At 51.6% G+C, this 54,362-nt stretch carries 64 protein-coding genes and 8 pseudogenes (1 of these 72 running past the window's edge); 50 read left to right on the forward strand and 22 right to left on the reverse strand.

Annotation, left to right across the window (positions count from 1 at the left end; genetic code table 11):
• The 14 genes from traO to dqlB all read left to right on the forward strand — a co-directional run.
• The coding region (gene traO, locus ACSVHP_RS20440) for a conjugal transfer protein TraO (RefSeq protein WP_004206932.1) at positions 1 to 1,350 on the forward strand (1,350 nt) is incomplete at its 5' end.
• A gap of 11 nt (positions 1,351 to 1,361) precedes the next feature.
• Positions 1,362 to 2,066, forward strand: coding sequence for a conjugal transfer protein TraP (traP, locus tag ACSVHP_RS20445; RefSeq protein WP_045342064.1), 705 nt, complete (start codon positions 1,362 to 1,364; stop codon positions 2,064 to 2,066).
• 23 nt (positions 2,067 to 2,089) lie between these two features.
• Positions 2,090 to 2,620: a conjugal transfer protein TraQ gene (gene traQ / locus ACSVHP_RS20450; RefSeq protein WP_004187478.1), complete on the forward strand. Its 531-nt coding sequence runs from the start codon at positions 2,090 to 2,092 to the stop codon at positions 2,618 to 2,620.
• Positions 2,621 to 2,636: 16 nt separating this feature from the next.
• Positions 2,637 to 3,026 carry a DUF6750 family protein gene (locus ACSVHP_RS20455; protein WP_011154472.1) on the forward strand — a complete coding sequence of 130 codons (390 nt, stop codon included), beginning with the start codon at positions 2,637 to 2,639 and terminating at the stop codon, positions 3,024 to 3,026.
• Positions 3,027 to 3,071: 45 nt separating this feature from the next.
• Entirely contained in the window at positions 3,072 to 3,566 is a 495-nt protein-coding gene (locus ACSVHP_RS20460) for a hypothetical protein (RefSeq protein ID WP_085327669.1), read from the forward strand.
• Positions 3,563 to 6,613, forward strand: coding sequence for a conjugative transfer protein (locus ACSVHP_RS20465; RefSeq protein WP_011154474.1), 3,051 nt, complete (start codon positions 3,563 to 3,565; stop codon positions 6,611 to 6,613). Before ACSVHP_RS20460 ends, ACSVHP_RS20465 begins: the two co-directional genes overlap by 4 nt.
• Positions 6,610 to 7,818, forward strand: a complete 1,209-nt coding sequence (gene traW / locus ACSVHP_RS20470) for a conjugal transfer protein TraW (RefSeq protein WP_004187486.1) — start codon at positions 6,610 to 6,612, stop codon at positions 7,816 to 7,818. The genes ACSVHP_RS20465 and traW overlap by 4 nt, the downstream gene beginning before the upstream one ends.
• Positions 7,815 to 8,465, forward strand: a complete 651-nt coding sequence (locus ACSVHP_RS20475) for a hypothetical protein (protein ID WP_004187488.1) — start codon at positions 7,815 to 7,817, stop codon at positions 8,463 to 8,465. The genes traW and ACSVHP_RS20475 overlap by 4 nt, the downstream gene beginning before the upstream one ends.
• Entirely contained in the window at positions 8,458 to 10,638 is a 2,181-nt protein-coding gene (locus ACSVHP_RS20480) for a DotA/TraY family protein (protein WP_004187492.1), read from the forward strand. Before ACSVHP_RS20475 ends, ACSVHP_RS20480 begins: the two co-directional genes overlap by 8 nt.
• 2 nt (positions 10,639 to 10,640) lie before the next feature.
• Entirely contained in the window at positions 10,641 to 11,294 is a 654-nt protein-coding gene (locus ACSVHP_RS20485) for a hypothetical protein (RefSeq protein ID WP_004206935.1), read from the forward strand.
• A 73-nt stretch (positions 11,295 to 11,367) separates the two neighbouring features.
• Complete coding sequence (repC, locus tag ACSVHP_RS20490; protein ID WP_004187496.1) at positions 11,368 to 11,598, forward strand: IncL/M type plasmid replication protein RepC; 231 nt, start codon at positions 11,368 to 11,370, stop codon at positions 11,596 to 11,598.
• A 249-nt stretch (positions 11,599 to 11,847) separates the two neighbouring features.
• On the forward strand, positions 11,848 to 11,898 hold the full coding sequence (repB, locus tag ACSVHP_RS20495) for an IncL/M-type plasmid replication leader peptide RepB (RefSeq protein ID WP_031942489.1): 51 nt from the start codon (positions 11,848 to 11,850) through the stop codon (positions 11,896 to 11,898).
• Positions 11,895 to 12,950, forward strand: coding sequence for a plasmid replication initiator RepA (repA, locus tag ACSVHP_RS20500; protein ID WP_021526650.1), 1,056 nt, complete (start codon positions 11,895 to 11,897; stop codon positions 12,948 to 12,950). Before repB ends, repA begins: the two co-directional genes overlap by 4 nt.
• 1,226 nt (positions 12,951 to 14,176) lie before the next feature.
• Complete coding sequence (gene dqlB, locus ACSVHP_RS20505; protein WP_004206884.1) at positions 14,177 to 14,272, forward strand: DinQ-like type I toxin DqlB; 96 nt, start codon at positions 14,177 to 14,179, stop codon at positions 14,270 to 14,272.
• 50 nt (positions 14,273 to 14,322) lie between these two features.
• Here dqlB and ACSVHP_RS20510 read toward each other — a convergent pair whose 3' ends face one another.
• The 5 genes from ACSVHP_RS20510 to ACSVHP_RS20530 all read right to left on the reverse strand — a co-directional run bounded on the left by ACSVHP_RS20510 (position 14,323) and on the right by ACSVHP_RS20530 (position 19,574).
• On the reverse strand, positions 14,323 to 16,410 hold the full coding sequence (locus tag ACSVHP_RS20510) for a conjugal transfer protein TrbC (protein WP_004206885.1): 2,088 nt from the start codon (positions 16,408 to 16,410) through the stop codon (positions 14,323 to 14,325).
• A gap of 12 nt (positions 16,411 to 16,422) precedes the next feature.
• Complete coding sequence (locus ACSVHP_RS20515; protein WP_004206886.1) at positions 16,423 to 17,373, reverse strand: DsbC family protein; 951 nt, start codon at positions 17,371 to 17,373, stop codon at positions 16,423 to 16,425.
• A 10-nt stretch (positions 17,374 to 17,383) separates the two neighbouring features.
• Positions 17,384 to 18,691, reverse strand: a complete 1,308-nt coding sequence (locus tag ACSVHP_RS20520; protein WP_015059988.1) for a secretion/conjugation apparatus DotM-related subunit — start codon at positions 18,689 to 18,691, stop codon at positions 17,384 to 17,386.
• Positions 18,691 to 19,086 carry a lytic transglycosylase domain-containing protein gene (locus ACSVHP_RS20525; protein ID WP_004187436.1) on the reverse strand — a complete coding sequence of 132 codons (396 nt, stop codon included), beginning with the start codon at positions 19,084 to 19,086 and terminating at the stop codon, positions 18,691 to 18,693. The genes ACSVHP_RS20520 and ACSVHP_RS20525 overlap by 1 nt, the downstream gene beginning before the upstream one ends.
• A 104-nt stretch (positions 19,087 to 19,190) precedes the next feature.
• Positions 19,191 to 19,574 carry a DUF1496 domain-containing protein gene (locus ACSVHP_RS20530; RefSeq protein ID WP_004206889.1) on the reverse strand — a complete coding sequence of 128 codons (384 nt, stop codon included), beginning with the start codon at positions 19,572 to 19,574 and terminating at the stop codon, positions 19,191 to 19,193.
• A 79-nt stretch (positions 19,575 to 19,653) separates the two neighbouring features.
• On the opposite strand from ACSVHP_RS20530, the gene ACSVHP_RS20535 reads away from it, so the two are divergent.
• Entirely contained in the window at positions 19,654 to 19,956 is a 303-nt protein-coding gene (locus tag ACSVHP_RS20535; protein WP_085327671.1) for a histidine phosphatase family protein, read from the forward strand.
• Positions 19,957 to 20,094: 138 nt separating this feature from the next.
• On the opposite strand, the gene ACSVHP_RS20540 is transcribed toward ACSVHP_RS20535, so the two are convergent.
• The 6 genes and pseudogenes from ACSVHP_RS20540 to ACSVHP_RS20565 all read right to left on the reverse strand — a co-directional run bounded on the left by ACSVHP_RS20540 (position 20,095) and on the right by ACSVHP_RS20565 (position 24,742).
• Positions 20,095 to 20,955: a broad-spectrum class A beta-lactamase TEM-1 gene (locus ACSVHP_RS20540; RefSeq protein ID WP_000027057.1), complete on the reverse strand. Its 861-nt coding sequence runs from the start codon at positions 20,953 to 20,955 to the stop codon at positions 20,095 to 20,097.
• A gap of 182 nt (positions 20,956 to 21,137) precedes the next feature.
• A pseudogene (locus ACSVHP_RS20545) lies at positions 21,138 to 21,455 on the reverse strand (recombinase family protein); the annotation flags it as partial.
• A gap of 199 nt (positions 21,456 to 21,654) precedes the next feature.
• Entirely contained in the window at positions 21,655 to 22,479 is an 825-nt protein-coding gene (locus ACSVHP_RS20550) for an oxacillin-hydrolyzing class D beta-lactamase OXA-9 (RefSeq protein ID WP_000722315.1), read from the reverse strand.
• Between the two features lie 59 nt (positions 22,480 to 22,538).
• Positions 22,539 to 23,327, reverse strand: coding sequence for an ANT(3'')-Ia family aminoglycoside nucleotidyltransferase AadA1 (aadA1, locus tag ACSVHP_RS20555; RefSeq protein ID WP_001206315.1), 789 nt, complete (start codon positions 23,325 to 23,327; stop codon positions 22,539 to 22,541).
• Between the two features lie 69 nt (positions 23,328 to 23,396).
• A complete protein-coding gene (aac(6')-Ib, locus tag ACSVHP_RS20560) occupies positions 23,397 to 23,951 on the reverse strand; it encodes an AAC(6')-Ib family aminoglycoside 6'-N-acetyltransferase (RefSeq protein ID WP_065187201.1) in 555 nt (184 codons plus the stop codon).
• A 233-nt stretch (positions 23,952 to 24,184) separates the two neighbouring features.
• Entirely contained in the window at positions 24,185 to 24,742 is a 558-nt protein-coding gene (locus ACSVHP_RS20565) for a recombinase family protein (protein ID WP_001217881.1), read from the reverse strand.
• Between the two features lie 161 nt (positions 24,743 to 24,903).
• Between ACSVHP_RS20565 and ACSVHP_RS20570 the strand changes: the two are divergent.
• Together ACSVHP_RS20570 and ACSVHP_RS20575 are read left to right on the forward strand one after the other, a co-directional pair.
• Positions 24,904 to 25,293 (forward strand): annotated as a pseudogene (locus ACSVHP_RS20570) (DUF4158 domain-containing protein); the annotation flags it as partial.
• Positions 25,294 to 25,620 (forward strand): annotated as a pseudogene (locus ACSVHP_RS20575) (alkylhydroperoxidase domain protein); the annotation flags it as partial.
• Between the two features lie 5 nt (positions 25,621 to 25,625).
• Here ACSVHP_RS20575 and araJ read toward each other — a convergent pair.
• The 3 genes and pseudogenes from araJ to ACSVHP_RS20590 all read right to left on the reverse strand — a co-directional run.
• Positions 25,626 to 26,801: an MFS transporter AraJ gene (gene araJ, locus ACSVHP_RS20580; RefSeq protein WP_061586621.1), complete on the reverse strand. Its 1,176-nt coding sequence runs from the start codon at positions 26,799 to 26,801 to the stop codon at positions 25,626 to 25,628.
• A gap of 120 nt (positions 26,802 to 26,921) precedes the next feature.
• Positions 26,922 to 27,566 (reverse strand): quinolone resistance pentapeptide repeat protein QnrE1, encoded by a 645-nt coding sequence (locus tag ACSVHP_RS20585; RefSeq protein ID WP_061586512.1) that lies wholly within the window; start codon positions 27,564 to 27,566, stop codon positions 26,922 to 26,924.
• A gap of 381 nt (positions 27,567 to 27,947) precedes the next feature.
• Positions 27,948 to 28,262: pseudogene (locus ACSVHP_RS20590) on the reverse strand (transposase); the annotation flags it as partial.
• A 187-nt stretch (positions 28,263 to 28,449) separates the two neighbouring features.
• On the opposite strand from ACSVHP_RS20590, the pseudogene ACSVHP_RS20595 reads away from it, so the two are divergent.
• The 7 genes and pseudogenes from ACSVHP_RS20595 to umuC all read left to right on the forward strand — a co-directional run.
• A pseudogene (locus ACSVHP_RS20595) lies at positions 28,450 to 29,415 on the forward strand (IS1380-like element ISEcp1 family transposase); the annotation flags it as partial.
• Positions 29,402 to 31,972 (forward strand): annotated as a pseudogene (locus tag ACSVHP_RS20600) (Tn3-like element Tn3 family transposase); the annotation flags it as partial. The pseudogenes ACSVHP_RS20595 and ACSVHP_RS20600, both read left to right, overlap by 14 nt.
• A gap of 68 nt (positions 31,973 to 32,040) precedes the next feature.
• Positions 32,041 to 32,403: pseudogene (locus ACSVHP_RS20605) on the forward strand (CPBP family intramembrane glutamic endopeptidase); the annotation flags it as partial.
• Between the two features lie 91 nt (positions 32,404 to 32,494).
• Positions 32,495 to 32,752: a type II toxin-antitoxin system antitoxin PemI gene (gene pemI, locus ACSVHP_RS20610; protein ID WP_004187429.1), complete on the forward strand. Its 258-nt coding sequence runs from the start codon at positions 32,495 to 32,497 to the stop codon at positions 32,750 to 32,752.
• 1 nt (position 32,753) lies between these two features.
• Complete coding sequence (gene pemK-mt, locus ACSVHP_RS20615; RefSeq protein WP_004187427.1) at positions 32,754 to 33,086, forward strand: type II toxin-antitoxin system toxin endoribonuclease PemK-mt; 333 nt, start codon at positions 32,754 to 32,756, stop codon at positions 33,084 to 33,086.
• Between the two features lie 92 nt (positions 33,087 to 33,178).
• Positions 33,179 to 33,613, forward strand: a complete 435-nt coding sequence (locus ACSVHP_RS20620; protein WP_004187425.1) for a LexA family protein — start codon at positions 33,179 to 33,181, stop codon at positions 33,611 to 33,613.
• Positions 33,601 to 34,866 carry a translesion error-prone DNA polymerase V subunit UmuC gene (gene umuC, locus ACSVHP_RS20625; protein ID WP_024190314.1) on the forward strand — a complete coding sequence of 422 codons (1,266 nt, stop codon included), beginning with the start codon at positions 33,601 to 33,603 and terminating at the stop codon, positions 34,864 to 34,866. Before ACSVHP_RS20620 ends, umuC begins: the two co-directional genes overlap by 13 nt.
• Before the next feature lie 122 nt (positions 34,867 to 34,988).
• On the opposite strand, the gene ACSVHP_RS20630 is transcribed toward umuC, so the two are convergent.
• From ACSVHP_RS20630 to ACSVHP_RS20650, 5 genes are read right to left on the reverse strand one after another with little or no spacing between them, the layout of a single operon-like run.
• On the reverse strand, positions 34,989 to 35,198 hold the full coding sequence (locus tag ACSVHP_RS20630) for a DUF7706 family protein (protein WP_004187413.1): 210 nt from the start codon (positions 35,196 to 35,198) through the stop codon (positions 34,989 to 34,991).
• 2 nt (positions 35,199 to 35,200) lie between these two features.
• Positions 35,201 to 35,419: a hypothetical protein gene (locus tag ACSVHP_RS20635; RefSeq protein ID WP_004187411.1), complete on the reverse strand. Its 219-nt coding sequence runs from the start codon at positions 35,417 to 35,419 to the stop codon at positions 35,201 to 35,203.
• Positions 35,420 to 35,463: 44 nt separating this feature from the next.
• Positions 35,464 to 36,147, reverse strand: coding sequence for a hypothetical protein (locus ACSVHP_RS20640; protein ID WP_004206893.1), 684 nt, complete (start codon positions 36,145 to 36,147; stop codon positions 35,464 to 35,466).
• Entirely contained in the window at positions 36,148 to 36,405 is a 258-nt protein-coding gene (locus tag ACSVHP_RS20645) for a helix-turn-helix domain-containing protein (RefSeq protein ID WP_004206894.1), read from the reverse strand.
• Positions 36,406 to 36,422: 17 nt separating this feature from the next.
• On the reverse strand, positions 36,423 to 37,697 hold the full coding sequence (locus ACSVHP_RS20650; RefSeq protein WP_004206895.1) for a type II toxin-antitoxin system RelB/DinJ family antitoxin: 1,275 nt from the start codon (positions 37,695 to 37,697) through the stop codon (positions 36,423 to 36,425).
• A gap of 527 nt (positions 37,698 to 38,224) precedes the next feature.
• Between ACSVHP_RS20650 and ACSVHP_RS20655 the strand changes: the two genes are divergently transcribed.
• The 3 genes from ACSVHP_RS20655 to ACSVHP_RS20665 are packed head-to-tail and all read left to right on the forward strand — an operon-like array spanning position 38,225 to position 39,546.
• Complete coding sequence (locus tag ACSVHP_RS20655) at positions 38,225 to 38,581, forward strand: hypothetical protein (protein WP_004206896.1); 357 nt, start codon at positions 38,225 to 38,227, stop codon at positions 38,579 to 38,581.
• Positions 38,559 to 39,137 (forward strand): hypothetical protein, encoded by a 579-nt coding sequence (locus ACSVHP_RS20660; RefSeq protein WP_015062853.1) that lies wholly within the window; start codon positions 38,559 to 38,561, stop codon positions 39,135 to 39,137. The genes ACSVHP_RS20655 and ACSVHP_RS20660 overlap by 23 nt, the downstream gene beginning before the upstream one ends.
• A 1-nt stretch (position 39,138) precedes the next feature.
• The gene (locus tag ACSVHP_RS20665; RefSeq protein ID WP_004206898.1) at positions 39,139 to 39,546 is read left to right on the forward strand and encodes a hypothetical protein; all 408 of its coding nucleotides are present in this window, start codon (positions 39,139 to 39,141) and stop codon (positions 39,544 to 39,546) included.
• A gap of 152 nt (positions 39,547 to 39,698) precedes the next feature.
• On the opposite strand, the gene ACSVHP_RS20670 is transcribed toward ACSVHP_RS20665, so the two are convergent.
• Positions 39,699 to 40,244: a hypothetical protein gene (locus ACSVHP_RS20670; RefSeq protein ID WP_004206899.1), complete on the reverse strand. Its 546-nt coding sequence runs from the start codon at positions 40,242 to 40,244 to the stop codon at positions 39,699 to 39,701.
• Positions 40,245 to 40,384: 140 nt separating this feature from the next.
• On the opposite strand from ACSVHP_RS20670, the gene ACSVHP_RS20675 reads away from it, so the two are divergent.
• The 17 genes from ACSVHP_RS20675 (at position 40,385) to ACSVHP_RS20755 (ending at position 49,429) form a co-directional block, all read left to right on the forward strand.
• Positions 40,385 to 40,846, forward strand: a complete 462-nt coding sequence (locus tag ACSVHP_RS20675) for a hypothetical protein (protein WP_015586036.1) — start codon at positions 40,385 to 40,387, stop codon at positions 40,844 to 40,846.
• Entirely contained in the window at positions 40,843 to 41,091 is a 249-nt protein-coding gene (locus ACSVHP_RS20680; RefSeq protein WP_004187394.1) for a helix-turn-helix domain-containing protein, read from the forward strand. Before ACSVHP_RS20675 ends, ACSVHP_RS20680 begins: the two co-directional genes overlap by 4 nt.
• Positions 41,084 to 41,671: a restriction endonuclease gene (locus ACSVHP_RS20685; protein ID WP_004206901.1), complete on the forward strand. Its 588-nt coding sequence runs from the start codon at positions 41,084 to 41,086 to the stop codon at positions 41,669 to 41,671. The genes ACSVHP_RS20680 and ACSVHP_RS20685 overlap by 8 nt, the downstream gene beginning before the upstream one ends.
• Positions 41,668 to 42,153, forward strand: a complete 486-nt coding sequence (locus ACSVHP_RS20690; RefSeq protein WP_004187390.1) for a hypothetical protein — start codon at positions 41,668 to 41,670, stop codon at positions 42,151 to 42,153. The genes ACSVHP_RS20685 and ACSVHP_RS20690 overlap by 4 nt, the downstream gene beginning before the upstream one ends.
• Before the next feature lie 41 nt (positions 42,154 to 42,194).
• The gene (locus tag ACSVHP_RS20695) at positions 42,195 to 42,398 is read left to right on the forward strand and encodes a hypothetical protein (RefSeq protein WP_020316874.1); all 204 of its coding nucleotides are present in this window, start codon (positions 42,195 to 42,197) and stop codon (positions 42,396 to 42,398) included.
• Positions 42,399 to 42,479: 81 nt separating this feature from the next.
• The gene (locus ACSVHP_RS20700; RefSeq protein WP_015586039.1) at positions 42,480 to 43,157 is read left to right on the forward strand and encodes a tyrosine-type recombinase/integrase; all 678 of its coding nucleotides are present in this window, start codon (positions 42,480 to 42,482) and stop codon (positions 43,155 to 43,157) included.
• Between the two features lie 240 nt (positions 43,158 to 43,397).
• Entirely contained in the window at positions 43,398 to 44,372 is a 975-nt protein-coding gene (locus tag ACSVHP_RS20705; protein ID WP_011091047.1) for a plasmid segregation protein ParM, read from the forward strand.
• A gap of 2 nt (positions 44,373 to 44,374) precedes the next feature.
• Positions 44,375 to 44,818, forward strand: coding sequence for a plasmid partitioning/stability family protein (locus tag ACSVHP_RS20710; protein ID WP_004206904.1), 444 nt, complete (start codon positions 44,375 to 44,377; stop codon positions 44,816 to 44,818).
• 9 nt (positions 44,819 to 44,827) lie between these two features.
• Positions 44,828 to 45,391: a phospholipase D family nuclease gene (locus tag ACSVHP_RS20715; protein ID WP_004187378.1), complete on the forward strand. Its 564-nt coding sequence runs from the start codon at positions 44,828 to 44,830 to the stop codon at positions 45,389 to 45,391.
• Positions 45,392 to 45,508: 117 nt separating this feature from the next.
• Entirely contained in the window at positions 45,509 to 46,015 is a 507-nt protein-coding gene (locus ACSVHP_RS20720) for a hypothetical protein (protein WP_015062854.1), read from the forward strand.
• Complete coding sequence (locus ACSVHP_RS20725) at positions 46,008 to 46,487, forward strand: hypothetical protein (protein WP_004206906.1); 480 nt, start codon at positions 46,008 to 46,010, stop codon at positions 46,485 to 46,487. The genes ACSVHP_RS20720 and ACSVHP_RS20725 overlap by 8 nt, the downstream gene beginning before the upstream one ends.
• Positions 46,488 to 46,515: 28 nt before the next feature.
• Positions 46,516 to 46,926, forward strand: a complete 411-nt coding sequence (locus ACSVHP_RS20730; RefSeq protein ID WP_004206907.1) for a hypothetical protein — start codon at positions 46,516 to 46,518, stop codon at positions 46,924 to 46,926.
• 117 nt (positions 46,927 to 47,043) lie between these two features.
• Positions 47,044 to 47,307 (forward strand): hypothetical protein, encoded by a 264-nt coding sequence (locus ACSVHP_RS20735; protein WP_004206908.1) that lies wholly within the window; start codon positions 47,044 to 47,046, stop codon positions 47,305 to 47,307.
• Between the two features lie 21 nt (positions 47,308 to 47,328).
• Complete coding sequence (locus ACSVHP_RS20740) at positions 47,329 to 47,691, forward strand: DUF3085 domain-containing protein (protein WP_004206909.1); 363 nt, start codon at positions 47,329 to 47,331, stop codon at positions 47,689 to 47,691.
• A gap of 121 nt (positions 47,692 to 47,812) precedes the next feature.
• The gene (locus ACSVHP_RS20745; RefSeq protein WP_025368650.1) at positions 47,813 to 48,262 is read left to right on the forward strand and encodes a JAB domain-containing protein; all 450 of its coding nucleotides are present in this window, start codon (positions 47,813 to 47,815) and stop codon (positions 48,260 to 48,262) included.
• 44 nt (positions 48,263 to 48,306) lie between these two features.
• Entirely contained in the window at positions 48,307 to 48,573 is a 267-nt protein-coding gene (locus tag ACSVHP_RS20750; protein WP_004187367.1) for a helix-turn-helix domain-containing protein, read from the forward strand.
• Between the two features lie 676 nt (positions 48,574 to 49,249).
• Positions 49,250 to 49,429, forward strand: coding sequence for a hypothetical protein (locus tag ACSVHP_RS20755; RefSeq protein WP_004187364.1), 180 nt, complete (start codon positions 49,250 to 49,252; stop codon positions 49,427 to 49,429).
• A 75-nt stretch (positions 49,430 to 49,504) separates the two neighbouring features.
• Here ACSVHP_RS20755 and ACSVHP_RS20760 read toward each other — a convergent pair whose 3' ends face one another.
• On the reverse strand, positions 49,505 to 49,816 hold the full coding sequence (locus ACSVHP_RS20760) for a hypothetical protein (protein ID WP_230811954.1): 312 nt from the start codon (positions 49,814 to 49,816) through the stop codon (positions 49,505 to 49,507).
• A 10-nt stretch (positions 49,817 to 49,826) separates the two neighbouring features.
• Between ACSVHP_RS20760 and ACSVHP_RS20765 the strand changes: the two genes are divergently transcribed.
• Together ACSVHP_RS20765 and ACSVHP_RS20770 are read left to right on the forward strand one after the other, a co-directional pair.
• On the forward strand, positions 49,827 to 49,994 hold the full coding sequence (locus ACSVHP_RS20765) for a DUF4942 domain-containing protein (RefSeq protein WP_230811955.1): 168 nt from the start codon (positions 49,827 to 49,829) through the stop codon (positions 49,992 to 49,994).
• Positions 49,995 to 50,030: 36 nt separating this feature from the next.
• Positions 50,031 to 50,735 carry an IS6-like element IS26 family transposase gene (locus tag ACSVHP_RS20770; RefSeq protein WP_001067855.1) on the forward strand — a complete coding sequence of 235 codons (705 nt, stop codon included), beginning with the start codon at positions 50,031 to 50,033 and terminating at the stop codon, positions 50,733 to 50,735.
• A gap of 154 nt (positions 50,736 to 50,889) precedes the next feature.
• On the opposite strand, the gene ACSVHP_RS20775 is transcribed toward ACSVHP_RS20770, so the two are convergent.
• Positions 50,890 to 51,765, reverse strand: a complete 876-nt coding sequence (locus ACSVHP_RS20775; RefSeq protein WP_032489598.1) for an extended-spectrum class A beta-lactamase CTX-M-8 — start codon at positions 51,763 to 51,765, stop codon at positions 50,890 to 50,892.
• A 218-nt stretch (positions 51,766 to 51,983) separates the two neighbouring features.
• Between ACSVHP_RS20775 and ACSVHP_RS20780 the strand changes: the two are divergent.
• From ACSVHP_RS20780 to ACSVHP_RS20795, 4 genes and pseudogenes are all read left to right on the forward strand, one after another.
• Positions 51,984 to 52,910, forward strand: a pseudogene (locus tag ACSVHP_RS20780) (IS4-like element ISVsa5 family transposase); the annotation flags it as partial.
• 65 nt (positions 52,911 to 52,975) lie between these two features.
• Entirely contained in the window at positions 52,976 to 53,680 is a 705-nt protein-coding gene (locus ACSVHP_RS20785) for an IS6-like element IS26 family transposase (RefSeq protein ID WP_001067855.1), read from the forward strand.
• A 39-nt stretch (positions 53,681 to 53,719) separates the two neighbouring features.
• Complete coding sequence (locus ACSVHP_RS20790; RefSeq protein WP_227522519.1) at positions 53,720 to 54,130, forward strand: DUF4942 domain-containing protein; 411 nt, start codon at positions 53,720 to 53,722, stop codon at positions 54,128 to 54,130.
• Positions 54,131 to 54,319: 189 nt separating this feature from the next.
• Positions 54,320 to 54,362, forward strand: the 5' end (the start) of a protein-coding gene (locus ACSVHP_RS20795; protein WP_004206912.1) for a hypothetical protein. It continues 296 nt past the right edge of the window; the window shows 43 of its 339 coding nt (coding positions 1-43); the start codon lies at positions 54,320 to 54,322; its stop codon lies off the right edge, out of view.

The following is a 54,362-nucleotide window of genomic DNA, read 5'->3' on the forward strand; positions in this document are numbered from 1 at the left end:
ATGGCTACAGATAAAGGTAAAGAAACCAGAAAAATGATGCTCTACGTCGGTGGTGCTGCTGCAGTGGTGGCGCTTCTGGGAGGGTACTGGTTGTTTGGCTCATCAGATGAGCCGGCAACGGGAGGGTCGCAGGTGAAAGCCCAGGGGCTGGAAGGGAAAACTGGCAGGGAAAAAGCTAATGATCCCCAATACAACAAGCTGCTGAATGAGTGGAATGCTGATAATTCAGAGAAAGCGGCGCTCACGGGGGATAGCTTCATATCCACGTTGTCAGCCAGTAACCCGGTGGCCGTTGATTACGGCACCAAAGCACCACCACCAAAATATTCGTGGGAATCGTCAGCAAAACCGTCGGGCGATAACAGTAAGGCTAATGATGCTGAGCAGAAAGAGCGTGAGCGTCAGGCTAAAGCGGTGGCTACGTTACTGCAGAAAATAGACCAGGCCAGAACACCGGTTGTCACGGGTGTTGCACTTGCAACCTCTCTGGGAGCTGAGGGAAATGACAAGAACGGCGGGACTTTCTCAGGGTGGACCGATTCGGTCTATCCGCAGAACAAAAAGCCGGATGCTGAAAAACAACAGGGGGCGAAGAATAAGGTCAAAGATAAAGGAGCCCGACTTGTATCGGCTTACACGCTTGTGCCGGCAGTAATGGATACGGCGATGGACAGTGACGATCAGAACAGTATTGCTATTGCCCATGTTCCAACTGGAGCGCAGGCCGGCGCCAAATTCTATTCTGGCCAAAACCGTCTTGCCGGCGATGGTATTCGAATTCACTTCACCGGCATGGAGCTGAACGGAGTGCAGTGTAAGGTCGATGCGTATGGCGTGGCTTCCGACTCGTTGCGCGCGGCCGTTTCCTCAAATGTAAATAACCGCTGGTTCAGCCGTATTATTCTGCCGGCTGTCGCTAACGGATTAGGCCGAACTGGTCAGCTGTATGCGGACAGCAATTCGCAGATGATTATCACTGACGGCGGGAACGCATATCGTTCAACTGGTACACCTGATGGCAAAGCGGTTGCCGGTACCATTATTGGCGGGATGGGTGAGCAGGCAGGGCGTGTCCTGGCCGACGATGCAGCCCGCCTGCCGGTGAAGCAGGTTACGGTTGATCGTAACCAACTCATAGGCATCCAGTTTGTCGCGCCGGTGTATGAAAGCGACTGTGGCGAGAATATGGAAAATGCTTCTGCAGAGCAGGCGCAGCAGCAAGCAACTCCGACACTTTCTAGTGTGCAACCTCAGCAGATGCCTCAGCCTCCGGCTCCTAATTACCCTCAGCAAAACTTTCCAAGCTACCCCGGCTACGGGTATGGCTCCAGTAACCCGTATTACCGTTAAGGAGATTGATAATGAATCTGTTTGAAGATGACAATAAAAACGAAGCAGCTCCTGCCCAGGAACCGGTGTCTGCTAAGCCTGCTGAAAAGCCAAAACCGACAGTGACGCCAGCAGCAAAAGCGAGCAAAAAGCCGCTTAATATCAGTGACTATGCATGGATTGGTGGTATCGCTGTCATCGCTATCCTGCTTTTAGTCTGGTTGTTTGGGGGCTCCGATAGTGATACTGCGCCAGCGACGGGGAATGGGGCGATCCAGTCTTCAGCGCAACGTCCGCGCGTACAGTCTGCCCCTGCCGGGCAGGATTCTGGTGACTTCCGCGAGCAGATTTCCGGGATTCTGCTGCAGCAAAAGGAACGGCTGGACGCGATAGAATCAACTTCTAAAAATGGAATGATGATCCTTTCCAGTCAGTTACAAAGCGCTAATGAACAAATTAAAAATCTGAACAATCAGGTTCAGGAACTGAAAATGAAAGCCGCTGGTTATGGGCCTTCATTTGGTAATCAGAGTGGAACAATTTCCGGTTCAACGTCACAGGCATTACCTTTGTTGAGAGGTTTTTCAATTAATGATTTATCTGGCGATCTTGCTTGGGTAAAATACAATAACCAGACGTATGCTGTGAAGGTCGGAAGTCAACTTGGCGGAGTCACCATTACGGGTATCGATACTGAAAATAGAATCGTTACAACAAGTAAAGGCCTAATCCGCTAATCAGGACCTAAAAAGGCGAAACTATGGATTTAGAATCGGTATTAATTCAGGTTGCTAACGGTGGTCAGGAACCGCTGACAAGGCTAATCATAGGTGTCGCTGCAATCGTTGGGATCATTGGTGTTATTGGATATCTGATGAGCCTGCGGAAGCAGGCCAGGCATTCTACCAAAGGTGTTGAAGTTGGCAGAATTTTTGCCGGGATCATCTTCTGTGTATGCCTCATCACGCTGAAAGCACAGATGAACTCAGGCGGTGCCACTTTAGGATTTGGCGATGTCAGTTTCGGACCCGTCAGTTATGCGAGCGAATCTACGTTTGGCATGGGAGCCGCAGCAGTCAACGCAGTGCTGGGGATTGTTAGAATTCTCGGTGCATACTTTTTTTACAGGGGTATTAAGGGGTTGAAAGACTCTTACCTTGAGGGCCATACGGAGCTGTCAGCTTCGGGCACGAGAGGGGCATCCATTGTGAAAATTGTATGTGGACTACTTCTGATGTTCGATACACAAACGCTCGATGCGTTGCAGAGCACATTAAACATTCACTGGTAATCAAAAAGGATACTTTATGAAAATTGTTAAATTTATCAAAGACAAGGCGTTATCTGCATCCATCGCAGCGTATCAGCTGCGCGGAACGGTAGCAAAATCGTTAGTGGTATTGCCCCTGGCATTACTGAGCAAAGAGGCTGCAGCTGAAACGACTGTCTGGGAAAAGATCAATACCTTCACGGAAGGTATGGCCAGTACCCAGCCTGGTCTGATTACCGCTGGTAAAGTGGTTGGTGTTGTGTGCTTCATCGTAGGTCTTGTAGCTCTGTGGCTCAAAAACAAACGCGGGAAAGATATCAGTGGCGGCTTCATCTTTTGGTCAATGGTTGTTGGAGCCTGTCTGGTCGGCCTGACCGCATGGATCTCTTCTGTTGGTTCAACCGTTGGCGTTGACGCAACCCTGTAATGTCCTTTCGGCCCCGCCTTGCGGGGCCAATACCGGAGTTCCCCCATGAAAGATTTTAAGCTCACCAGGAATGAACAACCTGCCAGATGCCATGTGTGCGGGATAAAGAGCAAAGATGTTTTCTCCCTCGCAGAAGATGGACAGAAAGAGAGAATGCTTTGCTCTGTATGCCTGTCGCTCGAACACCCGGAGAAAATGAAACTAGAGACTCAAACCGGACTTTTGCTGAAGAGAAATACAAACCGAAAACTCTACAGCCTGTTGTTTCGTTCAATTGCAAAAGCGGAAAAGTCAACGGACGATTCTTACCGTGAAAAGGCACAGAAACTTAAACAGATATTGCTCAGCACAACTGACGTAGTTCTAAACGAAACCGGCAGTGATGATGGATACGATTTACTGCACCTGATAAAAAAACACCATCAGTTACTTCCCATGAATTATGACGATGAGTTTGTCACTTCTGTCGCAGAGTCAGACGAATTGCCGGATGTAAGTGACTGGAATGAAATTTACAAGGGTAAGAGAGGTTTTAAATGATTTCTTTCTTTGAGGATGTGATCGAAGGTATCTCACGCAATCTTACGTCAAATGACTCGTTAAAATACTGTGATTTGACAACGGTTGTAGGGCTTACGTCGCAGGATCGCGTTGAGCATCCTGAAATCAGGGCTCCGTACATTCTGACTACGAAGAACAACGATTTTCTTACCGTTATTGAGGTTCAGGGCGCTAAATCATCGTTTGACGAGAAGTCGTTTAATGACTTCATCATGCACCTTTCAAACTCGTTGTCGAATTCCTTTATTAACAGTGGCCATAAGCTGTCTGTGGTGTTTGAGCGCGACTTTACCAAGAACCAGGAAGAACTGAATAATGTTTATAAACCGCAGGTAGCAGCAATAGAGCGCCTGCAGATAGACATTAAAGACCTGATCGCCGATGACGCAAAAAAAATTGCTGCCCATTACAGCCGTGAACGCGCTTACATCGTGCTGTATACCTCGAAGGGGATGATTGCGAAGGATGAACTTAAAAACGAGCAGGCAAAAGCTGCCGGCGTTATGAAGGATATCCCGCAGACTCGCTTCAGTCAGAACCCAATCGAATTTCAGCTTGAAGGTTTGAAGATCACGCATGACGCGATGCTGTGGCGGCTGATTGGTATGCTTCAGGGGGATGATGAGTCGGGGATGGGGCTTCTGGTTGATGTCCTCGATGTCAAACACGCCGGCGCCATGATGCGTCAGATGCTGTTCCGGAACTCAACATCAGAAAACTGGTACCCTCGCACGCCGTTTGACCAAAATCTGCGAGTTTATGGCGCTCCACGGAAAGGCAATATCGACTCAGTGCTGCCGCCGCGGCTGAATATCCAGATCATGGAAGGGGAACTGGAAGAAGATGGTGGCCTGATTTACTGCGATGGCAAGTATTACGGCTCTGTTGCCCTTGAGTTGCCACCACTTCACCCTGTCAAATTTAAGCAGTTATTCAACGCGATTAACCGGAAAATCCCGTACCGGATAAAATATGACTTTATGGGCGGGGGCAAAAAAGCACTGTTCTGGCCATCAGTGATCATCTCTTTCCTTCGTTTCATTCCCTCACTCGGTACTATCGCGCGTGATATGGATTATGTCGGGGCCCAGAGCGAAACCGATCCAACGGCTATCATGGCCATCAACTTTGCCACCTGGGGTGACACTAAGGATGAAGCCAAACGCAACCTGGCGGCTTTAACTAAGGCGATTGAAGGCTGGGGTGTATCAGGTGTGTCCAAGACGTATGGTAATCCAGGTAGCGCACTGATTGCATCCGTTCCGGGGCTGACGACGGCCACACCTGGCTCATTGCATTATCCGCCGTTGAGTGAAGGCTTGCGGATGTTACCTTTTGAACGTCCGGCCAGCCCCTGGCATGGTAAAGGCAATATCAACTTCATCACGCTCGATGGCAAGCTGTTCCCTTATCAAATCGCCAGTCCCCTGCAGGAGAAATTTACCGATGTCATCACCGGTGTTCCTGGTTCCGGTAAAAGCGTGCTGGCCAACCGTCTTAACCTGAGCGCGATTTTCCGGGCAGATAAAAAATTGCCTTATCTGACCATCATTGATAAGGGATACAGTGCGAAAGGTATTGCCGACCTGATTTGGGCTGAATTGCCGGCGGATCTACGACACCTGGTTGCCAGTATCACCCTGAACAATGACGAATCGCACTGTATTAACATCTGCGATACGCAGTTAGGTTCAAGGTATCTGACGCAGTTTGAGGAAGTATTCTTAAAGCAGATGCTTAACGCATTCTGTATTGATCCGGCAATTGGCCAGCCGCCAGATGCAATGAGCGTTGGCCAAATCGTCAGTAAAGTTGTATCAAGAGTATACAAAGCAAAAGCTCATTCTGACGCAAATAAGTTTAAGTTTAACGATCCGGTTGTTAATGAAGCTCTGAAAGTATCTGGTCTGGATACAGAGCTCGGTGAAGACTGGTTTGAAAAAGCTACATGGTGGGAAGTCGTTGATAAGCTGTTTGCCAAAAAATATTTCCATGCAGCGACGGTTGCCCAGCGTTATGCTGTGCCGACCATTTACGATTTCATTAGCGAGCTACAAGAAGAAGGTTTTAGTAAGCAATATGCGGATGTAAAAGTCAATGGAAGTGAGCCTGTAGTAAACTTTGTTGCACGTTGTTTCCAGGCTGCCGCTGCTGACTATGCCATTTTCTCTGGGATCACGGTTTATGATTTCAGCCCAGAGACTCGTATTGCGATCCTGGATATGCAAAACGTGCTCGGTGACAGAACGACACCTGCAGGCAAGCTCAAATCCGGCATTATGTATCTCTTTGCGCGCCAGATGGCAGTGCGTAACTACTATCTGCCTCAGTCAGCAGAAACCTTCATTCCTGCTTTACCGGAGCAGTACAGGGCATATCACCAGGCGCGCATCAGGGAGCTTTCAGAAGAGGTTAAACATACCTTTTATGATGAGTGTCATAACTTTGCCGGCATCGACTTTATTCAAAATGCGCTGAATACCGCTGACCTTGAAGATCGTAAATTCAACGTCCGTACTGCGTTCTCGTCTCAGTATCTGAGCCATATGCCTTCGAGCGTGCTTAAAACCATGAACAGCCTGTTTATGATGCGCCTGACGGAAGGGGATGAAGAGTATCTGAAGCAATTAGAGATAAACATCCCGGCCGATATCCTGCGTCGTTTCAGACAGCTTCCGCAAGGGGTTTATCCGGACGGAAGTGGTACTGCATTTCTCGGTATTTTTAAAACGAAACGTGGTCTGATTTGCCATATTCTGAAAAACACATTAGGTCCAAAACTGCTTTGGGCACTGAACTCATCTGCAAAAGATAGGGCGCTCAGGGATGTGCTTTATGAAGAGCTGGGAACGAAACAAGCAAGGGAAGTATTAGCAAATAGATTCCCTATGGGAAGTGCATCAAGTATCATAGATGAAATGGTGGTCAATCAGGGTGGTGAGCGTGATTCAGAAGAAGAATCACAAACTATGGCGATGAAACTCGCTAAAGAAATCATTTCTGATGTGAGAAGGGGATTCAGATGATAAAAATCGGAAACGCAAAACGGTCAGTGATGGCCGTTTCAATTCTGGCCTTCAGCGTACAGTCAGCATTTGCCTATACGGTCAACGTTAACAGCAGCATTCCCATCTCAACGCAGGTTATGCCGGCGTTGAGCACAGCTAATGGCCTGTTAGGTAACATCCAGGCCACGCTGATTAACATTGGTACGGCAATCAGCCAGCAGGGCGATCGCCAGGCAGCATTAATGCAGCAGGTGGCTGAAACTAACCGACAGTTCGAAGTCGAGCAAAAACGTAATGACCGGCTGCTGCAGGCACAGGATAAGTACCGTGTTCCGGATGATATTTGTGCGCAGTCTATTGGCGGTGGTGCCGCGGGGGTATCCTCTGCGGCCGCTGGCGGTCAGCGAACGCTGGGAAGCGCCAGTTCTGCGAAAGATGTAAAGGCCATTTTTGAAGTGCCGGCACGCGCAACCGACGTGGACGCTTCTTCAACGGCCGAAGTTCACAGCCAGTATTGCGACAGTTCGGATTATGCTGCATTTGGCGGGACTTCATTCTGCCCAAGTGTATCTGACATGCCGCGGGCAGATACGTCGCTGAGCTCGTTGCTTTATGGCGCCGGCAAAGAAGGCAAGGCACCTGATCTGACGTTTACAGATGAGCAGACAGATGCGGCGCTGCGTTATATGAAAAATACCGCGTTGCGCAGTGCTGGTCGTCAGCTGAGTCGTGGGGAAGTTAAAGGCGCCAGCGGGCGAATTTACCTGGGCATGATTCAGCAATACCAGGCGCTCACCGACGCGGCCGCACAACCTCAGATGGAAATGATCGCCAACTCCAAACCGAACCCGGCCACTGATGCCGCGCTTGCAGATGCACGCAAAGTGCCGGAAGTCGAATCCTATTTCCAGGCGACGGCCAGTAACAGGGCGAAACAGCTTAACCGTATGTCTGCCAGAGAGTTTGAGGAATTCGAAGTAGGTCGCCGTTACAGCAACCCTGCTTACCAGGCGACGTTGACCAACAAGAACACCGAAGATTTGATGCGTGAGCAAATCAATATCGCCAATCTGAACAACTGGTTAGTGCTGAAAACCAAACAGCAGCTGGAGAAACAAAATGTGCTGCTTGGCCAGATCCTGGCGAACGACGCATATCAAACATACAAACCGATGCTGGCAGCACAGCTGGAGAGTGTGAACGCGGGAGTATCCAGAAAATGACCGACGAAAATAAAACAGGGGATAAAGACACAGCCAAATCAGGGAAATTAAAAAAAGGCCTTGATGTTGTAACAGGCGTCAATGACCTCCCGGAAGGGAAGGCTAAACGAACGATATATTATATTACAGGCATCAGCGATATATATTTTATTATCGCGTCAGTAAAGCAAACATTCAGCCTGCTCTTTCAGCGGGCTTCATTCGTTAAGAAGCAAATAAAAAACCTTGATGGCCCACCTGTTGATTCTGATGCAAATCAGCCGTTCGCCGAAGTTATGAAACGGAGCAATAGACCTATTTCAGAATTGTTGGATAAGGCCAGTTTATACAAGAAATACTGGCTTTGTTGTTTTTTTGCATTAGTCCTCATTCTGCTTTTTTTAACGTCTGGTTATGCCAGATTGCTTCTAAATGGCTCACCGAACATGAGCTTGTTAAGAGCAACTCTCACCTGTGGCGTCCTGTTTGCTGCGGGGATCTTTGCTTTCATTAAGGCTCTCACATGTGAGTTTATGGGGTGGCAGTTACGAAACCAGGCTCACTCTGATGCAGAGCAAGGTACGTTACGTTATTTCCTTAATGATGGGGGAGTGCGTAATACATTTAATTTTTCGCAGGCTGGTCAAGAGCGGGGGCCACATGAGTAAATTAAAAAGGTTGCTTCTATCTCTTTTCGTTGTGGCGTCGCCTTCATATTCAGCGGATTTGGGGATTGATGGCATAACTGAAGCGGCTAAACGTTCAGGTGACCTATCGCGTCAAATGTTACATACCGTATTTGGTGAGGTAGTTAATAATCCGTTTAGCCCTTCCGGCGATGGCTTGCTTAATAACGTTTTCTTCACTGTCAACGAAGTTATAGCGATTCTTGCCCTCGTCTATATGGGGATAATCAGCATTAAGAAACTTCACCAGGCAGGTCAGTTGGGAAGTTTTATTGAGGGTGATGGCAACAACGCATTCAAAATTGTTAAAACGACTTTTGGGTGGTTGTTGCTTGTACCTACCGTTGTCGGTTGGTCTGTGGCACAGCTGCTTTTTCTATGGTGCGGTTCAATCATTGGCGTAGGATCTGCCAATGTTATTGCAGACAAAACTGCTTCGGAATTAGCGAGTGGTAAAGCTGTCTATATAGCCCCTGTTATGCCAGAAATGGCGTCTGTTGCAAAAGGGATGTTTGAAACAAACCTTTGTGCTTTGGGTGTAAATCAGGGGATTGCTCAAATGGAGGCTTCTGGCCAACATTATGAGAATAACGCCAGAATGCAATACCAAACAGGTGATAGCACATATTCGATATCTGTAAACAACGGCTCAGCTGTATGTGGGACCGTTTCGCTGCCACAACGTCCAGCAGGATGGACTTCTATCTTCGCTAGCGGTTATGCGGATTCCGTCTACAGCGTTCAGCAACAAGCAACGGACACGTTGTGGGGAAAAATGAAGACTGCTGCAGAACAGTTTAATGCAGCATATATGGCAAAAATGCGTTCCGGGGACGGTGAGCTGCCAGATGTTGAAAGCGCGATCCAGACTGCTGCGCGTGATTATCAGCTTCAGGTTCAACATGCTGCTAATTCAGCAGCCGGTGACGACGAAATTGTTCAAAAAATGGAGTCGGATATCAAAGAGAAAGGGTGGCTATATCTTGGTGTGTACTATCACACATTAGCTACTGCGAATACCGAGATGAAAGATGTTGCTAACCTGAAGCCGGTAGTTTCAGGAATGAGTAACGATGGCGATATCGGCTCTATCGATTACTTTAAAGGCTTGTTCCAGGCTTACCATTCTCAGCTGAAAAATAGTAATTATACGCCGCCTCTTGGCACCGAATCTAACGCACTTGCAAGGAACATTGATCAAAAAAGCCTTGAAAATGCCGCCACAACTGGAGACGGAACGTCCCTTATTACAAAAATTTTCGACTTCAACGTTACAAACTGGCTTGCAACGAGTAACTACGGCACTGGTGATGGTTACAGTGACGTGACCAACCCTTTACTCAAAATGAAAGCTATCGGCGATTACACGTTAGGTGTAGCTGAGGTTGGACTCGCCAGTTGGACCGCTATCAATGTTGCAGTGAAGGTTTCAGAAGGGAAGAGTCTACCCGGTTTTGCTGCGGGAATGATGAACAAACTTACAGGGATTCGAGATGCTATTGCTGGCGTATTAGAATCGGTTTCGTTCTTGGTTTACCCGCTGTTTTATAGCCTCTTTGGTATCGGTCTTGCGCTATCTATCTGGCTGCCGTTTATACCGATGATTTATTGGTTTGTAGCTATGGCAGATTGGCTGGTTACGCTTATGACAGGTGTATTGGCGTCTTCCCTGTGGGCAGCTACCCATATCAACATTGGCCAGAGTAATGATGAGCGGAGTACATATGGTTATGTGTTCCTTATCGATGTAATGATTCGGCCGATGCTCATGGTAATGGGGTTTATTTTTGCTTCACTGGCCATCGTAGCTTTGGGAACGGCGTTAAACATGATGTTTAAATTCGCTATGGAACAGGTCCAGTCTGACTCTTTCACTGGCCTGCTGTCATCGATCGGATTTTTGATGTTATATGCAAGGCTTTGCACAGGTATGGTGGCTCGCGTATTTGCACTTCCTGCGAGGATGCCGAACTATGTTATAAACTGGATTGGACAGAAGATGAACGATTCAGTGTTGGGTGATATGCAGAACCATGTTCATGACATCTTTGCTGCGTTCGGTCGTGGAGCCAAAAATATGAACCGTAACAACCCTAAGCAATTTAATCCTGACGCAGGTGTAGATAAGAGCAAGGACGGCATCAAAGGAGCTTAAATATGAATGCGTTATCAAACACTGACTTTAAGAAAATTAGTAACAATGCGCGTCCTAAAAGGCTTGGATACTACGCATCATGGCTCTGGATGATGTTTGTATTCCTCTTTCTGTTCGTTAGCGCTTTCGTGTTTCTGAGCGGCTTATACTGGACGATTAGAGACGGTTCAATTCAGGAGCACTGGTTTAGTACAGTCGGTATCTTTGTGATCGATTCAGTGCTGATCTGGATGTTGAAAAAGGACTTCAGGAGCCGCAAGCTCTACCAGGTAACTGCTTCAATGAAAAACTCTGGTTTCTTTGAACCTCATAAGGACTGCGAGCACTATGACTTGGCCCGGAGGACTTACATAGGCTTTGACTTCAGTACTGGAATCATAGGAGTAGCATCCCTGTATGCCACATCCAGTATTAAACGTGAGCGGCTATTTTTTGAAGCCGAAACAGTCGAGTCATGGGAGTCAGTCGGCAGGGAGTTAATCATAAACCTGCGAAATACGGGGCTTACGACGATAACGATCACAGCTCCAAATATCAATAAAGCGTACAGGGATATGGAAATCATCTGCAGAACGCATAAAAATAGGGATGAAAACTATCAGCATCTGAAGAGTAAACTGACAGACGCTGGATGGTTCATAAACAGCAATTATTGAGTTTAACCCGCCGAATATGGCGGGTTTTTTGTGTATACTCAGGTGGTTATAGTCGTTTGTAGTCGGAGGGCTTGTGAGCAGAGTAGTTGAGCGGCAGGTGCATAAGAGTAACCTGGATAAGCAGAAGGATTACAGGAATCGCATCAGAGATACTCATGACCAGCTAAATCTTTATCTGCCCAAAGATGCAAAAAGAATGTTGATAGAGATCACAAAAGTAAAAAAGCTCACTCAGGCGGAGGTTATTGAATTTCTTGTGAAAAGTTATTACGACGGCTTAAAATTTGACGATTCTGAAGAGTGAGGTTACTCTGTAACTGCGGGATCGCAGGTATTGCCCCGCTTAGAAACGCATGATATGTTAAGCGGCGTTTACATAACCTTACGGGGTTATTACAGAATTTAGCACGGGAAGAGCGGCCCGGAGATGTACCGCTTAGGAGTGGCAGGAGCCACAAAAAGTAAAACCCCCTGATCCTATCTCAGAACTTTGGCCGGCTCAGAATAGAATCAGGGGGTACAAACTGCCCACTGGCAGAAAGGATTATAGCAAATGCGTACCCTATTGCAATACAGCCCGGCCAATATGTGCAGGGGCTGGTGAATCAAAAGAATCCATACCTACAGCTTTCTGACATTGAGTCAGTAGAAGGTCTTTCGCCGGAGTTCATCTCCTGGCTAGAAAGCCAATCCCCTAAAGAATCACCCCAGCAGCTGCCTTTAAATGAAGGTGCTGAACCAGCGCGCAAAACCCGCCGTCGTCGCGGTACGCACTCAACGGCGTGTCTCTGCCCGGAACCCAGCTGGTACCGACCGGACAACTTCAAAAAGCTCCCTGGCCAGCTTGGCCATGCCTACAACCGCCTTGTTCGCCGCGATCGTAAAACCGGCGCGTTAAGTCTGCGTATGCGGATCAGCCGCCACCCGTACTTCGTGCAGCTGCGTGAGCAGGCCGGCCGGAAGCGTGACTTCCGCCCGGAGCGGGAGAATCTGCTTGATGCCATCGTGCCGCTTATGGTCAGCACCGTTGACCGGGCAACCCATATAGACACTATCAACCTCAGCAAAATGGCGTGGCAGCTCAGCGAAAAAGACAGCGAAGGGAACGTGATCCGGAAGGTGACGGTTCCGCGGGTTTGCCGGCTGCTGCAGCACATGATGGAGTACGGGTTACTGGCGCTGCCTGAAGGTGTCACATGGGACCCGTTTAACCGCAAGTGGTTCCCCAAGCATGTCGTGCTGACGGAACGGCTCTGGAAGATAATCGGCGTTGATCTCGATAAACTGTATGCGGAGCAGGCCGAACAGGTCGCCGCTGAAGCGGCAGGATGGATAACCCGCGATGAGCATGGCCAGGCGGAAGAAATCTCTGTCAAAGCGGCGCGCCGGCGCTGGTATGAGAACATGATGCACGCCACGCTGGTTCGCCGGCGTGAAGCCGCCCTGAAGGGGAAGCGCGAGAAGAAGCTGAAAGCGCTGGCAGAAAAGCCCTTTGACGACCGTGTATATGCCATGTCCGTTCATCTGATGCGGACGCTGCCGAAAGACGAACTGCACGCGCTGTCGCCTGAACAGTTCACGCAGCGCGTATTCAGCCACCTTTATCAGCTCGATCTGGGGCTGGAGAGGGAAGCAGGCCCCCCTGCTTATCACTGATTTTATCCCCCTGTAATTTTCTAACCGCCGCCTGGCGGTTTTCGTGCTGGCCAGCCGGCGCGACCTGCTCAAATTTCCTCCAGTTTTAACGTGTGGCCATCGTGATTTTTTGACCTTCTGGCGCCGCCGGTGGATAACCAGCAGTGAAATCACCTCTATCCACAGTTATCCGCAAAGGAGGAAATAAAGTGACCTGCAATCGTGGTCAAAGCAAGCTGCAATACACTCTTAACTTCTTTAAAAAGATGTTTATTCAATAAAAGAGATCACTGTTATTCAGGCGCAATTTTCTGTGGATTATGGGAATATGCCTGGCCTTTCAGCGCCGCTACGCGGCACGACGGCCAGAATGGTCGCTATGCTCCCAAGTTAGCACCCGGCAAATGCCGGGCAGGGTGTCCAGCAGAAACCTCCAGGGCAGATTCTTCTTTGCCCCACCGTGCTTTTCCCCGCCGAGCCAACGGCTCGGCAGAAAAAAGCATGATGGATGATGTAACTAAGAACACCCCCGTAAGACGGCAGGGCTGCGACACGCACCCCTGACGTCAACGCTACTACCCACGCGGGCGGTGTGCCGCTAACGTCACACCGCCCGCTCGCAGTAGCCAGGGGGTAATGTGGCCACAGCGTCACCTGCAGGGCAGTCTGGCAGGTAAATCGCCTGCCATATCGTGCAATGCCTTTCAGGCAATCAACGCCAGTTTCAGCTGTGAGTTTTAAAATTAACAGGGAAAAGAGGATCGATTTAGCCGCGGTTATCCACGTCAGCCGCTCGCAGGCGCGTTAAACAGGGTGAAGACAGGGGAATGTTGCTCTTTTTGCAGTGAAGGCCACAGAGAGCGTTTCAGGCGCTTATTTGAGGAAATGCGATTTCTGCCAGAATGGAGGCACAAAAAAACCCGACTGGTGAGATCGGGTTTTTATGTTTTGCCCCGGATGGAGGCGGGAACAACCAAAACAATTGACGGTTAAATATTACGCCATGAGTGCAGTAAATGCAAACCACCGGGAATAGGGTATACTGCGCGGGTCAATCTGTTGACGTTCTTCTCCAGCCCCCCGCTTATGCGGCATGAACGGATTAAAGTCCTGGTTGAAAAACAGGTGGTGCTGTTTCAATGCCCTGGCTGGAGTGGGAACGGCCAAAACAATTGACGTGAGGTAGCCGCTGTGACAGGCAGTGTAAGGGCGATCAGCGGTGTTCCTGCTCTGTATGGAGCTAACGGATGATTAACTTGTTAATCGTCGTTCTGCGGGCAGTTGTTGCAGTGTCTAACGCTGTGATAGCGGTCCTGGAGCTGATCCGGCAGTATTTTGACTGACCGGAAACGTAACTAAAGGCGGGGGGACCACTCCCCGCCTTTTAACAGGGTTACATCTCGATCATCGGGAACAGATCGTCTTCCTGGTGGTAAAGCACGTCGTCCGTTTCCGTTCCATCAAGCCATTCAGCGAACAGTTCAAACAGGCACACCGACATTTCCTCCGGTGAAATTGCGCCACACTGCAGCTCGTAGAAGACCTCAATTTTTTCCAGCAGGCTGTTGGCCGCTTTGTCGTAGCCGAACAGCTTGATCGGCGGGAATCGCATTGCATCCGGGTTGGTTTCCGCCAGTTCATCATCCTTGCGTTCCGGATAAATGCTGTACAGCGTTGCCGGCGATGGCGGCAATACCTCGATAAAGCGGTTTATCCGCATCGGCAGTTCGCTGGAAAACTTCTCATTGTCCGGAATGTAAAACGCGGCGCTGCGTACCAGGGCATCCTGGAAAGAAATTACCCCCTGACCTTCGGTCTGCTTACGTAGCTCACGAATGTTCACGCGGTCCTTTTCACGGATTTGGTACAGATCCCCTTCCCGGACCGTTTTGGAAAACGTGCCGTGTTCGGCTTCCTGCCCGGAGAGCTCAGAATAATAATCCTGGCCGACGGTTTCGCGCAGTATTTCAAAGGTTTTCCGGTCTTCAATCGACTCAAAATATTTCACGCGGGTATTGGCGATCAGCGAATCCACCTCGCCGTTCGCGCCGCGGGCGAGCGACGGGTGATCCTGGGAGGAAAATACGCCCATTTTTTCCAGTGAACGCATCTGCGCACTCAGCGTATCCATACCGCTGGTGAAATACTGGCCCAGCTCGTCATAAATCAGCCCGTATGGCGCCTGATTATTCAGCGCGTGAGTGAGCAGGACTTCCTCTTTTTTCCCTTCCAGCTGGTAGCCCAGGTCCTTACTGATGGTCATTCGCTGCAGCGTCACATATAAACGGCCAAGCGTGGCCGCTTCACCGCGTGACAGCTCCAGCGACGGGATCATGACGATGAGAATGCGGTCATTGTGGAAAATATCGTCCATCCGGATATCGCCGCTGTCTTCCGGAAAAACATGGCCATAAGTTTCATTGAACAGGGAGAGCGTCTTCAGGAACTGACGGCTCATGTAGTTATGCTGTTCGAAGGCGCGGGCTTCCCACGTTTCCGGGTATTCCGCGTTGGCCAGCAGGAAGCCTGGTGTATTTTCCAGATAACTTTCCAGCGCGGCGTAACCCTCGCTGTGCCAGCCGTTTTTCTTTGCCTCCACGTACAGCGCGGCCATTGCCGGCAGCGACATGTTTTTCTGAATAGTGCGCTGTGACAAAAGCAGTTCGCCGCGGGCGCGCTTATAACACAGGGCATTGATCAGCGCCGACATCATGGCTTTTGCCGTATCCTGCCACTGTGCCGAATCCCCGCCCACCTGGGGGAGCATGGATTCCATCAACTGGATGATGAAGGTCGGCGGGGCAACGCTGAAGAGGTTGACTGAGTTGGATTGCGCGGGGATGCTTTCCTGCTTCACCAGGTTCACGAACCTGTCAATACTGCCGGTCAGCAGGTTGAGAACGTAATAATCATCCTCACGGCCGAAACGGCGCGCCAGCGACCAGGTGGCGAAGGCCAGCTTGTTATCTGCTTTACCGTCTGAGAGGCAGTAGCCACGGCACCACAGCAGGAAGTTAACGATAAACCCATAGAAGGTTTCGGTTTTGCCCGACCCGGTGGTACCAAAAAATACCATGTGGCGCAGCAGGTCCGTCATGTTCAGCCACAGCTCGCGGCCGAACAGGCGTCCCCGCTCATACCCGACATATAAAATTCCCTTCGCTTTCTTTCGCTCCCGGACCTTATGCGGGATGCGAATGGGCCCCAGACGGTATTCCGCCTGGGTTTCCGTGGTCAGGGTGTCGTCGAACATTTCGCAGTCTTTCGGCATTCGCAGCGGTGGCCGGAATTTACGATCCGTGAATGCCACCATCAGCGGCGGAAGGATGAGGATGCTCAGCAGCATGGTAAAGGGGAGAAACAGACCCAGCACGGTCAGTATGGCCAGCAGGCCAAACTGTACGTTCGGAGTGAGGAACCACTCCATGAACGAACCATCTGGGCGGAGGACTTTTTTACTGTCTACAGATTCCTGTTGCATAGCGGCTCCGGGTTATTCTCCTATTGCCTGCTGCAGGCGGGCATCGTCTTTGACGACGGAAACCGGGATCACATCACCCGAATCGGCAACGATGGACGGGGTACCGATAAACCCGAATTTCGCAAATGCCATATTGTTCGCGTCAACCAGGCGGGCGCCGGTGGTATCCGGGGCTGTTTTCGGATCGTCAATTTTCGGGTTCATGGTGGTGTATCCCATGTTAATCGTGTCTTCCCAGCTTTTCAGTCGGGTATCTTTCCCGGTATCGAGTACAGGAGCGGCGCGGACCATCGAGCGCAGGTCGCCATAAACGGACACGGGGAAAATCTCGACGTTATAGCGTTTGCTCAGTTCCTGCAGTCGGGGTTCCAGCGCGCGGCAGTGCGGGCACATCGGATCGGAAAACACATACAGGGTGTGTTTATGCCCGGTTGAAAGCGAGATTGTAAAGCGTCCGCTGGTGACGGCATCTTTCAGTGACAGCAAGTCGTTATCAGCCAGTTTTTTAGGGGCTTCAGGTGCTGCCTGAACCTGCAGCTGCTCCGGCGCAGTGGCAGGCTGCTGCAGACCCGGCGCGGGAGCATACGAGTTTGCCTGCAGTGGCTGTGCCGGCTGATGCATATTCATCAACGCGCCGTTGATGGAGACGATAAAGCCCAGCGCGGCGACTGGCCAGAAGATAAAGTTAGACAGCCGGCGCACGGCATTGAGTCCGCGCTGCTGTTTCAGCTTTTTACGGATATTGTTCAGCGCCTCGATGGCCTGATATTCGTTTTCAAAGCGGAACAGCTGCACCGCTTCACCAGAAAACGTATTGTGCGTCAGGATGTGGCCGCTGCCGGCATCATGGCCAAGTCCAAAATGACAGGCTGACAGGGGGAAGGAGTGCAGGGCTTGTTCCTGGTAGTTTCCGTCAGCGGAAAGATAAAGTGTGTTGCGATCGGTTTTTACGGTGAGTTTCATACTTCCTCGCTTAGAGTTCCAGGTGATCGGGTCGGGTTGCCGGCTGAGGTTTAGCCGGCGTCGGTTCATCGTCTGTCAGTCGCAGACTGTTGTTCGGGGTGTCGTGCGGAGCTGCAGGCGGCGTAGCCGGCTCGTCTTCCGCTTCAGCGTCAGATTCAAATGCAAATGGCGGTATAACGTCTTCCTGCCAGTGAGCGACCGGAATGGCGGGATCGCGGCGGTCAATATGGCGGTAATGGAGCAGATCCAGCTCAAGGCCCAGCACGGCCGCCCGCACGGTCGGCGGGAATTTCGCCGCCTTTTCTTCATCGAGCGTCAGCCGGTAACTTTCGCACTGACTCCAGGCAATAACACCACCTCCCTCAATGAAGAACTTCCCGCGGCCGGCGCTTGAAAGTGCATACCATAACGTGCGGTCCACACCTTTAAGCCACCGGAAATTAGCGGATGGCAGCTGCAGGTCATCATCGAACAGCGCGTAGAGTAGCGAACGGGAGCTGCGGCGCCCCTTTGCAAATTCTCGGAACGCTTCACACTGGCTGGCGACGGTCCAGAACCCGGCGGCCAGCGAATAATCAGGGAAACCGTCTTTAGTCCGCAGGCAGGAACGGTTGAGATCGTCGAGAATGGATTTAGCCGTTGGCCGGTCGCCCATAAACCGCAGATGTACAAACGAGGCTGCGAGCGCTTTTTCCCAGGGCGCCAGGGAAAGGGCCGCCCCTTCGGGGGCCAAGTTTACCTGTGACAGGAAGACTTTATGTGCGGCTTTTTTACGGAGGCGGCGCTTAGCGGTATCAATCAGGTTATGTTCCTGGGCAAACTCAACGGGTGACTGCGCGCTGCGTGCTTCTTCCGGATCTTCATTCAGCAGCAGCTGATCGAGGTGGCCAAACCGGGCGAGGATATGAGCTATCCCCGGATAGTTTTTTACCATCACCCAGGGAAGGTTCCGGATGGTCAGTTTACGGGTCAGACGGTAGTAAGGATTGCGCGAGATAACCCAGACGAACAACCCGATGATTAAAATGAACAGGGGAAAGAGCACGCTGGCCGTGTCGTTCATCACGCTGATAAAGTCCCACAGCGAAACCTGGTGGTTATACCGCGCCGCCGACAGCAGCATGTCCCGGCGCTCGGCCGCATTACCCGGTGTAATGGCGTCCGGCAGTACACCGTAGATCCAGTAAAGCAGGCGACAGACTCCGTAAATCACATAATCACGAAAGCCAAACCACATCACTGTGATCATGATGAGAAGGGCCCCGATAATCATCAGGCCATCATCCCCTCCCCCTTTCCGTTGTGGCTGGTTTTGCATCAGAACCTCAGAGAATTTTGGTAAACCTTCCCGATATACCAGGCCTTACGCGCCGGCGTGTTGGAGTGATAGCGGCCGACACCCTGCCAGAAATCCCCCCCTTCGAGAATGATGTTGTATTTGAGGATGTAGGCACTGGCCATTGCAGAGGCGCAGAAGTCATGCTGCAGCTGCTCCGCTTTTACTCCAAAATCGGACGCCAGCTTATTCGCCCAGATGGTGTTTATCTGGAATGCGCCGTAATCGTAAGTGCCGTTTTTGTTTTTATTTTTCATTCCCGGTTTTCCGCCTTCAGTCAGCCACAAGGCGAGGAATCCACGGAGAGGAATGTGATAAATCTGTGCTGCTTCAACCATGCAGGTTGGCAGCGGGATTGAGGGCGGGGCATCAACCATAACAATCTCCTAATGATTTCTATTTCGAGTAAAAAATATACCATCAAAAGGAGATTTTTTTAAATCATTTTGGTGCGGATAATTGAGAGGCTGTCAAAGGGATTTTATTTGCCTTCGACAGAGACAATATTGCCCTCGTTCACATTTTCCCATGTCGGGATTTCGCCACTCAGCGTGCAGCGGAGTGTTTCTTTTCCGACGGTAAGTGGTGCGCCACTGCTGTAGTAATGACTTTCATACAGGCAAGAGGTTTTCTTTTGTTCCGGGGTCAGTGTAATACCGGCATCCTGATCCTTTGCCAGCAGTTGTACAAGATGTTGGTTTGTCTGTACCTGCTCACCCAGAATGCTGCTCAGTAAAGAATCGGTTTTCGGCGCGGATACGCTCTGAGCAAAGGCACTGCAACTGATTACGGATGCAGCCAGAATAAGAGCAATCTTCGTGGTGAATTTCATTTCACTTTCTCCATTAAAAAAATCGGCAATCATTTTCTGTATCATTTAAATTAGGTCTGAAAACCGGCCTGAGTGTCAAGCCGATTCTGTTTAAAAATTAACAGGGGATAAAATGATTCAGTCACGTAATAAATATCTGCAGTTTATGCTGGTTCTGCTGGCAGCCTGGGCCATAGCCTGGGGGGCCATGTTTGTCATGGGGCAGGCTGTTCTGCTCTATGGGCTGGGGAAAAATACGCTGTTCTTCAGTCATGGTGCTGTACTGGTGTACCTGCTGTGTGTTTTCCTGGTATACCGCCGCTGGGTTGCTCCGCTACCGGTCGTTGGCCAGCTGAGCAACGTTGGCGCACTGTGGCTGGTTGGCGCGATGGCCGTGGTGTATGTCGGTGAATTTCTGCTGGGTAAAGGGGTCTGACGCTCAGTGGAACGAAAACTCACGTTAAGGGATTTTGGTCATGAGATTATCAAAAAGGATCTTCACCTAGATCCTTTTAAATTAAAAATGAAGTTTTAAATCAATCTAAAGTATATATGAGTAAACTTGGTCTGACAGTTACCAATGCTTAATCAGTGAGGCACCTATCTCAGCGATCTGTCTATTTCGTTCATCCATAGTTGCCTGACTCCCCGTCGTGTAGATAACTACGATACGGGAGGGCTTACCATCTGGCCCCAGTGCTGCAATGATACCGCGAGACCCACGCTCACCGGCTCCAGATTTATCAGCAATAAACCAGCCAGCCGGAAGGGCCGAGCGCAGAAGTGGTCCTGCAACTTTATCCGCCTCCATCCAGTCTATTAATTGTTGCCGGGAAGCTAGAGTAAGTAGTTCGCCAGTTAATAGTTTGCGCAACGTTGTTGCCATTGCTGCAGGCATCGTGGTGTCACGCTCGTCGTTTGGTATGGCTTCATTCAGCTCCGGTTCCCAACGATCAAGGCGAGTTACATGATCCCCCATGTTGTGCAAAAAAGCGGTTAGCTCCTTCGGTCCTCCGATCGTTGTCAGAAGTAAGTTGGCCGCAGTGTTATCACTCATGGTTATGGCAGCACTGCATAATTCTCTTACTGTCATGCCATCCGTAAGATGCTTTTCTGTGACTGGTGAGTACTCAACCAAGTCATTCTGAGAATAGTGTATGCGGCGACCGAGTTGCTCTTGCCCGGCGTCAACACGGGATAATACCGCGCCACATAGCAGAACTTTAAAAGTGCTCATCATTGGAAAACGTTCTTCGGGGCGAAAACTCTCAAGGATCTTACCGCTGTTGAGATCCAGTTCGATGTAACCCACTCGTGCACCCAACTGATCTTCAGCATCTTTTACTTTCACCAGCGTTTCTGGGTGAGCAAAAACAGGAAGGCAAAATGCCGCAAAAAAGGGAATAAGGGCGACACGGAAATGTTGAATACTCATACTCTTCCTTTTTCAATATTATTGAAGCATTTATCAGGGTTATTGTCTCATGAGCGGATACATATTTGAATGTATTTAGAAAAATAAACAAATAGGGGTTCCGCGCACATTTCCCCGAAAAGTGCCACCTGACGTCTAAGAAACCATTATTATCATGACATTAACCTATAAAAATAGGCGTATCACGAGGCCCTTTCGTCTTCAAGAATTTTATAAACCGTGGAGCGGGCAATACTGAGCTGATGAGCAATTTCCGTTGCACCAGTGCCCTTCTGATGAAGCGTCAGCACGACGTTCCTGTCCACGGTACGCCTGCGGCCAAATTTGATTCCTTTCAGCTTTGCTTCCTGTCGGCCCTCATTCGTGCGCTCTAGGATCCTCCGGCGTTCAGCCTGTGCCACAGCCGACAGGATGGTGACCACCATTTGCCCCATATCACCGTCGGTACTGATCCCGTCGTCAATAAACCGAACCGCTACACCCTGAGCATCAAACTCTTTTCATGATATATCTCCCAATTTGTGTAGGGCTTATTATGCACGCTTAAAAATAATAAAAGCAGACTTGACCTGATAGTTTGGCTGTGAGCAATTATGTGCTTAGTGCATCTAACGTTCAAGGTGAGCGGACTCGCGCGGCTTTATGCGCGAGGTCCGCTCGAGCGCAGGGTTATGCATCTGCTCTCGATGACGCCACATATCATTTGTTACCCATCAACACGGGTAATTCCACGAGAATATCCTCTCGTGCTTTAGACCCGCCGGGAATATCGGACTTTTCCTTTCCTATTTCCAATCGGGCGAAAACAACTTGCCGTCCGTTTTTTTCAGCCCAGCCCACGAACCAGCCCTGCGGACGACTTTCATTTATCTTGCCGTTATTGTCCCGAAGCCAGCCGCTGCCGCTTTTTCCATGTACAGCCCATCCTTCGGCTGCCTGGTACTGCGGGATTGTGGCATACGCCATGTCATAAGCCGCTTCGGATACAGGCAGCTTATGCGCGACAAAGCGTAGAAGAAACTGAATTTGCTCCTTGGGAGATATGGTGAGCGACGACATCAGCCATGACTGGGTCAAGCCGTTATGCTTCCCCGAGTCACCGGAAACATCTTGATTACCGTACTCAAATTTCTTTACGTATTCCGTGAACCGATCAACTCCCAGACGGCTTGTTAATTGCTGCGAGAACCAGACAACAGAGTCGCTTTGCCATAGCGCCGGATAGACTTGTTTGTATGTGCGATCTCTCGGAGACGGGTTGTATTCCGGCTTCAATTCCCACGTAGGTGATTTTGGCGACTGCAAGATTCCACTATCAAACCCCATGATTGCCAATGGAAGTTTAAAAGACGAGCACGGAGACACACGACGGGCACATTCTCCGGTCTCATATAAGGTATTTCCGGTAATGGCGTCTGCGATGATGGTGCATTTAAGCGTTTCAACCTCATCAGAAGCCACGGAACTGATTGGGAGAGTGGCGGAAACGAACACCAACATATGCAGCAGCAAAATTTTTTTCATCAAGGTATCCTTCATTGCTCCGCTGTGCGCTTAATAGGTGCATAACTTTGTTTTAGACATTATTTGCCGACTACCTTGGTGATCTCGCCTTTCACGTAGTGAACAAATTCTTCCAACTGATCTGCGCGCGAGGCCAAGCGATCTTCTTGTCCAAGATAAGCCTGCCTAGCTTCAAGTATGACGGGCTGATACTGGGCCGGCAGGCGCTCCATTGCCCAGTCGGCAGCGACATCCTTCGGCGCGATTTTGCCGGTTACTGCGCTGTACCAAATGCGGGACAACGTAAGCACTACATTTCGCTCATCGCCAGCCCAGTCGGGCGGCGAGTTCCATAGCGTTAAGGTTTCATTTAGCGCCTCAAATAGATCCTGTTCAGGAACCGGATCAAAGAGTTCCTCCGCCGCTGGACCTACCAAGGCAACGCTATGTTCTCTTGCTTTTGTCAGCAAGATAGCCAGATCAATGTCGATCGTGGCTGGCTCGAAGATACCTGCAAGAATGTCATTGCGCTGCCATTCTCCAAATTGCAGTTCGCGCTTAGCTGGATAACGCCACGGAATGATGTCGTCGTGCACAACAATGGTGACTTCTACAGCGCGGAGAATCTCGCTCTCTCCAGGGGAAGCCGAAGTTTCCAAAAGGTCGTTGATCAAAGCTCGCCGCGTTGTTTCATCAAGCCTTACGGTCACCGTAACCAGCAAATCAATATCACTGTGTGGCTTCAGGCCGCCATCCACTGCGGAGCCGTACAAATGTACGGCCAGCAACGTCGGTTCGAGATGGCGCTCGATGACGCCAACTACCTCTGATAGTTGAGTCGATACTTCGGCGATCACCGCTTCCCTCATGATGTTTAACGTTTGACATGAGGGGCGGCCAAGGGCGCCAGCCCTTGGACGTCCCCCTCGATGGAAGGGTTAGGCAACACTGCGTGTTCGCTCGAATGCCTGGCGTGTTTGAACCATGTACACGGCTGGACCATCTGGGGTGGTTACGGTACCTTGCCTCTCAAACCCCGCTTTCTCGTAGCATCGGATCGCTCGCAAGTTGCTCGGCGACGGGTCCGTTTGGATCTTGGTGACCTCGGGATCATTGAACAGCAACTCAACCAGAGCTCGAACCAGCTTGGTTCCCAAGCCTTTGCCCAGTTGTGATGCATTCGCCAGTGACAGGTCTATTCCGCGTACTCCTGGATCGGTTTCTTCTTCCCACCATCCGTCCCCGCTTCCAAGAGCAACGTACGACTGGGCATACCCAATCGGCTCTCCATTCAGCATTGCAATGTATGGAGTGACGGACTCTTGCGCTAAAACGCTTGGCAAGTACTGTTCCTGTACGTCAGCAAGTGTCGGGCGTGCTTCTTCTCCGCCCCACCACTCGACGATATGAGATCGATTTAGCCACTCATAGAGCATCGCAAGGTCATGCTCAGTCATGAGGCGCAGTGTGACGGAATCGTTGCTGTTGGTCACGATGCTGTACTTTGTGATGCCTAACTTTGTTTGGAAATGTTGAATACTCATACTCTTCCTTTTTCAATATTATTGAAGCATTTATCAGGGTTATTGTCTCATGAGCGGATACATATTTGAATGTATTTAGAAAAATAAACAAATAGGGGTTCCGCGCACATTTCCCCGAAAAGTGCCACCTGACGTCTAAGAAACCATTATTATCATGACATTAACCTATAAAAATAGGCGTATCACGAGGCCCTTTCGTCTTCAAGAATTTTATAAACCGTGGAGCGGGCAATACTGAGCTGATGAGCAATTTCCGTTGCACCAGTGCCCTTCTGATGAAGCGTCAGCACGACGTTCCTGTCCACGGTACGCCTGCGGCCAAATTTGATTCCTTTCAGCTTTGCTTCCTGTCGGCCCTCATTCGTGCGCTCTAGGATCCTCCGGCGTTCAGCCTGTGCCACAGCCGACAGGATGGTGACCACCATTTGCCCCATATCACCGTCGGTACTGATCCCGTCGTCAATAAACCGAACCGCTACACCCTGAGCATCAAACTCTTTTATCAGTTGGATCATGTCGGCGGTGTCGCGGCCAAGACGGTCGAGCTTCTTCACCAGAATGACATCACCTTCCTCCACCTTCATCCTCAGCAAATCCAGCCCTTCCCGATCTGTTGAACTGCCGGATGCCTTGTCGGTAAAGATGCGGTTAGCTTTTACCCCTGCATCTTTGAGCGCTCTGATCTGAATATCGAGGGACTGCTGGCTGGTTGAGACCCGCGCATAACCAAAAATTCGCATAAAAATGTACCTTAAATCGAATATCAGACACGATGTGTCTATTATGCCAAAATGACGATTTAATGGACACTCAAACGAAGCCGTTTTACTATGTCTGATAATTTATAATATTTCGAACGGTTGCAGTTGTGTTAAAAAAGCCGTCAGGCAGGGAGGCCGATATGCCCGTTGATTTTTTGACCACTGAGCAGGTTGAGAGTTATGGCAGGTTCACTGGCGAACCCGATGAACTTCAGCTGGCGCGTTATTTTCATCTTGATGAAGCGGATAAAGAATTTATCGGGAAAAGCCGGGGTGATCACAATCGACTTGGTATTGCCCTGCAAATCGGGTGTGTGCGTTTTCTGGGCACTTTTCTTACTGACATGAATCATATTCCTTCCGGCGTCCGGCATTTTACCGCCAGACAGCTCGGGATTCGTGATATCACCGTTCTTGCAGAATACGGTCAGAGGGAAAATACCCGCCGTGAGCATGCAGCGCTGATACGTCAGCACTATCAGTATCGTGAATTTGCCTGGCCCTGGACATTTCGCCTTACCCGTCTTTTAAGTAAAATCAACGGCTGCATTTACTGCGCATCTGTCCATGCGCGCAAAGCGAGCCAGCTGTCAAAGGACGACGGCGCGGTGGAAACCCTTCTGGCCGTCAGGCCGGGACGCGCCCTGAGCGAGGGGCAGTCTGCGCGCTGGCAGGCGGAAATCAACTATGCGGCGGCGCTGTCGGTCACGCCACCGGCCGCCACGCCGGGCCATCTGGCTGAGCTGGAAAAACAGAAACTGGATACGCTTGAACAGCTCGATCTGCTGCAATCCGCCGCGTTCTTTGCCTGGGCCAACCGTCTGATGTTGACCCTGGGCGAGCCCTGGCTTCCCTGAAAAAATCAGGCCAGCGCCCGCTCGTTGGCCTGACGCTTTTTGGCGCAGAGATGGCCATACATCAACAGCGAGGTCATCGCAGCGAAGGACAACAACGCCGCCGGTAACGTGACATAGCTCCAGCTAAAGCCGAGCGTAATCATCATCCCACCAAAGTATGCCCCTACAGCGCTACCCAGATTAAAGGCCATCTGTCCGCCCGCCGCCCCGAGCATTTCCCCCCCTTTCGCATTCTGCAGCAGAAGAATTTGCAGCGGTGCGGAAAGTGCAAACAGGCCTGCACAGCAGACGAAGCCCATCAACAGCGAGGCCGTTTTCAGTTCGCCAAAGGCGAAAAGCAGCAACAGTGAGGCGACAATGACCATGTCGGTGGTGGCCGCAATGCGCAACGGGCTAAACCGCCCCGAGAGTTTACCGCTCAGCAGATTGCCCAACACCATGCCGAGCCCCATCAGCATCATTATGACGGTCATCATGCCTTCGGAGAAACCCGATACATTGACCATAAACGGCTTAACGAAGCTGAACCACGCGAAGACGCCGGCGTTGCCAAACATGGTGGCGGCGAAAATCAGCCAGGGCTCCGGTTTCTTCAGAAAGTGGAACTGCGCGGTCAATTTGATCTCTGATTTATCGTGCAGAGTGGGCACCCACAGCAACACGGAGAGGATCACCAGCACATCAAAGGCAGCAATCAGGAAAAAGGTATAGCGCCAGCTGTACTCATGCCCAAGCCACGTCCCGAGCGGTACGCCGACAAGATTGGCTACGGTCATTCCGGCGATCATACCGGCCACCGCGACCGTGACTTTTCCCGGCGGCGCAATTTTGGAGAGGATTATCGCCCCTACGCCGAAAATCGCGCCGTGAGGGAATCCGGAAATTAAGCGGCCTGTCGCCAGCCCGACGTAAGAATGTGAAAGGCTGAATAGGGCATTCCCAATGACGCACATCGCCACCAGGAACAATAATGTTGATTTCAGAGAGAACCGGCTGGAAAACAGCGCCACAATCGGTGCGCCTATCACCACGCCGAAGGCGTAAAAGGAGATCATGTTCCCGGCAGAGGGAATCGAAATCCCGGTGTCCTTCGCCAGTTCCGTCAACACGCCCATCACGCCGAATTCGGCCATTCCCAGACCAAACGTACCAAGCGCCAACGAAAAAATTGTTTTTTTCATACCACGACCACGGGTTAACTATTCGCGACGGGCATTATCAAACAATCTGGTATGGTGAGCCAGTTCAAATCCGTTGGCTGACAGGTTAATCCATTCATTCAGGTGAGACTGTGAATACCGTTAGCCTAAAACAGCGATGCCAAGTCGCTCCATCAACTGGGAAACCTGATAGCTGTCCAGTTTGACGCCCTGCAAATCAATACCCCGCACGTCCAGATCACCCAGTTCTGAATTGGTCAGATCGCAGTGGGTAAAATTGGCCGCTCGCCAGTCAAAGGATGAGAACTCGCCCCCAGACAGATCCGAGCCGCTAAAGGTGGCGCCAAGTATCTGCGCGCCGTTCCAGCGGTTTTCCCACAGCTCGCATTTTTCCAGAACCACCTTCGAAAAATTGGCATAGCTCAGGTTGCTTTTTGTGATGTAAGCACAGCAAAACCAGGTACGGGTGGTGATCATGTTCATAAAACTGGCCCCGCGGAAATCGGCCCCTTGCGCCCTGCATTCACGGATTTCGATGCCTAATGCATTTGAATGCCTGAAATCCGCCATCGATAAATCGCAGCTTTTGAAAATAGCATCTTTAAGTTGCGCCCGATTAAAGTTACCGCCCTGCTGGCTTTCCCGGTCATAGAACTGACAGCCGATAAACTCCGAGCTGGTTAAATCCGTACCGGAAAAGTCGCAGTTACGAAAGATTGCATTCTCTATTTTCTCTCCGGTAAAACGGTTACGACCTATTTTTTCGCCTTCAAAAATCAATGCCATGGCACCACCCTGTTTATTTATACAGTCCTTCTCACCATTCTAACCCGTTACCTGATGAAGGGAAACACGCTTATCAGACACGTATGTCAAAAATTCCCGCGAAGGTTGCCGGCCAGCATTACACTTCAAAGTGTTAGTTCCTTCCAGGCACATCACCCGATTCGGAGATGAGGACCTAAATTCCACGTGTGTTTTTTATTAGCTTCAAAAATCACTATTTCACGAAGAATTTAGACTGCTTCTCACACATTGTAACATTATTTACAACCACCTTTCAATCATTTTTGATAAATCATTGATTTCATCTTTGCTGCAATGATACTTAATAAACTCTGCAAGTTATCCACAGAGCAACACTCAATTTTATTGATGATATTCTTATTATACCAGACATTTTTCATACACTCCCTTGTACGGATAGTTTTCCGACAACTTCATGATTACATATCTTGCGGTTTTGATTATTTTTGCTGCAAGAAATACATACTTCAAACGAAAGGTCTTTATTTGCTGTCTGTATTCTGAAGAGTCCAAGGAATCAAACTTGAACAACAAAAATAGGTTATATGAAAGCATCATCATTTGAAACACGGCTTCATTCGCCCAAAATGACTTTAGCAAGAGATGACCCACCGCCATGTCGTATTTGGCTTCTTTGATATAGTTTTCAGCATTACCACGCTTTTCATAGTATATACCTAGATTCTACGTCAGTACTTCAAAAAGCATAATCAAAGCCTTGATAAATATGCATTCCTTCGAAATTCAGCTTTCACCCATTGGGTGAAAGAAAAGTGCTCAAAAATATGTTAAATTATCAGCTTTTATGACTCGATATATGGTAAAATAATAGTAAGAAAAGTAGTAAAAAGGGGTTCTAATTATGATTAATAAAATTGATTTCAAAGCTAAGAATCTAACATCAAATGCAGGTCTTTTTCTGCTCCTTGAGAATGCAAAAAGCAATGGGATTTTTGATTTTATTGAAAATGACCTCGTATTTGATAATGACTCAACAAATAAAATCAAGATGAATCATATAAAGACCATGCTCTGCGGTCACTTCATTGGCATTGATAAGTTAGAACGTCTAAAGCTACTTCAAAATGATCCCCTCGTCAACGAGTTTGATATTTCCGTAAAAGAACCTGAAACAGTGTCACGGTTTCTAGGAAACTTCAACTTCAAGACAACCCAAATGTTTAGAGACATTAATTTTAAAGTCTTTAAAAAACTGCTCACTAAAAGTAAATTGACATCCATTACGATTGATATTGATAGTAGTGTAATTAACGTAGAAGGTCATCAAGAAGGTGCGTCAAAAGGATATAATCCTAAGAAACTGGGAAACCGATGCTACAATATCCAATTTGCATTTTGCGACGAATTAAAAGCATATGTTACCGGATTTGTAAGAAGTGGCAATACTTACACTGCAAACGGTGCTGCGGAAATGATCAAAGAAATTGTTGCTAACATCAAATCAGACGATTTAGAAATTTTATTTCGAATGGATAGTGGCTACTTTGATGAAAAAATTATCGAAACGATAGAATCTCTTGGATGCAAATATTTAATTAAAGCCAAAAGTTATTCTACACTCACCTCACAAGCAACGAATTCATCAATTGTATTCGTTAAAGGAGAAGAAGGTAGAGAAACTACAGAACTGTATACAAAATTAGTTAAATGGGAAAAAGACAGAAGATTTGTCGTATCTCGCGTACTGAAACCAGAAAAAGAAAGAGCACAATTATCACTTTTAGAAGGTTCCGAATACGACTACTTTTTCTTTGTAACAAATACTACCTTGCTTTCTGAAAAAGTAGTTATATTGGATAAGCAACGAACGTCCTGGCCTGCTTTTCGACCTGGCGACAGGGTGGCTTATGCAACATCGTATTATTCTCCCCGGAGCCACCACGCTGACCCGGTTGATTTCAGAGGTAAGGGAAAAGGCGACGTTGCGCCTGTGGAACAAACTGGCACTGATACCGTCAGCCGAACAGCGTTCACAGCTGGAGATGCTGCTGGGGCCAACTGATTGCAGCCGCCTGTCTTTACTGGAATCACTGAAAAAAGGCCCTGTGACCATCAGTGGTCCGGCGTTTAATGAAGCAATTGAACGCTGGAAAACTCTGAACGATTTTGGCCTGCATGCTGAAAACCTGAGTACACTCCCGGCTGTGCGCCTGAAAAATCTCGCACGTTATGCTGGTATGACTTCGGTGTTCAATATTGCCAGGATGTCACCGCAGAAAAGGATGGCGGTTCTGGTTGCCTTTGTCCTTGCATGGGAAACGCTGGCGCTGGATGATGCACTGGACGTTCTGGACGCCATGCTGGCCGTTATCATCCGTGACGCCAGAAAGATTGGGCAGAAAAAACGGCTCCGCTCGCTGAAGGATCTGGATAAATCTGCATTGGCGCTCGCCAGCGCATGTTCGTACTTGCTGAAAGAAGAAACACCGGACGAATCGATTCGTGCTGAGGTGTTCAGCTACATCCCTAGGCAAAAGCTGGCTGAAATCATCACGCTTGTCCGTGAAATTGCCCGGCCCTCAGACGATAATTTTCATGACGAAATGGTGGAGCAGTACGGGCGCGTTCGTCGTTTCCTGCCCCATCTGCTGAATACCGTTAAATTTTCATCCGCACCTGCCGGGGTTACCACTCTGAATGCCTGTGACTACCTCAGCCGGGAGTTCAGCTCACGGCGGCAGTTTTTTGACGACGCACCAACGGAAATCATCAGTCAGTCATGGAAACGGCTGGTGATTAACAAGGAAAAACATATCACCCGAAGGGGATACACGCTCTGCTTTCTCAGTAAACTGCAGGATAGTCTGAGACGGAGGGATGTCTACGTTACCGGCAGTAACCGGTGGGGAGATCCTCGTGCAAGATTACTACAGGGTGCTGACTGGCAGGCAAATCGGATTAAGGTTTATCGTTCTTTGGGGCACCCGACAGACCCGCAGGAAGCAATAAAATCTCTGGGCCATCAGCTTGATAGTCGTTACAGACAGGTTGCTGCACGTCTTGGCGAAAATGAGGCTGTCGAACTCGATGTTTCTGGCCCGAAGCCCCGGTTGACAATTTCTCCCCTCGCCAGTCTTGATGAGCCGGACAGTCTGAAACGACTGAGCAAAATGATCAGTGATCTGCTCCCTCCGGTGGATTTAACGGAGTTGCTGCTCGAAATTAACGCCCATACCGGATTTGCTGATGAGTTTTTCCATGCCAGTGAAGCCAGTGCCAGAGTTGATGATCTGCCCGTCAGCATCAGCGCCGTGCTGATGGCTGAAGCCTGCAATATCGGTCTGGAACCACTGATCAGATCAAATGTTCCTGCACTGACCCGACACCGGCTGAACTGGACAAAAGCGAACTATCTGCGGGCTGAAACTATCACCAGCGCTAATGCCAGACTGGTTGATTTTCAGGCAACGCTGCCACTGGCACAGATATGGGGTGGAGGAGAAGTGGCATCTGCAGATGGAATGCGCTTTGTTACGCCAGTCAGAACAATCAATGCCGGACCGAACCGCAAATACTTTGGTAATAACAGAGGGATCACCTGGTACAACTTTGTGTCCGATCAGTATTCCGGCTTTCATGGCATCGTTATACCGGGGACGCTGAGGGACTCTATCTTTGTGCTGGAAGGCCTTCTGGAACAGGAGACCGGGCTGAATCCAACCGAAATTATGACCGATACGGCAGGTGCCAGCGATCTTGTCTTTGGCCTTTTCTGGCTGCTGGGATACCAGTTTTCTCCACGCCTGGCTGATGCCGGTGCTTCGGTTTTCTGGCGAATGGACCATGATGCCGACTATGGCGTGCTGAATGATATTGCCAGAGGGCAATCAGATCCCCGAAAAATAGTCCTTCAGTGGGACGAAATGATCCGGACCGCAGGCTCCCTGAAGCTGGGCAAAGTACAGGCCTCAGTGCTGGTCCGTTCATTGCTGAAAAGTGAACGTCCCTCCGGACTGACTCAGGCAATCATTGAAGTGGGGCGCATCAACAAAACGCTGTATCTGCTTAATTATATTGATGATGAAGATTACCGCCGGCGCATTCTGACCCAGCTTAATCGGGGAGAAAGCCGTCATGCAGTTGCCAGAGCCATCTGTCACGGTCAAAAAGGTGAGATAAGAAAACGATATACCGACGGTCAGGAAGATCAGTTGGGAGCTCTGGGGCTGGTCACTAACGCCGTCGTGTTATGGAACACTATTTATATGCAGGCAGCTCTGGATCATCTCCGGGCGCAGGGTGAAACACTGAATGATGAAGATATCGCACGCCTCTCCCCGCTTTGCCACGGACATATCAATATGCTCGGCCATTATTCCTTCACGCTGGCAGAACTGGTGACCAAAGGTCATCTGAGACCATTAAAAGAGGCGTCAGAGGCAGAAAACGTTGCTTAACGTGAGTTTTCGTTCCACTGAGCGTCAGACCCCGTAAAGTGCTGGACCTGCCCGCTGAGCCATTTATGACGAAACTTTTTGCCGATAAGTCCATACCCGATGTGATCCTGACGTTGCTGGCCGTCTTTATCCTTGCCCCGCTGAATGAGGAAATCCTGTTCCGTGGTGTCATGCTGAACGTCTTCCGTTCGAGGTACAACTGGACGATGTGGCTGGGCGCGCTGATAACGTCTTTGCTGTTTGCCGCCGTGCATATGCAGTATCAGAACCTGCTGACCCTGGCAGAAATGTTCCTGGTGGGGCTGATTACATCAGCTGCCCGGATCAGAAGTGGCGGCCTGCTGCTGCCGGTATTGCTGCATATGGAAGCTACCGCGCTGGGTTTACTGTTGGGCTGAAAGTTATATTTTTATTAAACATTGTGCGTTAAAGGCTGGTATGTTTTTTTAGTGAATGTTATATTTAAATATAACTTTTATGGAGGGAAAAATGCATACCACTCGACTGAAGAAGGTTGGCGGCTCAGTCATGCTGACCGTCCCACCGGCACTGCTGAATGCGCTGTCGCTGGGTACAGATAATGAAGTTGGCATGGTCATTGATAATGGCCGGCTGATTGTGGAGCCGCACAGACGCCCGCAGTATTCACTGGCTGAGCTGTTGGCACAGTGCGATCCGAACGCTGAAATCTCGGCAGAAGAACGTGAATGGCTGGATGCGCCGGCGGCTGGTCAGGAGGAAATCTGACATGGAAAGAGGGGAAATCTGGCTTGTCTCGCTTGACCCTACCGCAGGTCATGAGCAGCAGGGAACGCGGCCGGTACTGATTGTCACGCCGGCTGCTTTTAACCGCGTGACCCGCCTGCCTGTTGTTGTGCCCGTGACCAGCGGAGGTAATTTTGCCCGCACAGCAGGCTTTGCTGTGTCGCTTGACGGCGCCGGCATACGTACCACCGGCGTTGTGCGTTGCGATCAACCCCGGACGATCGATATGAAAGCCCGCGGCGGCAAACGACTCGAACGGGTGCCAGAGACTATCATGGACGACGTTCTTGGCCGTCTGGCCACCATCCTGACCTGACCCCAGCGTGCCGGCATGAAATATGCCGGCATTGCCTGTTTCCTGAAGCCTGCAATATACTGTATGTATAAACAGTTGTTGGAGGCTAAATTATGGCGCTGGATCTCGTTTATCCCCGGCCTTCAGTGGAAGGTGACGCACTCCCTTTTTTTGCCGAGCCCGTTGCGGCCGGCTTTCCCAGCCCGGCCGCAGGCTATGAGGCCAATGAACTTAACCTGCATGATTACTGCGTGCGGCGTCCGGCCGCAACGTACTTCTTGCGTGTGTCCGGCGATTCTATGCGTGATGCCCGCATTCATGATGGCGATGTGCTGGTCGTCGATCGGGCAGAAGAGCCCCGGCACGGCAGCATCGTGATTGCCAGCATCGATAATGAATTTACGGTCAAGCAGCTGCAGCTCCGCCCTTACCCCTGCCTGATGCCGCTGAATCCGGCTTTTCCGCCAATCAGGTTTGATCCAGAGGCGCTGCAGATATGGGGTGTGGTTACGTTCACTGTCATGAGACACCGCCCGTGTACGCCTTAATCGATGTCAATTCGATGTACTGCAGCTGCGAAGAAGCGTTCCGCCCTGATTTACGAGGTCGCCCTGTGGTCGTTCTCAGCAACAACGACGGGGCGCTTGTTGCGGTCAATCGCGCGGCGAAAGCGCTTGGCGTGCGCCGCGGGGAGCCCTATTTCCGCTGCCGCCGCCTGCTGGAACAGCATAACGTTGCCGTATTCAGTTCCAACTACACCCTTTACGCCTCATTCTCCGCCAGATTTGCAACCGTGGTGGAGAGTCTGGCGCCGCGGACATTTGTTTACTCAATTGATGAGCTCTTTGCGGATGCCTCTCATATGGAGGGAGTGATGACGCCGCAGGCGTTTGGCCAGCTTTTGCGGGCTGAAGTGCTGCGCCAGACAACGCTCACCTGTGGAGTCGGCGTCGCGCCAACGAAGACGCTGGCCAAGCTGTGCAACCATGCCGCAAAGACGTGGCCTGCTACCGGGGGGGTTGTGGCGCTCAGTGATCCTGTAAGACTGAAAAAGCTGATGAGCCTGGTGGCGGCCGGCGATGTGTGGGGCGTTGGCCATCGTACCGAAAAAGGGCTGGCGGCAATGGGGATCAAAACGGCGCTGGCGCTCGCAGAGATGGATATCCGTCTTGCACGCCGGCTGTACGGTGTGACGCTGGAAAGGACCATTCGTGAGCTGCGTGGCGAGGCCTGCTTTGCCCTGGAGGAAGGAACCGGCGCGAAACAGCAGCTTGTTGTATCCCGTTCGTTTGGAGCACGGGTCACGCAACTGGCGCAGATGCAGCAGGCGGTGACTAAATATGCCACACGGGCAGGGGAAAAGTTGCGCCAGGAAAACCGCCTGGCGAAGGTGGTAACGGTCTTTATCCGCAGCAGTGCTTATGACGCCGGCGGTGTGCCCTACAGTAACCAGGCTACGGAAGTGCTTCCCGTGCCAAGCCAGGATACCCGCGACATCATCGCCGCGGCGCAGCTGGGACTGTCGCGTATCTGGCGTGAGGGCGTGCGGTATGCAAAAGCCGGCGTGATGCTCAGCGATCTGCAGGGATATGAAACCCAGCTGGATCTGTTTTCGCCGGCTGCTGTGCGGCCGGGCAGCGAAAAACTGATGGCCACCATCGACAAAATAAACAGGGAAGGAAGGTCAAGGATCTTCTTCGCCGGAGAAGGTATTGATCCGGAATATGCCATGCGCCGTGAAATGTTGTCCCCGGCCTACACCACGCAGTGGAAGGATATTCCCGCGGCGTTTATGCGATAACAGCGATGTGCAGCCGCTCTTGACGGCGGCTTGTTTTCCCTGGTGTCGGGAACATTAAAACCTCTCCTTACTGCCCGCGTGATAGGGTTGTATTTCCGGCTAATTCCAGATAGTCCCGGCCCTTATCGTGGTGCATAGCCCTCTTCAGCCAGTGCTTTCATGATCTGGTTGATTCCATCCATCATCAGATATGCCTCAATATCTGACGTCGCCAGGCCGCGGCAGTCACTGAATCCCAGACGCTTAACCAGTTGCGCCAGAGCCTGCGCTTCTCTGTGTGTCAGTTGTATATTCACTTCAACGGGTTTTTCGTGGCGAATTTCATCTTTCATGGTCAGAGTCCTTTTTTGATGTTTCGTGAAATGTACCAGGCTTCTTTTGCCTGAGCTACAGCCCAGATCCAGACGAGAGTTGACACAATGCACAGCCCCGTCATGTTCCAGAAATGACCTGTCGTATATTCATGGCTATGAAGCAGGAGGCCGGCGCCGGCCGCCAGGCTCATGACCAGGAAAAGGACGGCTGCGCCGGCGTGATAAATGATGCTGAACATGTAAAACCCCCTTCTGGCGACGGTAGCGCCAGTCTCTGTCTGTATTAAATGGTCGCCGCCTGCCGGGCGTCTGCCTGCATCATGGCGTCAATCAGGGCGCCGGCGCAGGCAATATTCAGGCACGTCATGTTCGATTTCAGGGTCGCCATCATGTCCGCGCGGCTTCTTTTCAGAAACGGCTGCAGCGGACCACGATAGCCCTGTGAGGTCACGATAATCAGCTGAGTGGCCGCATCATGCAGTGCCGGCACGCCGGCCAGAATATCCTGCTCAGCCGCGCTGATATACACGGGTGAACCGGCGATCACAAAGCGCTCGTCCGGGCAGCGTTGCATCAGCTCAGCCAGGGAGGCGCAGCGGCCAGCCAGCGGGGGCCGTGCCGTCAGTGAGCCCCAGACGGTCGCCGGCGCGAAGGGCATGGCGTGAAACGTTGCCTCATACGCGACCGCCGGATCGGTATGGTGGCGCAGCCCCAGACCGGCCGACATGGCCCACAGCTCGATGCCCGGCCACCGCGCCGCGATACCGCGGGCACGCAGCCAGTGTGCGCCCCGGTAAAGCTCTCCCGTTTCCAGCACCCTGCCAGGACGGCGGGCAGCCTGGGCGATCAGCCTGTACCAGCCGTCAAAGGCGTCATCAAGGGAAGTGTCGCCCGGAAAAACGGTATCCTCCACGCTGCCCGCCTTGCGCCGGGTACAGGTGGTGATGAGGTGAAGACGTCTGTTCATTCAGGGCCTCCCGGCTCTGGTGCGTCTGTGCGGTTCGCCGGGCCGCCGGGCACGAATATCGGGCAGACCCCGGCAGGCATCGTTCCAGTGCGTGCCCCGTTCGGGGTTATTGGCCAGCTTACTGATCCAGGTTTCTGACACATTCCAGCGGCGGGCCAGCTCCTTCTGCTTCCAGCCTTTCGCCCTGAGCAGCGCCCGCCACTCCTGCGGGGAAAGCGGCGCCGCCGTGATGCCGGCCGCATGACAGGTCGTTTTCATCGCGTATGCTCCCGGCCCTAATCCTGCCCCGGCCGTGCCGGCTGGATTTGACGCAGTATTGTTGTTGCCTGCCATCCCGTAAACCCGAAGGTATCGGCCAGTTCGCCGGGCAGTGACGCGGCCAGGCGCGGCAGTTCGTCCGGGGATTCATTGTGAAAGACAAAACTGACCCCCTCATCCCTGATGCGCGACATCAACATTGCAATAAGCCGGTGCGGTCCCTCATGGCTGGCGTATTCCGTGACCTTTTCAGTAAACCGCCGGGGATTGCTGCAGCTGATACCCCGGTCGGCCAGGAACGCCAGAAAGCGCTGCAGGAAACCGGGGAGATCCCTGGCGGTCAGGGCGGGTTTCAGCACCGCTTCTGCCTGGGCCTGTGTGAAGCCAAACGCCGCCGCCAGCTCAGGGGAAAAGTCCGGCGTGTCAGCGCTGGCCTCAAAAATGACGCCATCGTTTATGGCCTGCTGCATGTCCGGGGGCATATTCCCGATCATATTTTCACGCACGCCCCATGCACGGCCGGCGCTTTCGGTCAGTCTCTGCGGATCGCTGCAGCTGACGCCCCGCTCCGCCAGGAACGTCAGGAAACGCTGCAGGACGGCGGCGCCGATCTCGCCGGAGACGGGCGCTTCCCCGGAGGGATAGAAGACCCTGACGTTGGTGTTATCCAGTAAGGCCTGTTCAGCGCCGGCGCCGGACCCGGTGCTTTTTCCGCTCCGCCAGGCCGTATTATTTCGACTGACGATGGCAGGATCGACATGTTCGCTGTCCACGATGCTGTTAATGAACGTCACTGACTGTTCTTCGCTGAAATCAAAGTCGCGCTGTAACAGGGACAGCAGCCTGTCATGCCAGTCATCTTTCACGCGACTGGCGGCATTAACCATGAACGTGACGTTCAGTACACCGGCCAGTAAACAGGCAGCCTGGTCGGCCACATACAGGCTGAAGTACTCCAGTACCGCCTGTTCAAATGCAGCGGGATCGCAGCAGACCACTTCCACAGCTCCCAGCGACTGCAGAAACCGCCGGGTGTTTTCGGTCACAGCGTCGGCGGGATTGAGGGCGATGGCGCGGCCGCGCTGTGACTGGATGTCAAATGTGACGATACGCTCCGTGACGGGCATCCGGCCGTGATCGGCGATGAAGCGGTAAAGCTGCTCCACTGCTTCCGTGGCGGTCATGCCCATTGCCTCCAGACGCAGTTCGGCGCGTTTCTTCAGCTGCTCATCGAGACGCACGGTCAGCTGGGCGTTTTTGGCCCGCTTTTTACGTTCAAAAAAACCGGTCATGCTCCTTCCTTTTTGTACAGTCATTTGGCTTTACATAATGTACAGCCATTTGTACCGCACTTTTGCGCGCGGGACCACATTTTTTCACCGTTGCGGTTTAGCGGTATTCTCCGCAGCGCCGCCACTTATCCACCGTTTCTGTGGATAACGCTATATGTAGTGGCTCCGTCAGCTGAGAACGGCACAAGATATGGTGCCCGCGCACGGCAACCGTGCGACCGTCCCCCTGCCTTCCTCTCCCTGTTGATTTCGCTTTTTTCGGTATTTACGTTTTTTCCGCAATGGCGGCACCGGCGAAAAGGTATTTTCCGGTGGTTGCAGGCGTAAAAGTCACAAGGTGAAAAGATAAGGGGGCGAATCATCCGGCGGGGTAAATCGTGCGGTCGTCATGCAGCGTGATGATTACCGGTGTGTCGCTTCATTGAATTAGCTTTTAGTGCTAAATCTAAATATTTATAATATACGCATGAAACCTAATTTATTAGAGTATGGTTATTCAGTAAACAACGGCAAGCGGAGTGAACGGGATGGAATATGAAGCGTACAAGGTTCGCGGCTACGGCTTCGGACTGAAGAAAGAGATCACCGGCGTGCTGGGTCGTTACCCCACGCAGGAAGAGGCGCAGAAGGTCGCGGACGACTACACGCAGGCCTGCCTGCGGGATAACCTGCCGGACAGTTACGATATGGGCATGGTCCGGCCGGTCGCTGCCGGCGAACCTGCTGCCCTCGATCCGGACGTGTTTCGCGGTCCGGGCGCGCCGTTCCTGATGGATGCCGGCCAGATAACCACGGGTCACACGGTATGCCTGGGCAAAGCAGCGGATGGAAAACGGTTTTATTTTGGCGGGGAGCATTCCGATGGCCACCAAACATATAAATGATGAGCTCTGGAATCGCATTGAGGCGCTGACCGTCAAAGCGAACACCATGCATGGGCTGCTGCGGCCGATTAAAGAGGCTGAAGTACTGCATCTTGTCCTGCAGCGTGGCCTGGAGCTGCTTACGGACGACGATCTGCTGCAGCTGGGCAAGTACCGGCGGCCGATTGGATTCGTGCTGCGTCGGCCGGGCATGGAGATGCTGAAGCTGGATACTCTGAGTATGGCTGACGCCGCTACTATCCTCATGCGCAGCGGACCGGCAACGCTGTGCATCTGGAGTCGTGACGATATCCTGCGTCAGGCCGGTGAAGATGTGATCCGCGAACGACTGCCGGATGCAGCCCTGCTGTCGGAGGGGGATGACCGGGCCCGGTTCCAGACGCTGCTGCCCGGATTCTGGAACGCCGCGCACCGGGGGGAAACGGCCGTGATTTCCCTGCGGGCTGACAGTGCGGATTACGCGATTGCGCGTATAACCGATCTGATGTGTGAAGCCCTACTGGGTTATAAAGGGCAGCGGGCCTGGCGGCCAGCTGAAGACGAACAGGGGGAATAACATGGTGACTCAGCCTATGGTGCTTCTGGGCGCGGTACACCCCGTAGCGGGTTATCTCTTCCTGGAAGTGATCCCTGACAGTGAGGTTGGCTTCGTTGATATATATCAGCTGACCGACCGTCTTTATGTTGGCGATTATCTGGTCATTAACAATCCGGAATGGCGGCGGCGTGAACCTGCATTTGACGGCCGGCCGTGGGATGAATGGGTGATCCGTGAACACCTGTCCCGCATAGACTGGTATTCGAATGACACCATTCTGAGGTTATGTCAGAGGCACAATCTGTCATGTGCTGACCTGCAAAAGTGGGGAGAAAACGTGGCACGCTGGAAGGATGTACCGGTGATGGTAGCGCGTGAAGAAGACGACGTGTCCATCACACTTCTTTCAGGGTTTACAGATAACTGATGATGCATACACAAAAGGCGTCCAACTGGTGAGGAAGGGCGCCTTTTAATTATAGACCTTTTTATTACTTAACTTTCTGTCGGAGTAAACGGAAAATTAATCTGTTAATCACTGCGAGTATAAATCCCCGATAAGCGTGGTGCAACGCCCTATCAGAAGTAACCGCCGGTGGTTGAATCCAGTGCCCTGAACAGGCTGTCCTGGGCTGCTTCCAGCAGACGACCTGGCAGACGGAGTTCATTCACGCGGTAACTCTGCCCGGTCTGTGTGGTCACTGTGAGGTAATACTGATCGTCAAACTGCTGACCGGCACCGATATGCACGATGGTGGCCGTGTCGATCCAGCACAGGTTTGTGCCTTCCGCGTCCTCAAGTGGTTTGATTCGGCCTTTCAGCCACTTCTGCGGGCGACCCGGCCGGCATTTGATCGTGATGCCGTGCTTATAGCCGCGGGTTCTGGCCACAAAGGCCGCTATTTTATCTTTATCCAGTTCCTGCGCCGGGGTGAGCTTACTGAAACTGGACGGAGAGAAGTTATACTGCAATTCTTCAAACAGGTTCAGGTACGTGGCTTCATCATCCAGATTGTCCCCGCGTTCTTTCAGCATGGAGCCCCAGATCCTCTCCATTTCGCCCTTCAGCGCCAGTTTAACCGCCTCAAATTCTTCCTGATGTTCATCGTAGTAGTTGATATCCATCGTGTCTCCTGTTGTGTTTATGGCGAATTTGCGGAATTAATATACATAAAAAATGTTCAAATATGAACATTTTCAGGCTATAAATACAGGCAGATTATAACAGGCCAGTCCACCAGGATTCGGCCAGGAGCTGAGTACGCATGATAAAGAAACCACTTATTGCCGGCATCATGCTGGTTGTGGCGCACACCGCCGGCGCTGCGCAGGGTGATGATACCAATCTGCAGCAGATTTATACCGAGGCGGGCATTCAGGGGATATGCAGCGCCGGGATGCTGGCTGTGCCGGAAGGGGCCAGGGATGAAGTTGTCCCGCAGAACGTCAGACACCTCCTGGTTCAGTGTGCCTATTTCGACGAGCAGCAGTTGCGCCGGCGTGCCGGCCTGCCGGCTCAGACATTTAGCCACTGGCGTGACCGCAATGCGGTCCTTAATCTGTCGTCTGACCAGGTATCTGATGCGCTCTGGCTGTCAGCGTGGCGTGATTTCCGGGCACAACTGGCCTCGGCCTACCCGGCCCCGGCGGAAAAAAAGGCACAGGGGAAAGAGGCCGTACCCGCCGGCACGAAGCCCGGCACTGAGCATGGGAGTGCGGCGGATTGACCGGCTTTGACTTGATCCTGTGGCGACGGGGCCTGAACTGGACCCAGGAACGCGCCGCGGCTGAGCTCGGTATCAGCCGTACCAGCCTGGTAAAATATGAGGACGGTGAGACAGTACCCCGGACCATACAACTTGCCACCGTCGCGCTGACGCTGAAAGCGGAATGGCCCACCCTGAAAACCATGAGCAAAGACAGGCTGCTGCGGCAGCTGAAGTATGAAGTGCTGAGGATCGATAATGAATGAGTCCATCCATGTTGTCGGCTCTTTTATCCTTGCGGGTATCCTGCTGTATGGCCTCTGGCTGGGTACACGGCGACGCCGGCGCCGGCACGAACGGAAACAGGCCAGCGCGGTACGTGTGATCGATAAAATTAATACGTTTCCGCATTTCGGGCAGAAAATTGCCTATCTGCGCAAGATTGACCCGTTTGTGTTCGAAGAGCTGCTGCTTGAAGGCTTTGAACGCCGAGGCTTTGAAGTGATCCGTAACCGCCGGTATACCGGTGACGGCGGGATTGATGGCCGTGTGAAGATTGATGGCCAGACCTGGCTTATCCAGGCCAAACGCTATACCAGCTATATTGCCGTTGGCCACGTCCGTGACTTCAGCGACCTGCTGAACGCCACCGGTGCCCGCGGTTTTTTCTGCCATACCGGCAAAACGCGCGAAGGAACCAAATCGCTCATTCGCGGAGACAGCCGTATGATCCTGGTCAGTGGCCAGAAGCTGCTAGACCTTATTGCCACCGATGCGCCGTTTATCCCGTATCCGGGATACCGGCCACCGGCCGAAATGGTTCAACCTGAACAGGAGACAACATGAAATTCAAAGGATACGTCGCCGCCCTGCCGGCACTGTTGCTGACAGGGTGCGCCATGCTCCCCGGACAGCCCACCGATTATGACCGCTTCTGTAACGTCTCAGGCATCGCCAGCCACGGCGAAACCTACCGTGTCAGTGACAGCCAGGATTTCTGGTTAACCCCGAACGGCCGCTATCTCAGCCAGGCTGAGTACAGCAGTCCGGCTGATACGCTTCAGAAACTGACGGGTGTGGTCAGTGGTGAAGATCCTGACCAGGTGCGGAAGAACGCCGTCAGGGTAAGGGTGTTCCGCGTCGAGAGTGAAAACAGCCATAAAGGTGCGTGCCTGCCTGTGCGTTATGACGATAATGGCGCACAGCGTAAAATGGATTCACTGACTAACGGCCGCCGTATGGTGGTATTCAGTGAAGATGAAGGTCAGTCTGGTCAGCAGATTTACAACAAAAGTCGTGGTACAGGATTCAGTTACAGGTTGTTATGAGTGGATTGAAAGGCCGCCGAATCAGCGCGGATATGTTTGCTATGATGTTAAAAGTACCTGTCGGGGAGCTGGTTTTTGCAGCCCGACACAACCAGCCGCTACACGGACAGGCGCTACCTCCTTACGGGATCGGCGGCGGGAAAAGCTGGAGCTCGACCGCCTCCACCCGCAGTATGACGTTTGATATGCAGGATGCGGTCGATTTCAGCGAGAAATTTCATAAAATTCAGTCGCCTGACGGCTGATTAGCGGATTTTAAAAAATTGAACACTTTCCCCCTGCAAATTTCTCAGAATTCACGTAGCGACGCCATCGGGACCGGGCGCGTGACATATGCCTACTTCGATTATGCCGATGCGCTGGCGCTGCGGGAGATGGCCAGCCAGGCTGATTTACCCAAATACCTGCTGGCCCCGGAGGTGTCGGTGTTTCTGCGGTATGTGCCAGACCTGCGCCAGCAGGTCCTTTTCGATACCCTCTGGAACACGGGCGCGCGTATTAATGAGGCGCTGGCGCTGACCGGCGCCAGCTTTCAGCTTGACGGTTCCCGGCCGTTTGTCCGGCTGAAGACGCTTAAACAGCGTCAGCGTGGCCGCGGCAGGCCGGGCAAGGATGAGGAGGTGTTCCGTCTTGTTCCTCTGACCGATCCTCAATATGTCAGGAAGGTGCGTGAATTTCTGACCACCCTGCGTATTGGTAAACAGCAGCTGCTCTGGCCGGTGCAGAGTGATAACACGCCGCGTAACTGGATCAGGAAGGCACTGGACCTCGCAAAACGTGACTCTGTCACTTTTAGTATCCCTGTTACCTGCCACACGTTCCGTCACAGCTTCTGTATGCACCTGATCCAGCATGGGGTTCCGCTGAAAGTTGTACAGGCCTATGCCGGGCATTCCCGGCTGGAAACCACAGAAACCTACACGCGCGTGTTTGCGCTCGATGTCGGCCGTCAGTATGGCGTCCGGTTCAGCCTGCCAGACAGTCATCTAACGCTTCCGGAATAATCCGTATTCATCCCTGTTATTTCCTTATAAATCTAAAATAATCTCTCATATTTCTATATTAGGCCGTTTTGAGGACGGCCTGACCGTCTTTTGTTGATTTTTATTCGGTATTTTTCTGTATTTTTCTATATTGGTGCATCATTTTGTCTTTACACGTCAGCAGGGATGCGTAATAATCCATTTGAAAGCTGTATTTTTCCTGATTTCTACGGTTTTTTTCTAAATAATGTGAGGTTCAAAATGCGTATTTTTGTTGACGACGGTTCCACCAACATCAAACTGGCATGGATGGAAGATGGTGCGGTCAAAACGTTGATCAGTCCGAACAGCTTCAAGCCCGAATGGTCCATGACGTTGCTGACAGATTCATCAGTGCCGGCTTCCGCCAACTATGAAATTGACGGGGAAAAGTACAGCTTTGACCAGCTGAGCCCGGATGCCGTGCGCACCACGGAAACCCGCTATCAGTACAGTGATGTGAATGTCGTCGCTATCCACCATGCCCTGATGCAGTCCGGCATTGAACCGCAGCCGGTTGATGTTGTGGTGACGCTGCCGCTGGGCGAGTACCTGGATGAAAACGATCAGCCTAATATGGCCAACATCGAGCGGAAAAAAGCGAACGTGAAGCGCGCGGTGGCCGTTCAGGGGCGTGAGAGCTTTACCGTGCGTAAAGTCAGCGTACTGCCAGAGTCGGTCCCTGCAGGCTTCAGTGTGCTGAAGGATCTGGACGATCTGGACTCCCTGCTGATTGTGGATATCGGTGGAACCACGCTGGATATCGCGCACGTTCGCAGCAAAATGTCCGGCTTCACCAAGACGCATTGCGATCCTAAAACCGGTGTATCCATCATCACCGAAGCCGTAAAACATGCACTGGATACCAGCGTGAGCACCCGTACCAGTTCGTATTTTGCCGACCGTCTGATCCAGGCGCGAAATGACGAAACGTTTCTTTCCCGTTACCTCCAGAATGCTGACCAGCGGGCCCAGGTGATGAAGGTACTGCATGAGCGGGAAAAAGCACTGACGCACCGTGTCACCGATTCAGTTGGCCGCTTTGCCGGTTTCACGCACGTCATGGTTGTCGGTGGCGGCGCCAGCCTGGTCGCCGGCGCAGTGAAGCAGGCCACGGGGGTGAGTGACGATCGTTTCTTCGTCAGTGATAACCCGCAATTCGATCTGGTTCTGGGTATGGTGGCAATGAAGGGCTGAGTATGACTGATAACCGTAAGTGCTCGTTTTATATCTACCCGGAGCGCAATGCGGCGGACCGGGTAGCTGACGGCTTTCTTGAGAAACTGCCTCAGAAAGAGCGTGGCCGCGCGATGCGCGCCATGATGCTCTGTGGTGCTGCGTTGATGAAGCAGGACGAACGCCTGCCGTTCCTGATCGCTGAATTTCTGACGGAGAGCACCTCGATGCAGGATATTCAGCGGATCATCAGCAGTACGCTGCCGCAGCAGGATACAGGAGAGATGGCGCGTCTGGTTGAGGCGTTTCTGCAGGCCACCGGCGGTGGCAGCAATACGGTGTCGCCGGCAGGCGGCGCTGCGCCGGAAAACAGTCCCGCCGTGACTCCCGAACCGGCAGCACCGGAGGATAGGAATCTGGAAGAAACCCGTAAGAACGTCCAGCATCTGTTCCCGGATGATGATTAAGGGGGCAGCGTGAAAAAATATGTGCTGTTAACCCTGACCCTCATCGCCGGCGCCGTGGCAGCAAACCCGGTAACAGCGGCCGGCAATATTGCCGGCGATGTCCAGGCGCAAGCTGCGACTGAAGTGAAAACCGGGTTTTCACCCGGCGGGACCGCATTAAATCTGGTTCTGGATTCAATCGACCACGCGCAGCATGAGATTCTGGTTGCCGCGTACAGCCTGACCAGTCGTCCTGTTGCCGGCGCGTTGCGTGCCGCAAAAAAACGGGGCGTATCGGTGGTGGTGGTGGCCGATCGCAAAGCGAACGACAACCGGTACACCGAAGTGAACTTTCTGGCCAATAACCGCGTGGCGGTGCGGATCAACGATAACTACGAGGCCATGCATGATAAATTCATGGTCTTTGACCGCCGCGCCGTCTTGACCGGATCGTTTAACTTCAGCGCCAGTGCAGACAGTCGTAATGCGGAAAATGTGGTGCTGATCAGCGGCGCGCCTGCAGTAACTGAAGCCTACGTGAACGAGTTTTCCCGTTTATGGGGCGAAGGAAAGGACGTGGCCCCACGGTACTGACCTACAGCAGCGGCAGAAACTCTGCCGCCTGATTTTTAACTTGATTTATATGGCTCATTCGTCGTATTATCAAGGCTCATTTTTCGGTAGCGCCCCGACTGGCGAAGGAGTAAAACCATGCAATCATTCCCCCTGTTCGTTTCCCGTGTCGTACCTGTGATCACCCTGAGCCATTGCCTGCGGCAGCGGCGCTGGTCCCTGCACAACACGCCATGCCAGATTGACCTGAGATCAGGTTGTCACCTGCGCTCACAGCCTTTCGGCACGCTATCCAGACGGGAAATAAGCGACCGGCCACCGGCTATGCCCCGCGGTTACTGGTTCAGGCAATGCAGCCGGGATGTCATGTTAACGGGGCGCATCGATCAGGCAGATCCTATGAAACAGGTCTATTACAACGAAGGCTGGAGCGGTCCGAACAAGTATACGTTTGAAGTTTATCAGCTGGAGAACGGGCGTTACCGGGCGCTGGCCCGCAAATGGAATGGCAAAATCAACAAGGTGCAGCAGGAAACGCAGTACCTGTCTGATACGCGGGAGGGGCTGAAGCACCAGGACTATCCCCGCACGCGCCAGGTGAAAATTTTTCTGAATTCAGACTTCTGGGAGAAGGGTAATGATTAAGATGGTTAGCGTCGTTCCGCAGCCGGAAACAGTGAAGACGCTCCGTGAAAAAATGGGCATGACTGAAACCGCATTAGGGGCTGTCATGGGGTACGAACTGCGCGCCTGGCAGCGTAAGGAAGCTATCAGCGACGATCTCAGCCAGTACAACAAGACCAGTCTTCGCCCAGGCGAATATAACATGCTGATGCTGATCGCCGGCGTGCATCCTGATTACCGCCTGAACAGGACGTTCAGCCCGGATGATATGGTTAAAGAGCCCGCTACGGCCGAAGACGTTCGCCGCCTGCGTCAGGCGCTGGGGCTAAAACACGCTGAAATTGCAGCGCTGTTTGGCTATAAACCGGCGTCATGGCAGACCAAAGAAAAGGCTGCTCAGCGCGGCGTAAAGCTCAAGACCGGGGAATTCAATTTCCTGTTACTTCTGGCCGGTGAGCATCCGTCACTGCAGCTGGTTGAGAAGGCGAAATAAGGCCCGCGGCGACCAGAGAGGACCCTTTATGATCACCACACGCCGAATGTTAATGCTGTATGCCTGCCTTGTGCCCGTAGCCCTGACAGGGTGTGATCTGGCTGATTATTTCCCGAATGTGCCACAGCCCGTGCCCGTGATTTCGCCCGGCTATCAGGTTGATATCGATGGCCACCCGGTCCGAATATCAGGATTTGATGACTGCCCGCGGGAAAAAGATGAAGCCCGGCACGCAGCTGCACAAGATGAGAAAGGCTGCATTGTGCTGTCTGCAGAGCGTTCCGAGGTGAAGGTCAGACTGTATCAGCCAGCCGGCGCCGTCACCGAAACCTGGCGGATCATCCGGGAAAAAGACGCACGCCAGAACGATATTATTCGCCTGCAGCGCCCGAACGGTGCGCTTGTGATGCAAAATTTACAGGGGAAAGAGTCTCCTTAAATCAGGAAAATAACAAAATTAACTTGATTTATATGGCTCATTAGACGTATAATAATTACATCGAAAGGCAATCCGGTCTTTCGACGGTAGCGCCCCGACCGGCGCAGGAGTCACCTTATGACTGCTCTCAATTCTCAGCAACAGGCTGATGTTGCCCGCTATATCCGGGAACATGGCAATAAAACCGTTATTTCCCCTGAATGGTCACTTATTTATTTCTCGCTGTGTCAGTGTGAATTACATCAATCGCATGAAGCCATTATTTTTCATAATGGCCGACCTGCAGGGCTATTTCTTCTGAATGAAACAGGCGAGCTCACCGAATTATATCTGCTGGGGTCGCTTTCTGACATTCTCACCGCCGCTGCGGTCAACAAATAGCTTTCAGGGAGTAAATACACTATGACCATGCAATCAGAACTTGTTTTTACTGATCCTATGCTCAACGTCGTTATTGCTGAAGTTAAGCGTTTTAATTGCCCACTTCTTTTTGTCAAAGATCATGGCGTGTATGTGATGGCGGCGAAAGGTGAGAAAAACAGTAATGGGATGCACAATGTCTGTTACGCCAATGGTTTCAATCCGGATACAACGGATTTTGACGAGCTCTGGGACCGGATGCGTGATGCCTGTGGCGGAGATGATTTTTGCGAATCCCTGGACCTCGATCCGAGGTCGATTGAACTTCTCAGCCGTACCAAACCCTGCCTGAAAATAATGCTTTCAGAGACGGAACTGGAAGTTATTGCAGGGGGACAGAAATAAACCATAAAAGCCCGTTAAATCGGGCTTTTTTATATATCACTGTATTTACATCTAGGACAAAATGTCCTATTATATATTTGTGGCCGGGCATGGTGCTCAGGTCCCCTAACGAGGGAAATATATGAAATTTTCAGCAGAAGAACTCAACATTATCCGCCAGGCGGACGCCATTATTGCCGGTAAAATTACCACAACGGATTTTATCACCGGCGCCGACGCCGCGCGTTCCTTACTGCGGTTTCGTCTTGCTGCAGAACCACGCGAATCATTCTGCGCGTTCTTTCTTAACTGCCACAACGGCATGATTGCGTTTGAAGAACTGTTTAAGGGAACTATCAGCAGCGTCACCGTTCATCCGCGTATCGTCCTGCAACGCGCCCTGCATCATAATGCCGCCGCCGTGGTACTGGCGCATAACCATCCTTCCGCTAACACTGCACCCAGCCAGGCTGACAAGCTGATCACCGAGCGTCTGGCGCAGGTGCTGGGGATGGTTGATGTCAAAGTCCTCGATCACCTGATTGTGGGCGGCAGCGATATTTACTCTTTTGCTGAACATGGTCTGATTTGATAACCGCGGCCGCACAGTGGTGCGGCCGGCTCTGGAGGCTTGCTATGGGCAATAAATATACCGTGCCGCTTAACGTGGGCGCGATCCGCGAAAGCTGTTTCCGTCCCGCTGATAAATGGACCCCGCCGACGGGGGATGAACTCCGCTATCTGCTGGAAAATGTGCTCAACCTGAGTCAGGAGGGGCTGGCGCGACATGTTGGCGTGAACGGCAGAACGGTGCGCCGCTGGGTGAACGGAGAAAGTGACATCGCGTATTCCGTCTGGTGCGTCCTTTGCATCGATGCCGGCTTACCGCCGATCTGGAAATAGCAGCGCAAAACACCGACGCGCAAACGTGCTTCCTGAACGTATCGGATATCTGGCCGGGGCTGAAGGCTGACGCGGTGGTTGCCGCCTGCAGGGCAATACGGGCATCGAACCCGTATTGCCCTGAAACGCGCTGAGCCGCTCTCTGGGCGCGCATTTAAAAAAACTGTACCCATCATCGTTTTTATGACTTTGACGAGTCCTGCCCCCTATTCTGGCTCTTTCTGATGTGATCCCGCCCTGGTGTCTGCCAGTTACTTAATTTTGACGCCCGCACAGCGTGTCTTCCCTGTTCATTTCTGCTCAGTTGCCGGCGTTTTCTGGCAGGCCTGCCGTACTAAAACACCTCTGGGCCCCTTCGGCTCCTGCCCGTCGGGCAGTCGTCAGCCACACTCCGCTAGCCAGGCAAAGCCTGGCAGCTCCGCCGAACCCCCTGCGGGGTTTCGGGCTATCGCTAGTGTCTGATGCCTGAACCCCTGCACCATGCCGGCAAAGCACCTTCATCGGGCTGATGGGGATCTGAAAAGCAAAATTTACAGGGAAAGGAGTCCAGGAAAAAACAAAGAAAATTAATCAGATAACGCTTGATTGTTATGGCTCATTAGACGTATAATAATCACATCGAAAGGCAATGAGGCTTTTCGCGGTAGCGCCCCGACTGGCGCAGGAGTAACAAATTATGAGTAAAGCACTGACCCCCTCCCAGCTTAAAGCTGAACTGGAAACGCAGAAAGATGCGCTGCTGAAGGCGTGCCTGTATGCCCTCAACGAAATCCCTAACCGTCGTTTAAGTGGCCCGTATGCGTCCACGTATGCGCTGGCCGAGCAGGTCAGTAAACTGCTTCAGCGCTGCAAATAATCATTGATGGGCTGGCATTGCCAGCCCTGTTCACCCCTTACGGTAGCGCCCCGCATGGCGCAGGAGTCTGAAATGTCATCTGAAAAAACTCTCCCGTCGGTCGATCTGATGTCCTGCCAGCATGGCGGTGAAGTGATCCCGTCTATTGCTATTGAGCGCATTATCTCGTTGCGGAATGAAGGTATTCGCGTCTATCTCGACGGCATAGACAAGCTGCGAAAAGCGCGCGATCTGATGCAGCAGGCCGGAGGCTGTCAGTACCTGTATGACTACGACAAAGCCGTAGAGAGCGCGATCAAATGGAGCGACACCAGACCAGGCCGAAACGGCTATTTCCCGCGTTATCGACGGAAAAATCTGGGATCGGCTGATGTCGGAAACCGGCATGTATACGCTGATGAGCAACAAACAACGTCAGGAATGGGATCGGCAGGTGGCAGGCGAAGAAATGCCGCCGATAACGCTGGAGAACGTTATGAGTACGTTCCGGCACCTGAACGCAAGCAAGGCCGATACTTTCACGCAAGGGCTGATTGATGGCACTGTTGCAAATAGTCGGTGGTGATAAACTTATCATCCCCTTTTGCTGATGGAGCTGCACATGAACCCATTCAAAGGCCGGCATTTTCAGCGTGACATCATTCTGTGGGCCGTACGCTGGTACTGCAAATACGGCATCAGTTACCGTGAGCTGCAGGAGATGCTGGCTGAACGCGGAGTGAATGTCGATCACTCCACGATTTACCGCTGGGTTCAGCGTTATGCGCCTGAAATGGAAAAACGGCTGCGCTGGTACTGGCGTAACCCTTCCGATCTTTGCCCGTGGCACATGGATGAAACCTACGTGAAGGTCAATGGCCGCTGGGCGTATCTGTACCGGGCCGTCGACAGCCGGGGCCGCACTGTCGATTTTTATCTCTCCTCCCGTCGTAACAGCAAAGCTGCATACCGGTTTCTGGGTAAAATCCTCAACAACGTGAAGAAGTGGCAGATCCCGCGATTCATCAACACGGATAAAGCGCCCGCCTATGGTCGCGCGCTTGCTCTGCTCAAACGCGAAGGCCGGTGCCCGTCTGACGTTGAACACCGACAGATTAAGTACCGGAACAACGTGATTGAATGCGATCATGGCAAACTGAAACGGATAATCGGCGCCACGCTGGGATTTAAATCCATGAAGACGGCTTACGCCACCATCAAAGGTATTGAGGTGATGCGTGCACTACGCAAAGGCCAGGCCTCAGCATTTTATTATGGTGATCCCCTGGGCGAAATGCGCCTGGTAAGCAGAGTTTTTGAAATGTAAGGCCTTTGAATAAGACAAAAGGCTGCCTCATCGCTAACTTTGCAACAGTGCCTTAATTATCATACAGAGGTCGCAGCCAAAACATCGAAGAGAATAGTCAACACCGGAGCATAAATTGGAAGTGGAGCGACAGAGCGCTCCACATTTTTTAGAATTAATAACCGTCGGTGACGATTTTCGCGGCAGCCGCGAGTACGTCACGACGACTTTCTGCCTTCTGCTCTGGCTGGGTGAAGTAAGTGACCAGAATAAGCGGCGCACGCCCTTCCGGCCAGATAACGGCGATGTCATTCGTCGTACCATAATCACCGCTGCCGGTTTTATCCCCGACAACCCACGATGTGGGTAGCCCAGCCTGAATGCTGGCAGCGCCGGTGGTATTGCCTTTCAGCCACGTTACCAGTTGCGCACGCTGAGTTTCACCTAAGGCACTGCCCAACGTCAGATTGCGAAGCGTCTGCGCCATCGCTAATGGCGTGGTGGTATCGCGCGGGTCGCCGGGGATCGCGGTGTTGAGCGTCGGCTCAGTACGATCGAGCCGGAAGGTGTTATCCCCAATCGCACGGGCAAACGCCGTCACTTTATCCGGCCCCCCAAGATGGGCAATCAGCTTGTTCATGGCCGTATTGTCGCTGTACTGCAACGCCGCGGCGCTCAATTCCGCCAGCGTCATCGTGCCGTTGACGTGTTTTTCAGTAATGGGATTGTAGTTAATCAGGTCTGAAGATTTAATCTCAACCTTCTGACTCAACACCTTCTTTTGCGTTTCACTTTGCTTGAGCACAGCCGCTGCCGCCATCACCTTACTGGTGCTGCACATGGCAAAGCGCTCATCGGCGCGGTAGAGCGTCTGTGCGTTATCGGCGGTGTCAATCAGCGCCACTCCCAACCGCCCCCCGCTGCTTTTCTCCAGCGCCGCCAGCTTTTGCTGAACGTCGTTCGCCTGCGCATACAGCGGCGCACTCCCCAGCAACAGCGAAATACAGGCCGTTGTCATTAGCATCATCCGCTTAACGCGATGTCTCATCATCTCAAACTCCTGAAAATTGAATCCGTGTGGCTGAAGTATTCACAGTCAGCACAAAAAGTAAAAAACAAAAATGCGCTTGCCCTCTCAATCCCCTGCAACCACTGCCGGGCACTGATGAATCCCCTAATGATTTTGGTAAAAATCATTAAGTTAAGGTGGATACACATCTTGTCATATGATCAAATGGTTTCGCGAAAAATCAATAATCAGACAACAAGATGTGCGAACTCGATATTTTACACGACTCTCTTTACCAATTCTGCCCCGAATTACACTTAAAACGACTCAACAGCTTAACGTTGGCTTGCCACGCATTACTTGACTGTAAAACTCTCACTCTTACCGAACTTGGCCGTAACCTGCCAACCAAAGCGAGAACAAAACATAACATCAAACGAATCGACCGATTGTTAGGTAATCGTCACCTCCACAAAGAGCGACTCGCTGTATACCGTTGGCATGCTAGCTTTATCTGTTCGGGCAATACGATGCCCATTGTACTTGTTGACTGGTCTGATATTCGTGAGCAAAAACGACTTATGGTATTGCGAGCTTCAGTCGCACTACACGGTCGTTCTGTTACTCTTTATGAGAAAGCGTTCCCGCTTTCAGAGCAATGTTCAAAGAAAGCTCATGACCAATTTCTAGCCGACCTTGCGAGCATTCTACCGAGTAACACCACACCGCTCATTGTCAGTGATGCTGGCTTTAAAGTGCCATGGTATAAATCCGTTGAGAAGCTGGGTTGGTACTGGTTAAGTCGAGTAAGAGGAAAAGTACAATATGCAGACCTAGGAGCGGAAAACTGGAAACCTATCAGCAACTTACATGATATGTCATCTAGTCACTCAAAGACTTTAGGCTATAAGAGGCTGACTAAAAGCAATCCAATCTCATGCCAAATTCTATTGTATAAATCTCGCTCTAAAGGCCGAAAAAATCAGCGCTCGACACGGACTCATTGTCACCACCCGTCACCTAAAATCTACTCAGCGTCGGCAAAGGAGCCATGGGTTCTAGCAACTAACTTACCTGTTGAAATTCGAACACCCAAACAACTTGTTAATATCTATTCGAAGCGAATGCAGATTGAAGAAACCTTCCGAGACTTGAAAAGTCCTGCCTACGGACTAGGCCTACGCCATAGGGCACTGTTGCAAATAGTCGGTGGTGATAAACTTATCATCCCCTTTTGCTGATGGAGCTGCACATGAACCCATTCAAAGGCCGGCATTTTCAGCGTGACATCATTCTGTGGGCCGTACGCTGGTACTGCAAATACGGCATCAGTTACCGTGAGCTGCAGGAGATGCTGGCTGAACGCGGAGTGAATGTCGATCACTCCACGATTTACCGCTGGGTTCAGCGTTATGCGCCTGAAATGGAAAAACGGCTGCGCTGGTACTGGCGTAACCCTTCCGATCTTTGCCCGTGGCACATGGATGAAACCTACGTGAAGGTCAATGGCCGCTGGGCGTATCTGTACCGGGCCGTCGACAGCCGGGGCCGCACTGTCGATTTTTATCTCTCCTCCCGTCGTAACAGCAAAGCTGCATACCGGTTTCTGGGTAAAATCCTCAACAACGTGAAGAAGTGGCAGATCCCGCGATTCATCAACACGGATAAAGCGCCCGCCTATGGTCGCGCGCTTGCTCTGCTCAAACGCGAAGGCCGGTGCCCGTCTGACGTTGAACACCGACAGATTAAGTACCGGAACAACGTGATTGAATGCGATCATGGCAAACTGAAACGGATAATCGGCGCCACGCTGGGATTTAAATCCATGAAGACGGCTTACGCCACCATCAAAGGTATTGAGGTGATGCGTGCACTACGCAAAGGCCAGGCCTCAGCATTTTATTATGGTGATCCCCTGGGCGAAATGCGCCTGGTAAGCAGAGTTTTTGAAATGTAAGGCCTTTGAATAAGACAAAAGGCTGCCTCATCGCTAACTTTGCAACAGTGCCTGATTGATATCTTTAAATCCCTGTCGTGGGATTATAAAACCAATAATCCCTGCATGTTTGGCAAGCGTATCATCATCGCGCCGTTGCTCGATGTCTGGCGCAGTGGCTGGGTGCGCTTCAGCTCAGACGGGCACACCAAAATTGACGATCTGGCGCGGCCGTTCTACGTGCTGGACGGGCGTAACGTGCCTGATTACCGCGTTTCTGACGGTGCCAAACTGGATGCCTTTTTCAGTGAAAACCAGTTCAACGGTAAGGTGTTCGAGTGTGATTACTTCAGCGTGCGATATTACAAAAAGGGCAGCGCCCACATTACGTTTAAACGCCCGGAGCTGGTTGAGAAGATCAATAATCTGGTTGCCAGTCACTATCCCGGAATGTTACCCCCTCGCGTGTAATGCAGATGGCAGGCCGCATTTGCGGCCTGAAATATAAACAGGGAAAGGAAGTATTCCCCGGCCTGAGAAAATCATGCCGGGCATGTATTTATTGCTTGATTTATATGGCTCATTAGACGTATAATAATCACATCGAAAGGCAATGAGGCTTTTCGCGGTAGCGCCCCGACTGGCGCAGGAGTAATAAACATGGCTATTCAATCCCTTCAGTTCCGTAACGGCTCCGTTTCTC

The sequence above is a fragment of the Enterobacter sp. 186315 genome, from assembly GCF_053290175.1.

Coding starts and splice junctions, on each gene's coding strand:
- ACSVHP_RS20765 (WP_230811955.1), top strand. CDS start 49,827: ATGAGCAACAAACAACGTCAGGAATGGGATCGGCAGGTGGCAGGCGAA.
- ACSVHP_RS20730 (WP_004206907.1), top strand. CDS start 46,516: ATGATCACCACACGCCGAATGTTAATGCTGTATGCCTGCCTTGTGCCC.
- ACSVHP_RS20690 (WP_004187390.1), top strand. CDS start 41,668: ATGAAATTCAAAGGATACGTCGCCGCCCTGCCGGCACTGTTGCTGACA.
- ACSVHP_RS20675 (WP_015586036.1), top strand. CDS start 40,385: ATGATAAAGAAACCACTTATTGCCGGCATCATGCTGGTTGTGGCGCAC.
- pemK-mt (WP_004187427.1), top strand. CDS start 32,754: ATGGAAAGAGGGGAAATCTGGCTTGTCTCGCTTGACCCTACCGCAGGT.
- ACSVHP_RS20740 (WP_004206909.1), top strand. CDS start 47,329: ATGACCATGCAATCAGAACTTGTTTTTACTGATCCTATGCTCAACGTC.
- ACSVHP_RS20640 (WP_004206893.1), bottom strand. CDS start 36,147: ATGAACAGACGTCTTCACCTCATCACCACCTGTACCCGGCGCAAGGCG.
- ACSVHP_RS20635 (WP_004187411.1), bottom strand. CDS start 35,419: ATGTTCAGCATCATTTATCACGCCGGCGCAGCCGTCCTTTTCCTGGTC.
- ACSVHP_RS20775 (WP_032489598.1), bottom strand. CDS start 51,765: ATGATGAGACATCGCGTTAAGCGGATGATGCTAATGACAACGGCCTGT.
- ACSVHP_RS20620 (WP_004187425.1), top strand. CDS start 33,179: ATGGCGCTGGATCTCGTTTATCCCCGGCCTTCAGTGGAAGGTGACGCA.
- ACSVHP_RS20630 (WP_004187413.1), bottom strand. CDS start 35,198: ATGAAAGATGAAATTCGCCACGAAAAACCCGTTGAAGTGAATATACAA.
- ACSVHP_RS20725 (WP_004206906.1), top strand. CDS start 46,008: ATGATTAAGATGGTTAGCGTCGTTCCGCAGCCGGAAACAGTGAAGACG.
- ACSVHP_RS20455 (WP_011154472.1), top strand. CDS start 2,637: ATGAAAATTGTTAAATTTATCAAAGACAAGGCGTTATCTGCATCCATC.
- ACSVHP_RS20515 (WP_004206886.1), bottom strand. CDS start 17,373: ATGAAACTCACCGTAAAAACCGATCGCAACACACTTTATCTTTCCGCT.
- ACSVHP_RS20760 (WP_230811954.1), bottom strand. CDS start 49,816: ATGCCGGTTTCCGACATCAGCCGATCCCAGATTTTTCCGTCGATAACG.
- pemI (WP_004187429.1), top strand. CDS start 32,495: ATGCATACCACTCGACTGAAGAAGGTTGGCGGCTCAGTCATGCTGACC.
- ACSVHP_RS20685 (WP_004206901.1), top strand. CDS start 41,084: ATGAATGAGTCCATCCATGTTGTCGGCTCTTTTATCCTTGCGGGTATC.
- ACSVHP_RS20770 (WP_001067855.1), top strand. CDS start 50,031: ATGAACCCATTCAAAGGCCGGCATTTTCAGCGTGACATCATTCTGTGG.
- ACSVHP_RS20720 (WP_015062854.1), top strand. CDS start 45,509: ATGCAATCATTCCCCCTGTTCGTTTCCCGTGTCGTACCTGTGATCACC.
- ACSVHP_RS20785 (WP_001067855.1), top strand. CDS start 52,976: ATGAACCCATTCAAAGGCCGGCATTTTCAGCGTGACATCATTCTGTGG.
- traP (WP_045342064.1), top strand. CDS start 1,362: ATGAATCTGTTTGAAGATGACAATAAAAACGAAGCAGCTCCTGCCCAG.
- ACSVHP_RS20650 (WP_004206895.1), bottom strand. CDS start 37,697: ATGACCGGTTTTTTTGAACGTAAAAAGCGGGCCAAAAACGCCCAGCTG.
- ACSVHP_RS20660 (WP_015062853.1), top strand. CDS start 38,559: ATGGCCACCAAACATATAAATGATGAGCTCTGGAATCGCATTGAGGCG.
- ACSVHP_RS20670 (WP_004206899.1), bottom strand. CDS start 40,244: ATGGATATCAACTACTACGATGAACATCAGGAAGAATTTGAGGCGGTT.
- aadA1 (WP_001206315.1), bottom strand. CDS start 23,327: ATGAGGGAAGCGGTGATCGCCGAAGTATCGACTCAACTATCAGAGGTA.
- ACSVHP_RS20525 (WP_004187436.1), bottom strand. CDS start 19,086: ATGGTTGATGCCCCGCCCTCAATCCCGCTGCCAACCTGCATGGTTGAA.
- ACSVHP_RS20755 (WP_004187364.1), top strand. CDS start 49,250: ATGAGTAAAGCACTGACCCCCTCCCAGCTTAAAGCTGAACTGGAAACG.
- dqlB (WP_004206884.1), top strand. CDS start 14,177: ATGATTAACTTGTTAATCGTCGTTCTGCGGGCAGTTGTTGCAGTGTCT.
- ACSVHP_RS20510 (WP_004206885.1), bottom strand. CDS start 16,410: ATGCAACAGGAATCTGTAGACAGTAAAAAAGTCCTCCGCCCAGATGGT.
- ACSVHP_RS20460 (WP_085327669.1), top strand. CDS start 3,072: ATGAAAGATTTTAAGCTCACCAGGAATGAACAACCTGCCAGATGCCAT.
- ACSVHP_RS20485 (WP_004206935.1), top strand. CDS start 10,641: ATGAATGCGTTATCAAACACTGACTTTAAGAAAATTAGTAACAATGCG.
- ACSVHP_RS20645 (WP_004206894.1), bottom strand. CDS start 36,405: ATGAAAACGACCTGTCATGCGGCCGGCATCACGGCGGCGCCGCTTTCC.
- ACSVHP_RS20750 (WP_004187367.1), top strand. CDS start 48,307: ATGGGCAATAAATATACCGTGCCGCTTAACGTGGGCGCGATCCGCGAA.
- ACSVHP_RS20550 (WP_000722315.1), bottom strand. CDS start 22,479: ATGAAAAAAATTTTGCTGCTGCATATGTTGGTGTTCGTTTCCGCCACT.
- ACSVHP_RS20475 (WP_004187488.1), top strand. CDS start 7,815: ATGACCGACGAAAATAAAACAGGGGATAAAGACACAGCCAAATCAGGG.
- ACSVHP_RS20705 (WP_011091047.1), top strand. CDS start 43,398: ATGCGTATTTTTGTTGACGACGGTTCCACCAACATCAAACTGGCATGG.
- ACSVHP_RS20520 (WP_015059988.1), bottom strand. CDS start 18,691: ATGCAAAACCAGCCACAACGGAAAGGGGGAGGGGATGATGGCCTGATG.
- ACSVHP_RS20465 (WP_011154474.1), top strand. CDS start 3,563: ATGATTTCTTTCTTTGAGGATGTGATCGAAGGTATCTCACGCAATCTT.
- ACSVHP_RS20530 (WP_004206889.1), bottom strand. CDS start 19,574: ATGATTGCCGATTTTTTTAATGGAGAAAGTGAAATGAAATTCACCACG.
- ACSVHP_RS20585 (WP_061586512.1), bottom strand. CDS start 27,566: ATGGCATTGATTTTTGAAGGCGAAAAAATAGGTCGTAACCGTTTTACC.
- ACSVHP_RS20480 (WP_004187492.1), top strand. CDS start 8,458: ATGAGTAAATTAAAAAGGTTGCTTCTATCTCTTTTCGTTGTGGCGTCG.
- ACSVHP_RS20745 (WP_025368650.1), top strand. CDS start 47,813: ATGAAATTTTCAGCAGAAGAACTCAACATTATCCGCCAGGCGGACGCC.
- traW (WP_004187486.1), top strand. CDS start 6,610: ATGATAAAAATCGGAAACGCAAAACGGTCAGTGATGGCCGTTTCAATT.
- ACSVHP_RS20710 (WP_004206904.1), top strand. CDS start 44,375: ATGACTGATAACCGTAAGTGCTCGTTTTATATCTACCCGGAGCGCAAT.
- ACSVHP_RS20655 (WP_004206896.1), top strand. CDS start 38,225: ATGGAATATGAAGCGTACAAGGTTCGCGGCTACGGCTTCGGACTGAAG.
- ACSVHP_RS20735 (WP_004206908.1), top strand. CDS start 47,044: ATGACTGCTCTCAATTCTCAGCAACAGGCTGATGTTGCCCGCTATATC.
- traQ (WP_004187478.1), top strand. CDS start 2,090: ATGGATTTAGAATCGGTATTAATTCAGGTTGCTAACGGTGGTCAGGAA.
- ACSVHP_RS20695 (WP_020316874.1), top strand. CDS start 42,195: ATGATGTTAAAAGTACCTGTCGGGGAGCTGGTTTTTGCAGCCCGACAC.
- araJ (WP_061586621.1), bottom strand. CDS start 26,801: ATGAAAAAAACAATTTTTTCGTTGGCGCTTGGTACGTTTGGTCTGGGA.
- ACSVHP_RS20540 (WP_000027057.1), bottom strand. CDS start 20,955: ATGAGTATTCAACATTTCCGTGTCGCCCTTATTCCCTTTTTTGCGGCA.
- ACSVHP_RS20535 (WP_085327671.1), top strand. CDS start 19,654: ATGATTCAGTCACGTAATAAATATCTGCAGTTTATGCTGGTTCTGCTG.
- ACSVHP_RS20665 (WP_004206898.1), top strand. CDS start 39,139: ATGGTGACTCAGCCTATGGTGCTTCTGGGCGCGGTACACCCCGTAGCG.
- ACSVHP_RS20565 (WP_001217881.1), bottom strand. CDS start 24,742: ATGCGAATTTTTGGTTATGCGCGGGTCTCAACCAGCCAGCAGTCCCTC.